This is a genomic window from Dietzia maris, from assembly GCF_036287335.1.
Taxonomy (GTDB): Bacteria; Actinomycetota; Actinomycetes; order Mycobacteriales; family Mycobacteriaceae; genus Dietzia; species Dietzia cinnamea.
In genome coordinates this window covers 3,143,326-3,199,599 of sequence record NZ_CP143053.1, presented here as the reverse complement: position 1 = coordinate 3,199,599, position 56,274 = coordinate 3,143,326, and the positions used below count along the sequence as shown (strand labels likewise).

Genomic DNA, 56,274 nt, shown 5'->3' with positions numbered 1-56,274 from the left:
CGCCGGGCCGTGCTGGCGGCCCTGCCCGGGATCATCCTGCTGCCGGGCATCGCCTCCGCGTGCGGGATGACCGAGCCGGCCCAGCCGCCGTCGACCGTGCAGCAGACCACCACGGTGGCCGCGACCACCATCCCGGCCGCCGAGATCCCCGTCGGCACGGCCAAGCAGTTCAAGGCCGGCGACTCGACGGTCATCGTGGCCCAGCCCACCGAGGGCGAGTTCGTCGCCTACTCGGCGCGCTGCACCCACCAGGGCGGTGTCGTGCAGGTGATCGAGGGCATGACGCTGCGCTGTCCGCTCCACGGCGCCGAGTACGACGCCACCGACGGCCGCAACACGCTCGCCCCCGCGCCGCGTCCACTCGACGTCGTGCCGGTCAGCGAGTCCGGCGGACAGCTCGCCCTCGGCTGACGCTGACTGGAGCCGGTCGACGCCGGCCTACGACCCCGCGGCTTGCGGTGCATCCCGGGGCGGGGCGCGGCGCGGCCCCGACGCGGGTTGCGGCGCGGCCGCGTTCAGGGGTACAACAGGAACACGTTCTCAGGGCGGGGTGAAACTCCCCACCGGCGGTGATGTCGTCGACCCCATGGTCGGCGGCGAGCCCGCGAGCGCCCCGCACGCGCGGGGGTCAGCAGACCCGGTGTGATCCCGGGGCCGACGGTCATAGTCCGGATGGAAGAGAACCTCGCGTCACCCGATGCGGACCCGGCCGGCGACGGTCGTGGCCGGGCGGGCGTCGTGGCACAAGCCCTGGGCCGTCTGTGTAGAGCCCGTGAAAGGGGCACACGATGAGCCTCCTCGTCTCCTTCCTCGACGCGCAACTGGTGATCGGCGGAGTCCCGATCCTGTGGCGCGAGATCATCGGCAACGTCTTCGGCCTGGCCGCCGCGATCGGTGGCATGCGCCGCGTGGTGTGGGCGTGGCCGGTGGGGATCGTCGGCAACCTCACCCTGCTCACCGTCTTCCTCGGCGGCGTCTTCCACACCCCGCAGGACGTCGACCTCTACGGCCAGGCCGGCCGGCAGGTGATGTTCCTCGCGGTGGGCGTGTACGGCTGGTGGCAGTGGTCGCGGACGCGGCGGGCCAACGCGACCGCTGCTGCCGCGGCGGCCGCCCACGGTGGGCCCGTCGCTGACGCGCCCGCGGTACGACCGCACTGGGCGACGGGCCGTCAGAGGGCCGGGCTCGTGGTGGGGATGCTCGTCGGCACGCTGCTGTTCGGCTGGATCTTCGCGCAGCTCGGCTCGTGGGGCCCGTGGGCGGACGCGTGGATCTTCACCGGCTCGATCCTCGCGACCTACGGCATGGCCCGCGGCTGGACGGAGTTCTGGCTGTTGTGGATCGCGGTCGACGTCGTGGGCGTTCCGCTGCTGCTCAAGGCCGGCTACTACCCGTCGGCGGCGTTGTACCTCGTGTACGCGGCGTTCGTCATCTGGGGGTTCGTGGTGTGGTGGCGCGTCGACCTGGCGGAGCGAGCGGCGGCGGCCACGGCCGTCGGGAGGACGGAGTCGCTGGCGGAGCCGCAGCGGGCGTAGTCCCGCTGCCGGGTGCACACCGCTGCGTCGACCCGCCCTCCGATTCGCGATTCGCCCTCCGATTCACGATTCGCCCTCCGGAGTGCGCTCCGCGCTAGGAACTCCGCGGGCGGATCGTAATTCGAGGGGCCGATCGTAATCCGAGGGGCCGATCGTGATCCGGAGGGGCGGATCGCGAGCCCCGCGAACACCGAGCCCGACACTAGCGCTCCGGCCGTGGGTTCGGGAGTGCCCGCCCTTTCACGTCGCGCCACCTATCCGATCTCACGCTGCCTAAGGGGTCCGATAGGTGTCGCGTGATCAGATAGGTGGCGTTCGCAGGGGCAGTCACAAACCGCCGCTCACCGCCGCTGTCAGCGCGAACGGCCCCGCGGACGACCCCCGCGGACGTCGAGCTCGCGCGCGCTGTCAGTCGGCCCAGCGCCGCGCGTGCAGCAGGACGTCGATCGCGGTGGCCTTGCCGGCCGGCCGCAGGTCGTGGCGCAGGGAGATCACCTCGAGGCCCTCTGCACCGCGGGCGAGGTCGGCGACCCCGGGTAGGAGAGTCGGGTCCTGGGGCCCGCCGACCCCGCGACGGAGGTTCTCGGCGGCGTGGCCCAGGTAGACGAGGTGCCCGCCGGGCCGCAGCCAGGTGCCGGCATCGCGGAGCACGGCGCTGAGTTCGGGCAGGTCGAGGTGGAGGAAGCCCACCACGACGAGGTCGACCGGCTCGGCGGGCGTCCAGGTCCGAGCGTCGCCGACCACCCAGTCGACGCTGCCGCTGCGGCCCTCGTCGGAGTCCTTGGCCCGGGCCTGCTCGATCGCGACCTCGGAGAAGTCCACGGCCTGCACCCGCCAGCCGTGCGCGGCGAGCCAGCGGGCGTGCCGTCCGTCACCGCACGCGAGGTCGACGGCGGTGCCCACCCCGAGGCCGGCATCCTCCGCGGCCGTGACCTCCGCGACGATCCGGGCGGCCGGGGTCGTCCCCCAGGCGTCGGGCTGCGCGAGGTAACGGGCGTTCCATGCGGAGGCGTCCACGGGCGGTGGTCCTTTCGGTCGGGTGTGGGAGAGGTCGGGTGGGGCGGACAGGAGGGAGGGCGACTACGACCCGCGCACGTCGCGCATCGGCGGCCGCTCACCGGGGTCGACGCGGACGGTCTGGGCGCGGAAGCCCCTGTCGTCGGGATCGCGGCGGTGCAGGGTCAGGGTGTCGCCGGGGGCGTCGGCGCCGGTCACGCGTCCGTGGCGCCGCAGCCGGCTCAGCATCGCCAGGTGCTGGTGCATGGCCATCACGGCCAGCGCGGAGTCGGGGGAGTGGCGGTGCACGCGTCGCCCCAGGTCCACCTGGGCGAGCGCGTCGAGACCGTACGCCTCGTAGAGGTCCACGAGGATGCCGAGGTCGACGCCGTACGCGCCGGCGAAGGGGATCGACTCGAGCGCCTCGCGCGTCCCGGCGTACTCGCCGGCGAGCGGCTGGACGAAGCCGCCGAGGGCGGGCCAGTGGGTGGCGATGAGGGGCCGGGCGACGAGTTCGGTGACGCGGCCGCCGCCGGCGGGCAGGACGGTGCGGCCGTCGTCGAGGGGCCGGTCGTAGGCGCCCTTGCTGAACACGACGCCGGGTTCGGTGAGCAGCGGCCCCAGTAGTCCGGTTGCGAACGCGGGGTCGAAGTCGCGCAGGTCGGAGTCGAGGAACGCGATGATGTCACCGTCGGTGGCGGCGAGCGACTTCCACAGCGCCTCGCCCTTGCCGGGCACGTCGCCCAGGGCGGGGAGGACCTCGCCCTGGGCGACCACGCGGGCGCCGGCGGCGCGCGCCACCTGTGCGGTGGCGTCGGTGGAGTGGGAGTCGACGACGACGAGCTCGTCGATCAACGGCACGCCCTGCACGAGCTCGGAGTGCAGGGCGGCGACGATCGCGCCGACGGTCGACTGCTCGTCGCGGGCGGGCAGTACGACCGAGATGCGGCGGCCCGCCTTGGCCGCGACGAGGTCGCCGGGGCGGAAGTCGGCCGCGCGGTAGGTTCGTCGCGCCGACCAGGCACGAACCGGGTCCGCCCGGTCGGCGAGGGTCGTCCGCGAATGCTCGGTCACGCCCGCGATCCTGCCAGAGCCGGGGCCGTGGGGGTCTCGCGCGCCCGGGCCCGGGTGGGAGCGGTGTGCCACGATGCACGTATGGACTTCTCCCCGTCGCCGCGCGCCGCCGAGCTCACCGCCGCGGTCCGCGAGTTCATCGACGCCCACATCGCCCCGGTCGAATCGGACATCCACGCCGACATCGCCCGCCGCCGCCTGTCCGGACAGGACCCGTGGGCGGTGGACCCGCGGGTCGGGGAGCTCCAGGCGCTGGCGCGCGAGCAGGGACTGTGGAACCTCTTCCTGCCGGCCGGCCACGAGGGTCCCTACGCGGAGCGCTACGGCACGCGGGGCGGCACGGGCCTGAGCAACACCGACTACGCCCCGGTCGCCGAGGAGATGGGCCGGTCGTTCCTCGCGCCGCTGGTGTTCAACTGCAACGCCCCGGACACGGGGAACATGGAGGTCCTGCTCAAGTACGGCTCGCAGGAGCAGAAGGACCGCTGGCTGGACCCGCTGCTGGCCGGGGAGATCCGCAGCGCGTTCCTCATGACCGAGCCCGCCGTGGCCTCCTCGGACGCCTCGAACATGGCGGCCACGGCGCGCATCGAGGGTGACGAGGTGGTGCTCGACGGCCGCAAGTGGTGGTCCACGGGCGTCGGGCACCCCGACTGCAGGGTCGGCATCTTCATGGGCGTGTCCGACCCGGACGCGCACCGCTACCTGCGTCACTCGATGGTGCTGGTCCCCATGGACGCCCCCGGCGTGACGGTGGAACGGATGCTCACCGCGCAGGGCGTCCACGACGAACCGCTCGGCCACGGAGAGGTCACGCTCACCGGCGTGCGGCTGCCGGCGTCGAACATCATCGCCGGCCCGGGCCGGGCCGCGGAGATCGCGCAGGGTCGCCTGGGCCCGGGCCGCATCCACCACTGCATGCGGCTCATCGGCCTGGCCGAGATGGCGCTGGACCTGGCGTGCCGCCGCGCCTCCGAGCGGGTGGCGTTCGGCAAGCCGATCGTCAACCTCGGCGGCAACCGCGAGCGCCTCGCCGGGGCCCGCATCGCGATCGACCAGGCCCGCCTGCTCGTCCAGCACGCCGCGTGGAAGCTCGACACCGAGGGACAGGCGGCGGTCGAGGTCAGCGCGATCAAGGCCGCGGTCCCGAAGATGGCGCAGGAGGTCATCGACATGTCCCTGCAGCTGCACGGCGGCGGCGGGATGAGCGACGACTTCCCGCTGGCCGGGGCGTACGCCACCGCGCGGTCGCTGCGACTGGCCGACGGCCCGGACGAGGTCCACCTCGCCGTCGTCGCCCGCGCCATGCTCGCCCCCTACCGTGACGCCGCCGCGGCCCGGACCACCGCCGACGCCGGGACCGACCGGTGAGCCCGCGGGACGGTATGCCCGACGACGACGCCGCCCTGCGCCGCCGCGTCCCCGGCACCGGCGCGGTGCGCGCCGAGGACGCCTTCGACGTGGAGGCCGTCGCCGCGTGGCTGCGGTCGATCACCCCCGACGACCCGGACGTGCTCGCCGGCGTGGACCTGGGCGACGACGACGAGCCGGTCCTCCCGGAGGTCCGCCAGTACACCGGTGGCGCGTCGAACCTCACCTACCTGCTGCGCTACCCCGGCGCGGACCTGGTCCTGCGGCGACCGCCGTCGGGGACCAAGGCCCGCGGCGCGCACGACATGAGGCGCGAGTACCGCGTCCAGTCGGCGCTGCGGCCGGTCTACCCGCTGGTGACGCGCATGGTCGGGTTCTGCGACGACCACTCGGTCATCGGCTCGGACTTCTACGTCATGGAACGCATGGCGGGCACGATCCTGCGCAAGAACCTGCCCCGCGACCTGCGGCTCGACCGGGTCACGACCCGGCGCCTGAGCGAGTCGGCCGTGGACGCGCTGGTGGACCTGCACGCGGTGGACGTCGCCGCCGCCGGACTGGAGGACCTCGACCGCGGCGAGGGATACGTGCGCCGCCAGGTTGAGGGCTGGTCCGCCCGCTACCGCCGCGCCCGCACCCCGGACGTCCCGGACTTCGCGCCGGTCATGAAGTGGCTGCACGCGAACCAGCCCGAGGACGTCGGCCACTGCCTCGTCCACAACGACTTCCGGTTCGACAATCTCGTCCTGGACCCCGACGACGTCACCCGGGTGATCGGGGTCCTGGACTGGGAGATGGCCACCGTGGGCGACCCGCTCATGGACCTGGGCGGCGCGCTGGCCTACTGGGTCCAGGATGACGACGGCCCGCTGTTCAAGGCCTTCCGTCGCCAGCCCACGAACGCGCCGGGGATGCTCACCCGGCGGCAGGTCGTCGAGCGCTACGCGCGCCGCGCCGGCCTGGACATCACCGAGGAGCAGTGGCGCTTCTACGAGGTGTTCGGCCTGTTCCGGCTCGCGGTGATCGCCCAGCAGATCAACCACCGCTACTACCACGGGCAGACCACCAACCCGGCCTTCCGCGCGTTCCGCCCCGGGGTGGCGTTCCTCGAGCAGCGCTGCCTGCGCCTCATCCGCACCGGCGACGGACGCCTGTCACCCACGCGGATCTCGCCGAAGGACGTGATCCCGGAACTGCTCGGCGTGCCCCGGGTGGCGCTGCCGCTGCTCGCCGGCGGCGTCCACGACGCCCGCGGCAGGGTCACCGGCGTCCTCGGCGGACTCCCCGTCATCGGCGGTCTGGTCCGCGGCGCGGGGGGTGAGCGCTGATGGGCGCCATCCACCTCGTCCGCCACGGTCAGGCCTCGTTCGGCAGCGGTGACTACGACCGGCTGTCCGAGACCGGACACCTGCAGGCGCGCCTGGCCGGTGAGGACATGGCCGCCCGCGGTCTGCGGCCCGACGTCATCATCCACGGCGGCATGCGGCGCCAGCGCGAGACCGCCGAGGGCCTGCTCGAGGGCCTGCGCGCGCACGGCGACGTGGACTGCCCCGTCGAGGTCGACGAGCGGTGGGCGGAGTACGACGCCGACGCCGTCCTCGAGGCCGCGCGCGTGGCCGGCCTGTCCGCCGAGCACGGCACCCTCGACTCGGCGGGCTCCTCCGACGAGGCCAAGCAGGCCTTCCAGCGCGAGCTCGACGCGGCGCTGGGCCACTGGTCGGGGCTCGAGGCGTTCGCCCGGTACCGCGCCGACGCCGAGGCCGCCCTCGCCGACGCCGCCGCCCGGTCCGGCAGCGGCAGGACGACCTTCGTCGTGTCCTCGGCCGGCACCATCTCGCTGGCGGTGGCGACGCTGCTGGCCGACCCGGAGGGTGTCGTCGGGTTGTGGACCCGCCTGCAGCGTGTGACGGTGAACACCGGCACGGCCCGTGTCGTGGTGGGTCGGGGCGGGATGACCTGCATCGCGGTCAACGAGCACCAGCACCTCGAACGGGCGGCCGGACCGGATGACCCGCGGCGCCTGATCACCCTCCGGTGAGCGGGCGGCGGGACACGACCTCAGGAGAGACGCCCGATGCCCACGTTCCGACGCGGTCACACGACGATCGCCTACACCGACACCGGCGCGCCCGCCGGTCGTGAGGACGCCCCCGTGGTGCTGTTCGCCCACGGTCTGCTGTTCTCCGGCTGGATGTTCCACCCCCAGATCGCCCGCCTGCGTGACCGCTACCGCTGCGTGACGATCGACTTCCGCGGCCAGGGCAACTCGCCGCGTGCCCTCGGCGGGTACGACATGGACACCCTCACGGTGGATGTCGCCGAACTGCTGCGGCACCTGCAGATCCCGGTGGTCAACTTCGTGGGGCTGTCCATGGGCGGGTTCGTGGGCATCCGGCTGGCCGCCCGCAATCCCGAGACCGTGCACACCCTCACGCTCATGGACACCGCCGCCACCGCCGAGGAACCGGCCAACCGCCGCAAATACCGGACCCTGTCGGCGGTGTACCGCGTCGCCGGCATCCGTCCCGTCCGGTCGCGGGTCGCGCCGATCATGCTCGCCGAGGGCAACCTCGACGCCCCCTGGGTCGACGAGTGGATGGCGATGGTCGAGCGCACCGACCGGGCAGGACTCGTCAAGGCGATCGAGTCGGTCGCCGACCGGGACCCGTGCGTGGACGAGGCGATACGGATCATCGCGCCCACGCTGGTCGTGGTGGGCGCCGAGGACGCGGCCACGCCGCCGGAGAAGTCCCGCCGGCTGGTCGAGCTGATCGCGGACTCGCGGTACCGCGAGATACCCGGGGCCGGGCATTCGCCCACCCTGGAACGCCCCGACGAGGTCACCGCCATCCTCGAGGCGTTCCTCTCCGAATACGGCGTGTGAAGACAGGGGAATCGATGCGAGCGGGGCGCTCTGCCGCGGAGAAGTCAGGGTCGGCGGGAGGGTGGGTCGGAGTCGTCACCGGCCGGATCTCCGCCTGGGTGATGCTGGTGGCGGTCCTGCTGGTGAGCGGGGCGGTGTTCGCGTTCGCCTCGTCGGAGAGCTCGTCCGAGGCGCCGCAGACCCTGCCCGACGACTCCGAGGCCGCGCTCGTCTCCGAGATCCAGCGGGAGTTCCCCGACTCCGGCTCGGTGCCCGCGGTCCTCGTGGTGACCCGGGAGGACGGCGGTGAGCTCGGGCCCGAGGGCATCGCGGCCGCGGTCGGCGCCGGTGAACGCATGGCCGAGATCGTGGGGACCCCGCCGCAGGGGCCGATCCCGTCCGACAACGGCGCCGCCGCCCTGATGCTCGTCCCCGTCGACTCGTCGCTCATCTCCGGCGGCGAGGGCCGCGAACTCGTCGAGGACATGCGGGGCGCCGTCGCCGAGGGGCTCGACGACGGGCTGAGCGCGCAGCTCACCGGCGGCCCCGCGTTCGCCGCGGACACGGCCGCCGCGTTCGAGGGCGCCGACTTCCGGCTCCTCGCCGCCACCGCGCTGGTCGTCGCGGTGCTGCTCATCATCACGTACCGGTCGCCCGTCCTGTGGCTGGTGCCGCTGCTCATCATCGGCGTCGCCGACCGGGTCGCGGCCCTGCTCGTCTCGCTGGTCGGCGAGGCCCTCGATGTCACCGTCGACGCCTCGACCTCCGGCATCGTCTCGGTCCTCGTCTTCGGCGCGGGCACCAACTACGCCCTGCTGCTGGTCTCCCGCTACCGCGAGGAACTGCGCAGGACCGAGGACCGCCGCACCGCGCTCCGCGACGCCTACCTCGGCGCGGTCCCGGCCATCCTCGCCAGCAACATCACGGTCGTCCTCGCGCTGCTCACCCTGCTGCTGGCGACCCTGCCCAACTACCGCTCGCTCGGCCTGTCTGCTGCGGTCGGCCTCCTCGTCGCGCTGGTCTACGCGCTCATCGCCCTGCCCGCCGCGCTCGCCGTGTGCGGCCGCGGCCTGTTCTGGCCGTTCATCCCGCGGCCGGGCCAGCACCACGGTCGCCACGAGGCGGGGTCGGGGCCCGCCACGCCCGAGGGTTTCGACGAGGAGGTGCCCCCCGGGGTCTGGGGCCGCATCGCCGCGCGCGTCGTGAAGCGCCCGGTGACGGTGCTGGTCTCCTGCGTCCTGCTGCTGGCGGTCCTCGCGATGGGACTCATCGGCACCCGCGTCGGCCTGAGCCAGACCGAGCAGTTCCGCACCGCGTCCGAGTCCGCCGCCGGTCTGGAGACCGCGGCCGAGCACTTCCCGGCCGGCGTCACCGACCCGGTCACCGTCCTCACCCGTACCGGGACCGAGGCCGGGGTCGCGGAGGCCGCCCGGGGCGTCGAGGGCGTCGTCTCCGCCCGCCCCGCAGGAGGATCGGGAACCGGGTGGAGCCGCGTCACCGTCGTGCTCGACGCCGCCCCCGCCACCGACCGGTCCGAGGACAGCGTGGTCGCGCTGCGCGAGGCGGTCGACACCGTGCCCGGCTCCGAGGCGCTCGTCGGCGGGTCCGTGGCGGAGGCCGTCGACACCTCCGAGGGCAACATCCGGGACCTGACGCTCATCGCGCCGCTCATCCTGCTCGTGGTGTTCGTCGTCCTCATCCTGGTTCTGCGGTCGCTCGTCGCGCCGCTGCTGGTCCTCACCGCGACGGCGCTGTCGTCCGTCGCCGCGCTCGGGCTCGGCACGTTCGTCACCACCCAGATCCTGGGCTTCCCGGGCCTCGACGTCGCGGTGCCGCTGTACAGCTTCCTGTTCCTCGTGGCCCTCGGCGTGGACTACTCGATCTTCCTCACCATCCGGGCCCGCGAGGAGGCCGGCACCCACGCCACCCGCGAGGCGATGGTCCGCGCCGTCGCCCTCACCGGCGGGGTCATCACCTCGGCCGGCATCGTGCTCGCCTCGGTGTTCGTGGTGCTCGGCGTCCTGCCGCTCATCGTGCTCACCCAGGTCGGCGTGATCGTCGCCCTCGGCGTGCTGCTCGACACCTTCATCGTCCGCACCCTGGTCGTCCCGGCGCTGTTCACCCTCGTCGGGGACAAGGTCTGGTGGCCGGGCGATCCGCGCGGCGGGCACCGCCGCGTCGCCGGCGCCGACCACACCGCCGACGGCACCGGAACCACCGGCCCCGACCCGGCCGGCCCCGACTCCGACACCCCCCGCCACACAGAGGAGATCCGCGCATGAGCACCACCGCCCGCACCCACGCCCCCGCCGCCGGCGCCCACGCCCCGGCCGACCGCACCCGGCGCCCCGCCTCCCGCCGCGCCTCCCGCCCCTCCTCCCGCCTCCGTGGGCTCGTGACCGCGCTGGCCGTGGCCCCGCTGCTCGCGGCGGGCCTCGGCGCCGCCCCGGCGGCGGGCGCGCAGGACCTCACCGACGGCGGCCGCCTCGGCGGCGGGTCCTCGCAGCTGCTGCCCGACGGCGTGGCCCTCGGATCCCTCGGCGGCCCCGAGCTCTCGCAGGTCGAGTCGGTCGACCTCGAGCGCTACGCGGGGGAGTGGTTCCAGGTCGCCGCGATCCCGCAGCCGTACACCCTGCAGTGCACCAACGACACCCGCGCCGAGTACGCGGTCACCGCGCCCGGCACGGTCTCGGTCCGCAACAGCTGCGGCTCGGCGATCAGCTCGGACTCGGTGATCGAGGGCGAGGCGAAGGTCCGCGACACGGACACGAACGCCTCCCTGCGGGTGAACTTCCCGATGGTCCCGTTCCAGGACGAGGCCGGACCCGTCAACTACCGGATCACCTACCTCGCCGACGACTACTCGCTGGCGATCGTCGGCGATCCCACCCGCTCGTCGGGCTTCGTCCTCAGCCGCGAGCCCGCGCTCGACGCCGGGCAGTGGGCCACGGTGCGCGACGTCATCGAGGACCGCGGCTGGTGGTCCTGCGCGTTCCTCACCGTCCCGATGGCCGGTGGGCGGGGCGACGCCTCCCCGCTGTGCCTCCTGCCCTGACGCAGACGACCCACATCGACACGGATGAGTGACCGATGAGCATCGACCTGACCTGCACGGTCGCCGCGACGCCCGGGGAGGCGTGGCGCTACTTCGCCTCCCCGGGTGCGTTCCGCCGACTGTCCCCGCCGTTCATGCCGCTGCGTCCGGTCCGGGAGGCGGCGTTCCTGCGGGACGGCCTCGCGGTGCTCGAGCCGCGCACGGCCCTGCCCGGCCCGCTGGGCAGGCGCTTCGGTCCCCGGTGGCACGCCCGGCACGATCCCGCCGGCTACGTGGAGGGGGAGCGCTTCGTCGACCGCTGCGTGTCGCAGCCCTACGCCGCCGCGACCGGCTGGGTCCACACGCACACCGTCACCGCCGCTCCGGACGGTGAAGCGCTCCTCGGCGACCGGGTCGAGGCCCGCGTCCCCGGCGGGGCGCTCGCCCCCGTGTTCGCCTACCGGTACCGGCAGATGGCCGCCGACCTGGCCGCGATCGACCGCCACCGCGGCGCGCCGGTGACGGTCGCCGTGACCGGTGCCTCCGGACTGGTGGGCACGGCCCTGACGGCCCTGCTCGGCGTGGCCGGCCACCGCGTCATCCGCCTGGTGCGCGGACCGGTCGGCGAGAACGACGGCGACAACGACGACGACAACGACGACGAGGGCGGCGTCGCCCGGGACGGACGCGGTGGCGGGTCGGAGCGGAGCTGGGATCCGGAGGCCCCCGCCCCGGATCTGCTCGACGGCGTGGACGTGCTGGTCCACCTGGCGGGCGCACCCATCGCGGGCCGGTTCACCGATCGTCACGTCGCACGGGTCCGCGACAGCCGCGTCGGCCCCACGCGTCGCCTCGCCGAGCTCGTCGCCGCCCGCAACGGGGCCACCGCCATGGTCTGTGCCTCGGCCATCGGCTACTACGGCCCCGACCGCGGTGACGAGCAGCTGACCGAGGACTCCGCTCCGGGCACCGGGCCGGTCGCCGACATCGTGGTCGACTGGGAACGCGACTGCGACCCCGCCCGCGAGGCCGGTGCCCGGGTCGTCTCCGTCCGCACCGGCATCGCCCTGTCCGGGGCCGGCGGGATGCTGCCTCCGCTGGCGGCCCTGACGCGCGCGGGGCTCGGTGGCCGTATCGGCTCCGGCCGACAGTGGATGTCGTGGATCTCGTTGGACGACCTCACCGACATCTACCTGCGCGCGATCGTCGACCCCACGATGTCGGGGGCGGTCAACGGCACGGCCCCCGAGCCGGTGACGAACGCCGAGTTCACCCGCGTCCTGGGTTCGGTCCTGCGCCGCCCCACTCTCGTCCCCGTCCCGGGGTGGGCGCCGGCCGTCCTGCTCGGTGAGCGCGGGGCCGACGAACTGGCCCTGGCCGATCAGCGGATCCTGCCGCGGACGCTCACGGACGCCGGGCACCACTTCCGACACCGCACCCTGCGCGCGGCGTTCGAGCACGAACTGGGCGCGGAGGAGGTCCCGGCCGCGCTGTAGCGAGGTGCCGACCGCGCTGTAGCGTCAGCGCTGCAGGATCATGGGCACGAGCACCCGGCGCGCCAGCGCCCGGATCTGCTCCTCGGAGTCCACGACGGGCGGGCCGTCCGGCATCACCACGAGCGAGTGCAGGAAGCGGCCGACCACGGAGGCGACCTCGAGCGAGAGCTGCTCGGCCTCGTCGGGCTCCATGTGGCGCGTGTGGACGTCGGCGTTCCACGTGCTGCGCACGAACTGCGCGAGCATCTCGATGATCGTCTCGAGCACCGAATCCGACTGTCCGGCGAGCATCGCCATGGCCTCGACCTTGTCGCTCTCGATCATCCGTCGCAGCAACTCGTTCTGGCGGATGTCGAAGACGGTCCCCACGAGCAGGTCCTCGACGTGCCGGACCGGGTCCCATTCGAGGGATTCGAACGGCGTGTACCGCGCGTTGACGGTCATCATGAGTCGCTGCGCCTCGTGCGCGTAGATCGCCCGCAGGATGTCGTCGCGGGGCCCCAGCCGACGGTAGAGCGTCACCCGCGTGACGCCGGCGGCCCGCGCGATGTCGTCGGTGCTGGTCCCTTTGATCCCGCGTTCGGCGAACACCGCGGACGCCGTCTCGATCAGACGGACGTCCTCGGCGTCCGGTTCCGCCTCCGGCGTCCGGACACCACCGCGGCCACTGTCACGAGTCACGCCCTCATGTTAGGACGAGAGGCCGCGGCGGCTGCCCGTAACGGGGTGTCGGGGGCCCGCCGGGGTTGTGCTATCGCGGAGGCTGATCGCCGCCGTCGACGGGATAGCCGCCCTGCTGGCCCAGGCCCCACCGCTGGTCGAAGCCGGGCTGACCGGGCGCGGCGCCCCGCGGGCCGTCGATCGCCTGGGTCTCCCGGCCCGACGGGGCGTCGGGGGCGGCGCCGCCCTCGGACTCCGGGACCATGTCGAACACGCCGGGCTTGGGCTTGTCCCGCCGCGGCTCCTCGTCCATCACGGAGGTGGCACCCTTGGCGGCGGCCTCCGCGGCGGCCACGGAGCGGGCGATCTCCGGATCGGTCCGGGTGTCGAACCACTCGTCGGGTGCCGAGGGCAGATCCGCGTCGGTGTCGACGTCCGACGGCTCGTAGCGGAAGACGCCGTCGTCGTCCTTCTTGGCGACGGCCTTGGCGAACGTCTCCAGGGAGTCGCCGAACTGCGACGGGATCATCCACATGGTGGCCGCGTCGCCCTTGGCCATCTCGGGCAGGTTCTGCACGTACTGGTAGGCCAGCATCTCCGGCGTCGGCTTGGAGGCCTTGACGGCGGCGTTGACCCGCGCGATCGCGGCGGCCTGGCCCTCGGCCACGAGGTAGCGGGCGGCCCGCTCACCCTGCGCGCGCAGCATGCGCGACTGCCGGTCCGCCTCGGCAGCGAGGATCGCCGCCTGCTTGTTGCCCTCGGCGTCGAGGATCGCGGCCTGCTTGGCGCCCTGCGCGGTGGTGATGGCGGCCTCGCGCTGCCCCTCGGCGGTGAGGATGGTGGCGCGCTTCTCGCGGTCCGCGCGCATCTGCTTCTCCATCGAGTCCTGGATGGAGGGCGGCGGATCGATCGAGCGCAGCTCGACCCGGGCGACGCGCAGTCCCCAGCGGCCGGTCTCCGAGTCCAGCACGCCACGCAGCTGCTTGTTGATCATGTCGCGACTGGTGAGCGTCTGCTCCAGGGTCAGGCCGCCCACGACGTTGCGCAGGGTGGTGGTGGCGAGCTGCTCGACGGCGACGATGTAGTTGTTGATCTCGTACACCGCCGACTTGGGGTCGGTGACCTGGAAGTAGACGACCGTGTCGATGCTCAGCGTGAGGTTGTCCTCGGTGATCATCGACTGCGGCGGGAACGTCACGACCCGCTCGCGCAGGTCGACCTTGGCGCGCACGCGGTCGATGAACGGGATGATGAGCGTGAGCTGACCACTCACGGTGCGCTGGTAGCGGCCGAGCCGCTCGATGACCGCGGCCTCGGCCTGGGGGATGAGCTTGACCGAGCTCACCACCACCGAGACGATCAGGACGACGATGACGGCGAGGAAGATCAAGCCACCCATGGGTACCTCCGGTTGAGTCGTGCGTATCGGCTGCTGCTGGGAGGCCGCGAACTCATAGGCCGCGCACGACGATCGCCGTGGCCCCCTCGATCTCGTGCACCAGGACCTTGTCGCCGGCCTCGAACGTCTCGCCCTCGATGAGCGGTCGTGCCGTCCAGGTGTCCCCGGCGATCTCGACCAGGCCGCCGGACGGCCCGACCGCCTCGACGACCGTGCCGCCGCGACCGGTGAGGGCGGCCGTGTTGGTCTCGTGCTCCGGCAGCGCGCTGAGCAGGCGCCGACGGACGAGCGGGCGGACGCCGACGACGAGGATGAGCGAGACGAGCGCGAACGCCAGCGCCTGACCCCACACCGGTGCGCCGAGGAAGGCGGCGGCCGAACCGCCGAGGGCGCCTCCGGCGAGCATGAGCATGAACAGCTCTCCGCCCGCCGCCTCTCCGGCGGCGAGAAGAACCGCTGCCCCGAGCCAGGCGAATCCCACGTGCATGACCCCGACCCTACCGACAACGGGCGGTCGGCAGGTGGACTCCCGGCACGCGACTACGCTCTGGGAACGTGTCGACTCTGAAGAAGTTCGCCTGGCTCTCGGTGGCCACCGCGATCGTCACCATCGCGCTCAAGGTCGGGGCGTGGTGGGTCACCGGTTCGGTCGGTCTCCTGTCCGACGCCGCCGAGTCCGTGGTCAACCTGGTGGCGGCGGCGATCGCGCTGGGGGCGATCAGCGTCTCGGAGCGACCGGCCGACGACGACCACCAGTACGGGCACTCCAAGGCGGAGTACTTCTCGGCGGGTGTCGAGGGCGCGATGATCTTCGTGGCCGCGGCGTTCATCCTGGTCGTGAGCGTGGAGCGGCTGATCAACCCGGCCCCGCTGGAGGCGCTCGGCGTCGGCCTGGCGATCTCGGTGGTCGCCGCGCTCCTCAACGGGGTCGTCGGTCTCGTGTTGGTGCGGGCGGGCATCCGCCACCGGTCACCGACCCTGAGGGCGGACGGCAAGCACCTGATCACGGACGTCATCACCTCCGTCGGCGTGGTGGTGGGCGTCGCGCTGGCGTGGGCGACCGGCTGGCAGGTCCTCGACCCGATCGTGGCGATCGGCGTGGGCCTGAACATCCTGTTCATCGGCTACCGACTGGTGCACGAGTCGGGCATGGGCCTGATGGACGCGACCCTGCCCGACGAGGACAACAGGATGATCGAGGAGGTGCTCGAGCGGCACCGGGAGCCCGGCCGCGTCGACTTCCACGAGCTGCGGACCCGCGAGTCGGGCAAGTGGCGCTTCGTGGAGTTCCACGCGCTCGTTCCGGGGCAGTGGAGCGTCGAGCGCGGGCACGACCTGGTGGAGACCGTGGAGCAGGAGATCCACGCCGCGCTGCCCAACTCGCACATCACCACCCATCTCGAGCCGATCGAGGACGAGCGCGCGTACAACGACGTGCACCTCTAGAGCGCGTCGCGTGGCCTACCCGCCCGCCGCTCGGTGCAGTCCTGCCGCCCGTAGGCCCGCCGCGCGGCCGCGCCGCCGGTAGTAGCTCCGGCCCACCACGTTCTGCTGGTGCCAGTAGCCGCGCAGGAGCAGTGGCAACCCGGGGATCCAGAACCGCTCCTCGAGCGGCAGGACGGGTTCGCGGGCCCCGAGGGTGACGTCCGCGTAGACGATGCCGGGGCCCTCGTCGGCCCGCCGGGAGGCGAGCACCGTGCCGGAGGCGTCGACGATCTGGGTGGCGCCGACGTACTCCGTCTCGTACGGCACGGACACGGTCGTCCCCGGAGCGAGGAGGAAATCGGTGCGGAAGGACCCGCAGTGCGAGGCCTGCAGGACCGGCGCGCCGAGGCGGCGGGCGAACTCCGTCGGTGCGTTCTCCGAGAGGTAGCGGTTGTACTGCGCGAGCGGGCCCAGCACGCGGTCGGTGAGTCCGCCCCAGTTCCGCGGGACCGTCCACCAGTGCGTGCCGGTGACGGCGACGCCGACGCGTCCCCGGAGCCTGCGGACGGTCCCGGTGCGGATGAGCTCCCAACAGCTCGCCACCCCCACGCCGCCGAGTGCGGTCTCGAACGCGCCGTCGTCAGTGCCGTCGCGGTAGTAACCACCGCCGGTGTAGAAGCAGTTCTCCCACATCGTCGGCAGGTCCTTGTCGTGCGTGTGCACGGACCCGTCGGGTTCGACCAGGTGGTAGCGGTTGTAGACCTCGTCGTCGTCGGCCACCACCATCGACCCACCGACGGTGAGGCGGTATCGCGCGGCGAGGCGGCGGAACATGTCCACCGCCACGTTCTCGCGCGGCAGGACGGCGTCGTGGACCTCCGCCCGCATCGGCAGCGGCGACGTGCAGAACTCGGGCACCGCGATGAGGCGCGCGCCCCGCTCGGCGGCCTCGACGATCATCGTCTCCAGCCGGCCGAGCGTGAGGTCGACGCGACCCGGCACCCCCTCCAGCTGCACGGCCGCGGCGCGGACCACCTGTCCCGACAATCGGACCTCCTGCATCGAGCACGGACATGGATAGAGCGTGGACGCGGATCACGCGCGAACGAGCGCGCAGGTCAGCGCCCTGCCCTATGGTCGTCAGCATACAAATCCCGGCGCATTGTCAAGTGCTCTTCGGAAGGGCCCATGGAACTCGGCATCGACACCCTGCTCACCCTCCTCGCGGCGGGCCTCATCTTCCTGCTGGCGCTGTGCCTCGGCGTGTGGAAGTACCGCCAGATGGCCGCGAGCCCCGGCCACGTCGCGCACCCGTACGTGGACATCGCGCACCGGGCGTCGTTGCTGTACTCGTTCGCGACCCTGCTCATCGCCGTGTTCGTCGAACTGAGCGGCTGGCCGACCTGGGTCGACCTCACCGCCGCCGGCGTGCTGGTGTTCTTCTTCCTGATGGCCATCGGCAGCTACATCCTCCACGGCGCGCTGAAGGACACGACCAACCAGTTCGAGCGGCCCACGGTCGCGCTGCACCTCGGCATGGTGGCGCTCATCGTCGGCGAGATCGGCGGGTTCGCGGTGCTGCTCGCGGGATTCGTCGCCGGGCAGTTCTGAGACTGAAGGCAGTTCGGCGGCTGAGGTCGTATCCTCGGCGGTGTGGGCCACCCGATCATGTTCGACGCCGCGGACCCGCTGCTGGCGCGGCTGCGGCAGGTGTGCCTCGCGCTGCCCGACGCCGCCGAGAAGATCTCGCACGGACGCCCCAACTGGTACACGACCAAGGTGTTCGCGGTGTACGGCGGCTCGGTCAAGGGCGACCACGCGGACCCGCTCCTGTCCCGGGCGCTGCTGTTCCTGCCGGATCCGGGGGAGCGCGCGGCGCTGGAGCAGGACGAGCGGTTCCACGTCCCGGCGTACTACGGGCCGGCCGGGTGGCTGGCGCTGCCGCTGGACGATGGACCGGACGGTGGCGACCCCGGGCCCGACTGGGACGAGGTCGCCGAGCTCGTCGAGTCCTCGTACCGGCAGACCGCCGGAACCCGGCGGGTCGCTCGTCTCGACGACGAGCGGGGTCGCTCGCGCGACTAGGCTGGCCGCATGCCGCTGCGCCCCCGCTCCGACGCCGCCTCGCCGCGCCGGCGCTCGTCCGGCGGTAAGCGCTCGTCCGGCGACATGGATCTGGGCACCCGGGCGCTCCTCCTGGGGGTCGGCTCGCTGGTCCTGTCCTGGGTGCCGCTGCTCAACATCATCGCGTTCCTCGCCGGGCTCATGGCCGTGGCGTTCGGCCTGCTCGCGCGCTGGCCGACCGGGTGGCTGACCAACGAGGACACCAACCCGCGGCGTGGGCTGTGGGGCGTGGTGCTGGGCTCGATCGCGCTGGTCGTGTTCGTGGTGACCGCGGTGCGGTACTCGGCGCTGTAGGGGCCGGCGCGATCAGCGGAGGTTCGACACGACCCAGCCGATCGCCGTGCGCATCCGGCGGGCGAACTCCCCGGGGTGCGTCGCGCACGCGGCATGTCCGGCGTGGACCGGGAACACCGCGCTGTGGGGCAGCAGGTCGGCCATCTCGTCCTGCACCCACTGCGGGAACGCCAGGTCCCGGGTGGTCTTGACGACGGCCACCGGCAGCGTGAGCTCGTGCAGCCACGACGTCGAGTTGAAACCCGCGACCTGCGCGATGACGTTGCGGTGCGTCGCGAACGACACCGAGGACAACTCGCGCAGGGCCCACGCGTGCGGCCGGAGTACCTCGTCGTCGACCTCCTCCTCCACGACCTCGCCGACCTCCTCCGGCACCGCGTTGAGCAACGGGGCGGAGCGCGTCAGGCCACCGAGCGACATCCTCTCGATCGCGTTGCGCCGCGCGCCGGTGCCGGTCGCGGCCAGCACCAGCCCGCCGAGGCGAGACGGGTCGCGGCGCGCGGCCAGCTGGGACACGATCCCGCCCATCGAGTACCCGCCCAGCACGGGCGCGGGCAGCTCGAGGTGGTCGGCGACCCGGAGTACGTCGTCGGCGAGGGTCTCGAACGTGAACTCGCCGTGGAAGCCGTGGCCGTGCCAGCGCTGATCGAAGGTGATGAGCCGGTGCTCGCCGCGGAGCCGCTCGAACGTCTGGTACCAGTTGAGCATCCCCGTGGCCGCCATGCCGTGCAGGAGGATCACCGGCGTGAGGTGCTCCTCGCCCGTGTCGTGGACGCGGGTGGTGACCCCGTCGGCGAGTGAGACGATCCGCCCCGGCGGCAGCAGCGACAGGTCCGGCACCATCCGCGGCACACGCGCGGCCACCCGCGGCAGCGATCCGACAGGCCTCCTGGTCACGCGCAACCTCCTGGGGTCGTGTCCTGATTGTGGGACACCCGGCGGGCGGGTGCATCCGCGTCAGTCCACGGACACCAGTCCCTCCTGCTCGAGGAAGTCCCGCGCGACCAGCGCGGGATCCTCTCCGTCGACGTCCACGCGCATGTTCATCTCCACCATCACCTCGTTGGTGAGCAGGTCCACCAGCGGCGCGAGGACGTCCTCGATCTGCGGGTACGCGTCCAGCACCTCGCCGCGGACGACCGTGGCGAGGTTGTAGACGGGGAAGAAGCGCTGGTCGTCCTCGAGGACCACGAGGTCGAGGCCCTTGACCCGGCCGTCGGTCGTGTAGACCTCGCCGAATCGGCACTCCCGGCCGACCGAGGTGGCCTGGTAGATGATCCCCGGCTGCATGATCGGCGTGGGCACGGCGGCCGCCTCGAACCCGTAGGCCTCGGCGAGTCCCGGCCAGCCGTCGCGGCGCACCGAGAACTCGGTCTCCATGCACGTGACAGCCGACTGGGGGTCGGTGTGGACGAGCTCCGCGTAGTCGGAGAACGTCCGCACCCCGGTCTCCTGGGCCGTCGCCCGGTTCATGGCGAACGAGTACGTGTTGTCCACGGTCGTGGGCGGCAGCCAGCGCAGGTCGTGCTCGGCCAGGTCGGCGTCGCGCACCGCCTCCCACTGCCCCTGCGGATCGCGGATCGGCTCGGAGTTGCCCAGGTAGCTCATCCACGCGGTACCCGTGTATTCCATACCGATGTCGACCTGCCCGGTCACCAGCGCCTGTCGGAAGCTGTTGGACCCGGCCAGCGACGACATGTCGGACACCTCCATGCCGGCCGCGGCGAGGAGGAACTCCACGAGATAGCTGGCGATGACGCCCTCGGTGAAGTCCTTGCCGCCCACCGTGATGCGCACGCCCTCGAGCTCGGGCACCGTGCCGGCCGGCCCGGGTGACACGGGCAGCGGTACGGACCCGCCGTTGTTGAGGCCGCAGCCGGTCGCGAGCAGCACGGTGGTGAGCAGGGCGGCGGCGAGGCGTCTGACGGGCGAGGTTCTCGTGCTGGTCATCGCAGCCCCTTCGGGTTGAACAGGAGCTCGCCGACCCCGCCGAGCCAGTCGACGAACAGTGCCAGGCACACCGCGAGCACCGAGCCCACGGCCAGCGTCGTGTAGTCCTGCAGGCGGTACCCGGTGTCGATGAAGATGCCCAGCCCGCCGGCGTCCACCAGGAAACTCAGCGTGGCCGTGCCCACCGCCAGCACGAGCGTGGTGCGCAGCCCGGCGAGGATGAACGGCACCGCCAGCGGCAGCTCGACCGTCCGCAGGACGCGGGCGCTCGTCATCCCCTGACCGCGCGCGGCGTCGATGAGCGCCGGGTCGACGTTGCGGATCCCCACGATCGTGTTCCGCAGCACCGGCAGCAGCGAGTAGACCGCCACCGGCAGCACCCCGATCCAGAAGCCCGTCCGGTTGGTCGCCAGGAACAGCAGCACGATCAGCCCGATCGCCGGCGCCGCCTGCCCGATGTTGGCGAAGCCCACCGCGACCGGCGCGAGGAACCGCGTCCGCCGGCGGGTGAGCAGGATGCCCAGGGGCACGCCCACGGCCACGACGATCGCCACCACCGTCACGGTGATCTGCACGTGCTCGAGCGTCCGCTGGGTGAGGGACGCCGCGTTGAGCGAGGCCCGCTGCGTCTCGTCGAGCTCGCGGGAGAACGCCCACCACAGCACCCCGACCGCCGCGGCCACGATGACCAGCGGCTGCACCCACAGCCGCGCCGACCCGCCGCGGGCCACGGCGGCGGGGGCGCTCACGCCGGACCGTCCTGGCCGGGGACCGGGTCCGCGTCGGTGTGCCGGTGGTTGATGCGCCGCAGCTCGGCCACCAGGTCGTCGATGCCGATGGTGCCGCGGTACACGCCGTCGCGGTCCACGACCACCGTGGTGGCGCTCGCCGTGGACAGCAGCCCGTCGAGCGCCTCCTGCAGCGACGAGTCCACCGTCACCGACCCGACCACCGGCAGCCCGCCCGACCGCAGATCGGGCATCCCGGCCACCGTGTCGCCGCGCACCCACCGCAGGGGTCGGCCCGCGTCGTCCAGCACGACCGCCCACTCGTCGCCGGACCCGCGCAACCGGGTGGCGAACTCGGCCGGGTCGTCCGAGGCCCTCGCCGTCGTCGCCTCTCCCAGGTCCACGTCACCCACGCGCCGGAGGGTGAGGGTCTTGAGCGCGGCGTCGTCACCGATGAACCCGCTCACCGTGTCGTCCGCCGGATTGGTGAGGATGGCTTCCGGGGTGTCGAACTGCAGCACCGACGACCCGGGGCCGAGAACCGCGATCCTGTCGCCGAGCCGGACCGCCTCGTTGAAGTCGTGGGTGACGAACACGATGGTCTTGCGCAGCTCGTCCTGGAGCCGCAGCAACTCGTCCTGCAGCGAGGCCCGCGTGATGGGGTCGACCGCGCCGAACGGCTCGTCCATGAGCAGCACCGGCGGATCGGCGGCGAGCGCCCGGGCCACGCCGACGCGCTGCTGCTGACCCCCCGACAGCTGCGCGGGGTAGCGGTCGCGATAGTCCGAGGGGTCCAGCCCCACCAGCTCGAGCATCTCGTCGACCCGCGCCCGGATCCGCGGCTTGCGCCACTTGAGCAGGCGCGGAACGGTGGCGACGTTCTGCGCGACCGTCATGTGGGGGAACAACCCGGAGGCCTGGATGGCGTAGCCGATGGAGCGGCGCAGGGTGTCGGCGTCGAGGCCGCGGTTGTCCTGACCGTCGATCGTGATGGTGCCCGAGGACGGCTCGATGAGGCGGTTGATCATCCGCATCGTGGTGGTCTTGCCGCAGCCCGAGGGCCCGACGAACACCGTGGTCCGGCCGGCGGGCAGCTCGAGCGAGACGCGGTCCACCGCCGGTCGCTCCTGGCCGGGGTAGATCTTGGTGACGTCGTCCAGGACGATCGGGACGCCCGACACGGACCCCGACACGGACTCGGTACTGGTCGATCCGGCACTGGTCACTGGTTCCCCCTGATGGTCAGGCGTCCGAGGAGGACGAGGAGCGCATCGAGGACGAGCGCGAGGACGACGATGAGCACGGTCGCGGTCAGCGCCATCGGCAGCGCGGTGGGCGTGCCGACCCGGGACAGTGCCGCGAAGATGAGGTTGCCCAGCCCCGGACCCTTGACGTACGCGGCGATCGCGAGGATGCCCATCGACATCTGCGTGGAGATCCGGATCCCGGCGAGGATCGACGGCCAGGCCAGCGGCAGTTCGACCCGGGCGAGCACCCCGACCCGACTCATCCCCACGCCGCGCGCGGCGTCGACGGTCGCGGCGGGCACGGCGTCCAGGCCGACGATCGTGTTGCGCAGGATCGGCAGCACGGCGTAGATGACCAGCGCGGTCATGGTGGGCAGCACGCCCAGCCCCAGCACCGGGATGAGCAGACCGAGCAGCGCGAACGACGGCACCGTGAGCGCCGTGGCGGCCAGGCCGGTGGCGACCGCCGATCCGGACCGGCTGCGGTAGACGGCCACACCGATCGCCACCGACAGCAGGGTCGCCAGTAGCACCGCCTGCACCGTGGCGCTGACGTGCTGCCACGAGTCCGTGGCCAGCTGGAGGCGGCGCGTGGAGAGGAAGTCCATCAGGGCGGTCATCGCATCTCGGCTCCGTCGGGTCGGCGCGGTACGGGTGCGACCACGTTAGCCTCGTCCGCACCTGTAGAGGGCGGAGTCGGGATATCCGACGCCGGGATCGGCTGTGGCGGCGCGGTGCGGTCGTGCACCATGTAGACATGACGCCACGGCCCACCCGTCCCCTGGATCCCGACCTGACGGAGCATCTCGACGAGCTCCTCGCCGCCAGCGGCCGCATCGCCCGCCGGCACTTCTACGGCGACCTCGCGGCGCTCGCCGCCACGGACAAGGGCGCCGTGGCCTCGAACGGCGCGGCCGCCGGCGGGAACGGGCACCGCTACGACCCCGTCACCGAGGCCGACCGCGCGATCGAAGAGCTCCTGCGCGCGGGGATCTCGTCGATGTCCCCGGGTGACCGGGTGGTGGGGGAGGAGAACGGCGTCACCGGTCCGGCCGACGCCGCCCGCACGTGGTACCTGGATCCCATCGACGGGACCAAGGCGTTCCTCACCGGGATGGCGGGGTGGGGGACCCTGGTCGGCGTGGTGGAGGGTGGCCGCGCCGTCGCGGGCTGGATGGACCAGCCGGTGTTGGGGGAGACGTTCTCCGCCGTCCACGGGCGCGCCACCGTGCGGCGCCGCACCAACGGACCGGAGGCCATCGACCTGCGCGTGTCGGGCTGCACGGAGCTGTCCGAGGCGATCATGTACACCACGCACCCGTCGATGTTCGGTGACGACGGCGAGGTGCGCAGCCGCTACGACGACCTCGGTCGCCGCGTCCGCCTCCAGCGCTTCGGCGGGGACTGCTACGCCTATTGCATGCTCGCCGCGGGGCGCGTCGATCTGGTCGTGGAGGCCGACCTGAACTCCTACGACATCGTGGCGCTGATCCCGATCATCGAGGCCGCGGGCGGCGTGATCACCGGCCCGGACGGCCGGCAGCCGCTCGAGGGCGGGACCGTAGTGGCGGCGGCGACCCCGGAACTGGCCGAACAGGCCTGGGCGGTACTGCGGCCGTAGCGCGCCTGACGCCGGGCCTGACCCGATTCAGGCGAGGTCGGCCCGCATCCTCCACATCGGCGGCGCTTCCGGTGCCTCCGACCGGGCGGTGACGGTGAAGCCGAGCCGCTCGTACAGCCGCACGTTGAGTGGGTCGGAGGTCTCCAGTGCCATCGAACGCGCGCCCCGGCGGACGGCCTCGACGATCGCGAACCGCGTCAGGGCGCTGCCGAGCCCGCGTCCCCGGGCGCTCGGGAGCACGCCGAGCGTCTCGAGCCTCCAGTCCGCCTCGGGATCGCCGCCGCTCGTGAGTCGATCGATGCGGTCGCCGTGCAGGGCGACGATCCGCGCCACGGTTTCAGGCGCGGGGTCGGGGGTCCGAGGCGGCAGGACCGCGATCACGCCGTCGACGGCTCCCCCCTGCGCGGGGTCGTCGTGCACCGCGACGAGGCCGTGCCGAACCGCGTGATGCAGGTACAGCTCCTGGAGCGCGCGCAGCCTGTCCTGGTAACCCTCTGCCGGGATGACGTATCGCGTCCACGGGTAGTCGGCGAACGCGGAGGCGAGAGTGTCGGCCGCCGGGCCCACGTCCGCGACGTCGGCGAGACGGGGCGACGAGGGGGAGAACTCACTCGGGCGACGGTACCCGGATCGGATGCGGCGCCCGTCACAGGGCGATACAACCGAGTGATGGAGCGACATCCCCGGGGGTGATGCGTCCCCCGATACCGGGTCAGGGTCAGGCACACGCACGCGTAAGCGGCGGCTCGGCACCATCAAGAAGGCCGTACCCGCCCGGATGGACCGCCTCCCCTTGGCGGGGATCCACTGGAAGATCATCGTCGGCCTCGGAACCGTGTGGATCCTCGACGGCCTCGAGGTCACCCTCATCGGCTCACTCGCCGCGCGCCTGGTGGAGCCGGGCAGTGGCCTGCCGATCACGGAGGGCCAGATCGGTCTCGCAGCGTCGATCTACATCTTCGGTGCCTGCCTGGGTGCGCTGTTCTTCGGCCGGCTCACCGACAAGTGGGGCCGCAAGAAGCTGTTCATGCTCACCCTGGTGGTGTACTGCGTCGCCACGTTCGCCACGGCCTTCTCGGTGGAGCCGTGGATGTTCTTCATCTGCAGGTTCTTCACGGGCGCCGGCATCGGCGGTGAGTATGCGGCGATCAACTCCGCGGTCGACGAGCTGATCCCCGCCCACTACCGCGGTCGCGTGGACATCCTCATCAACGGCACCTACTGGCTGGGCGCGACGTTCGGCTCGTTCTACTCGCTGTTCTTCCTCAACACGGCGATGTTCGCCGAGAACCTGGGCTGGCGGTTCGCGCTCGGCGTGGGCGCGCTGCTGGGCGTCGTGATCATCTTCGTCCGCCGGCACGTCCCGGAGAGTCCGAGGTGGCTGTTCATCCACGGCCGCGAGGACGAGGCCGAGGAGATCGTCGAGAGGATCGAGAAGCAGATCCGGCGGGAGAAGGACGAGCCGCTGGAGAAGGTCGGCCGCGACGAGCGGATCACCATCCACCAGAGGGCCTCGATCCCCTTCAGCGAGATCGCGAAGACCGCTTTCGGTAAGTACCCCAGGCGGGCGATCCTGTGTCTGGCGCTGTTCATCGGTCAGGCGTTCCTCTACAACGGCATCACCTTCAACCTCGGCACGCTCTACCAGAGCTACTACGGGATCGACGCGGGCTCGGCACCGCTGCTGCTGGCCCTGTTCGCGATCGTCAACTTCCTCGGCGCGCTCATCCTGGGTCCGCTGTTCGACAAGGTCGGCCGCAAGAAGATGATCGCCGGCACCTACCTCGGGTCGGCGCTGGTGACGGTTCCGCTGTACTTCGTCTTCCTCAATGAGACGGGCGGCCTGTGGGGCTTCGTGGCGCTGCTGTCGCTGACGTTCTTCATCGCCACGGCGGGTGCGTCGGCCGCCTACCTCACCGTCAGCGAGATCTTCCCCATGGAGACCCGCGCGCTGGCGATCGCCTTCTTCTACGCGATCGGCACGGGCGTCGGCGGCGTGATCGGCCCGCTGCTCTTCGGTAACTTCATCGAGAGCGGCGACCGCGGACTGGTCGGCGTGGGCTTCCTCATCGCGGCGGCGATCATGGCGATCGGCGGCATCGCCGAGATCGTCCTCGGCGTCGACGCGGAGGGGAAGTCCCTCGAGGACATCGCCGCGCCGATCACCGCGCAGAAACCGGGGGAGGAGAACGCGACCACGTGACCGAATCCTTTTTCAATGACTGAGCCACTGTTCGGCGTCCACCGCGAGCCGTCGCTGCTCGGCCCGGGTGCGGTTCACGTGCCGGACTGGATGAGCCGGGAGCAGCAGGAGTACCTGCTCCGGGCGTGCGCGGACTGGGCGGCCGTGGCGGCGCCCCGCTCGATCGTCCTGCCCGGCGGCGGGCGCATGTCGGTGCGGACGTTCAGCCTCGGACGTCACTGGACCCCGTATAGATACGACGACGACGAGGACACCCCGCCCATCCCGGATTGGCTCTTGCGGGCTGCGCGAACCGCGCTGACCTCGGCTGCGGCGGTCGATCCGCGCTCCGCGGTCCTCGACGGCGGCGATCACTACACCCCGGACGCCGCCCTGGTGAACCTCTACGGGCGTGGCGCGACGATGGGCCTGCACCAGGATCGGGACGAGGCGAGCCTGGCGCCCGTCGTCTCGTTGAGCCTGGGCGACGCGTGTACGTTCCGCTTCGGCACGCCCGAGCACCGCGGCCGACCGTACACGGACGTCCGCCTGGAGTCGGGCGATCTTGTGGTTTTCGGCGGCCCGTCGCGGATGGCGTTCCACGGCGTGCCCAAGGTCTTCGACTCCACGGCGCCGTCGTGGTGCCGCGAGGTGCTGGGTGCCGAGCCGGGGCGGGTCAACATCACGCTGCGGATGACCCGACCGGCTGTATGACCCGACCGGCTGAATGGCCTGACCCGCTGCCAGCGCCGACACCCTAGGCTGAGCGGATGACCTCAGACCGCGGCGCCTCGCAGAACCCGTCGACCGGCCGTGCCCGGACCGTCCTCGTGGTGGCGCTCGTCGCCGTCCTGGCGGCGGTCGCCGCGGTCGCCACGGTGCTCGTCTCGTCCGCGACGTACGCCCCGGCGGAGCGCACCCTGTCGCCGAAGATCCAGGTGGCGGCCGGCTCCGATCACGTCGACCCCCTCGCCGGACTCGTCGTCCGCGTCCCCGAGGGATGGCGGGCGGAGTCGGGCGAGCTGATCTTCGGCACCACCGCGATGAGCCCGGAGCCCAGCCCGGAGCCGGGAGGTCCCGCGACCGGGCGCCCTGACGGCGTCGTGCTGGCGGGCGCGCTCACCGAGGACCTGTTCGACCCGCGCGAACCGGACAACCGGCTGGCGGCGTTCGCGCTCGCCAACGGGATGGGCCCGGCCCTGATCCCCGTCCCGGGCCGGCCGGTCGAGGAGCGGATCGAGGAGCTCACCACCCGCGTCGGCGACGGCTGGTCCGTGTCGTTCCGGGTGCTGCCGGCGGTCCGGCAGGACATCATCGGCCCGGAGGGCGCGCTCGTGTACTCGGCGGTCGTCGGGGAGGGCGCGCAACGCTACTGGCTCACCTACGTCGGCCGCCCGGGCGACGGCGTCATGACCTCGCCCACCGCGGAGTGGGCGGACGAGATCGTCGAGCGCCTGCGACTGTCCGAGGCCGCCTACACGTCGGCGGGCCAGTCGGGCGCGTCGGCCTGAGTGCCGCGCGTCAGGGCCGCATCCGGCGGAAGCCCACGACCGGGTTCCCGCCGGCGACCCCCTCGATCGGCGCGCACACCGCCTCGACCTGTTGACGGGCCTGCTCCCGCACGGGCGTGGCCGGGTCGAGGACCGAGAGGTACTCGGAGTGCTGCGCCAGCGCCTCCACAGCCGGCTCGACGAAGCCCGTGACCTCCACGTAGTGCGTGGGCCCGGGTGCGGACTCGAACCACATCTGCGGCCGCCCCTCCGCGGCGTCCACGCCGACCGCGGCCACGAGGTCGTCGTACGCCGCGCCCACGGCCGCGCCGAACTCCATGTGGTCACTCTGGTTGGGCATGCCGGGGCCGAACTCGGGGCCCGAGTACAGCGACACCACTATGTCCGGCCGGTGCCGGCGGATCGCGTCCGCGATCGCGTCACGCAGCGCCGCGTTGTTGACGATCCGGCTGTCCGGGAAGCCCAGGAACTCCACCTCGTCCACGCCGACGATCGCCGAGGACCGCCGCTGTTCCTCTTCGCGGACCGGGCCCGCGAGCGTCGGCGGCATGCCCTCGATACCCGCCTCACCGCTCGAGGCCAGGACGTAGACGACGCTGCGCCCCTCGGCCGTCCACCGGGCCACGGCGGCGGACATGCCGTACTCGGGATCGTCGGGGTGGGCGACGAGGACCAGGCAGCGGGTCCAGTCCGAGGGGAACGGCTCGGGGAGAGCCGCGGCCCTACCTCCGGGCGTCGTCCCGGTCGGTTCCGTCTTCTCCGGCAGGTCGGGGGATTCGCTCATGGCACGAGTATGACCTCTCCCGCGCCCGTGCGCGCGCCCTCTTCCGGAACGGGCGGACGTCAGCTCAGAGGCGTTCCTCGTCGTCGTCGTCCCCTCCCGGAGGCCTCTCGTGTCCGCACTCTTCCCCGACTACCGCCCCGCGTGGGAAACCGACGACCACCGGCTGCTGCGCGAACACGCCCGCGCGTTCTTCGCCAAGGAGATGACCCCCAACCAGGAGAAGTGGGCCGCGCAGAAGCACGTCGACCGCGAGACCTGGGTGCGCACCGGCGAGGCCGGCCTCATCTGCCTCGACGTGCCCGAGGAGTACTGCGGGCAGGGCGGCGACCCCGGCATGGAGTACCTCGTCACCGAGGAGCTCGTCTACTCCGGCGACACCGCCTTCGGCATGGGCGTGGGCTCCACCATCACCCCGCACTACGTCGCCAACTACGCCACCGAGGAACAGAAGAAGGCGTGGCTGCCCAAGATGTGCTCGGGCGAGTGGATCTCCGCGATCGCCATGACCGAGCCCGGCGCCGGCTCCGACCTCAAGGGCGTGCGCACCACCGCCAAGCGTGACGGCGACTCCTACGTCATCAACGGCTCCAAGACCTTCATCTCCAACGGCGGCTCCGCCGACTTCGTGGTGGTCGCAGCCAAGACCGACCCCGACGCCGGCCACAAGGGCATGGCCCTGTTCGCTGTCGAGGCCTCCACGCCCGGCTTCGAGCGCGGTCGCGTGCTCGAGAAAATGGGCCGCCACGGCGCCGACACCGCCGAGCTGTTCTTCAACGACATGCGCGTGCCCGCCGCCAACCTGCTCGGCGGCGAGGAGGGGCAGGGCTTCTACCAGCTCATGAACCAGCTCCCGCGTGAGCGCCTGGCCATCGCCGTGGACGCGCTGGCCATGGCCGAGGCCGCCGTGGTGGAGACCATCGCGTACACCAAGGAGCGGCAGGCGTTCGGCCAGCCGGTGCTGGACTTCCAGAACACCCGCTTCGAGCTGGCGCACTGCAAGACCCAGGTCATGGCCACCCGCACGTTCGTCGACTACTGCATCCAGCGCGAGATCGCCGGTGAGCTCGACGCCGTGACCGCCTCCATGGCCAAGATGCAGGCCACCGACATGCTCGACGACGTCGTGGACCGCTGCCTCCAGCTCTTCGGCGGCTACGGCTACATGATGGAGTACCCCATCACCCAGAAGTTCGCGGCCGCCCGCGTTATGCGGATCTACGGCGGCACCAACGAGATCATGAAGGAGGTCATCGGCCGGGCGCTGTAGTAGGCCTGCGGGGCACGACCGAGTCCACTGGGCGGCGCTGCGCTGCGCGGGCTGGCTGCGCTGCGCGAGGTTGGCGAGGCGCCCGGGTTTGCGCGGCGCCACGGCCGCCGTCGGTGACCGGCGCTCTCCGTTCCGCTTGACCGATCGCGCGTACCTCAGGGAGCGCGCGATTCCGCATCTTCGGGGCGCTCGCAGCCTCCGGGTCCGGCGTCGAAGCTGCGCGCGCGAGCGGTGGCAGTGGGCGCGAGCCGCGTTGCGCGCGCGGTTTCACGCTGCGGGCGCGGACCGGCTGGTGTCGCGTCGTTTAGAAACTCGCCGGTCGGCTTGTGGGAAGCCCTTGTGGTGTCGAACACGTGGACGTAGAATAGAACATATATTCGAGACGGCCGCGGTGCGGCCGCACGGTCGACCACAGGGGGTGGGGCATGGACGGCGATTCCGAGCGCACGGCCGGCGGCCCTGCGTCCCCTTTCGGCGCTGCCGACTCCTCCGACCCCGCCGGTTCCTCTCGCCCCGCCGGCTCGTCCGGCCCCGCCGGCGCGTCCGGCCCCGCCGGCTCGTCCGGCCCGGCGGTGTTGACGGGGTTGACGGCGGCGGCGCGGGAGGGGTGGGCGGCGGAGAACCGCGCGGCCGCGCAACGTCTGGTGGCCTGCTACGCCCTGCTGCAGGAATGTTGGCGCGAGTACGGGCACGGTATCGACGGCAGCCACGAGGCCCGCCCCGGCCACGCCGTCGTCGACGGCCTCGTCGCCGCCGCCGGCTATGTCGTGGCGGCGATGTCCATCTCCGCCAGGCGCGCGGAGAAGATGCTGTCCTTCTCCTGGGAACTGCACACCCGCTACCCGGCCATCCTGGAGGCCATGGCCGCCGGGCTGATGGAACAACGCGTCGCCGAACTGCTCGCCCGGCAGATGGCCACCGTCCGCGGCGACGTGCTGGAGCAGGTCCAACGCCAGGTCGTCGAGGACTACCTCAACGGCATCGCCGCCGGCATCCGACTGGGCGACAAGGCCCTACGCGATGAGATCGACGCCGTCATCGGCCGCCACGACCCCGACGCCATCCGGCTACGCAAAGAAGACGCCAGCCGCACCCGCGGCGTACGCATCGGCAAAGGCGTCGACGGCATGTCCAGCGTCTCCGCCCTGCTGGCCACCGAGGAAGCCGCCGTGTTGGCCGAAGCCCTCGACCAGCGGGTCGCCGACCACCAGGCCGCCGACGCCGACGCCACGGCCGCCGCTCCGGACGAGCCTGAGCCGGAGCCGAACTACTCCAAAGCCGAACGCCGCGCCGACGCCCTGATGTCCCTGATCTGCGGCGACACCCCCACTCGCCCCGACGCTGCCGACGCTTCCGATGACGCCGCGAGCACAGACGATGCCGCTGACGGCGCCGTGGGCGCGCCCGCCACCGGCGGCACCGGTCAGGCGCCGGTGTTGCGGCCGAAGGTCACCGTCATCGCCACCGCAGACAACGGCCGCGACGAACACGGCGCGCGGGTGGAGTTCACCCGCACCGGCGAAGCGGCCCTGCAGACCCTGATGGAAATGCTCGCCACCTCGCACGGGGCCACCTTCGAGCAGATCGATCCCCGCATCGGTGCCGCCGACGACACCGACGCCGCCCTGAGGTACCGGCCCGGTGCCGAGTTGGCGCGCCGGGTCCGGCTCCGCGACGGCACCTGCCGCCACCCCGGGTGCGCGATCCCGGCCGATGACTGTGATCTGGATCATGTGGTGCCGTTCAATCACGCCGACCCCGCCGCCGGTGGCCAGACGGTGGAGGCGAACCTGGTGGCCCAGTGCCGGCGCCATCACCGGTTCAAAACGTTCTCCGACTGGACCTACAAGTTGGAGCCCGACGGCACGCTGATCGTGACCGCCCCCGACGGCACCGTCATGCTCACCCGCCCCGACGGGCCGCTGGCCCAGCATCGGCGCGAGCAACAACGCAGCGAGGCCGAGGCCTGGGCGCGTCAGCAGCGCCGCAACCCCAGCCCGGTCATCGGGGCCGGGGTCCTGGACGAGGCGACCTACTTCGCCCGCCGCGCGCAACGCCTGGCCCGCGAACGCGCCCGCACCGCCGCCCGCAACGCAGCCGAGTCGACCACGCCGCCACCCGAGGCCGCGGATACGCCCACCGAGGGCGCGCCCGCACCCGACCCCACCACCCCGGACTCGAGCCCGGCCCCGGCCCCGCGCGGGAGGGTGACCCCCGCCGAGGCAAGTCGCTGGTGGGAACGCAACAAACCCACCGACAGTACCCTGGAAAAAGCCATCCTCCACGCCCTACACGAACACCTCGACGAACTCCTCCAACCACCGCCGCCGTTCTGAGGCGGGCAGGGTCAGCGCCGGCGGTCGGGAGGGGCGAGCCCGATGGCGGCGAGGCCGAGGTGGCGAGCTCGGGAGTCAGCCCTGGTAGCGCTCGGGCTCCGCGCGCTCTCCTCCGCGGTGCGAGTCGACCGGGGGGCTCGGAGGCGAGGGGTTGGGGGCGACGGAACTCCTCGAAGTCGGTGATCGGGCTGTCGTGCATAGCCCCCGTCGTCCCATCGGGAGCGCGCTGGTGAGGGTCCCCTGGAAAGGGCCGTGGGTGACTGACCTCACTCCACGTCGGCCACCTGCGCACTCACCGTCTATTCAGGTAACAACTTGAGGAAGGTAGATGCAACAACCGGGTTGCGTCACTACGGTGGAAGGCGATTATGAACCCAGGAGAACGAGAAGTACCCCGTACCCCTGATTCGTCCGACGCGGTGTTCCGTGTGCCCACTGCGGCCGACGGAACCCGCATGTGGGAGATCGCCCGTGACAGCGGCGTCCTCGACCTCAACTCCTCCTACGCCTACGTTCTGTGGGGCGCCGAGTTCTCCGAGAGCTCGGTCGTTGTGGAGGTCGAAGGTCGGGTCGTCGGCTTCGTGACCGGATTCATCCGCCCCTCCGAGCCGGACACGATCTTCGTGTGGCAGGTCGGCGTCGACGCCGACCAGCGCGGTAAGGGCCTCGCGGCCCGACTGCTGCACAGCCTCATGGATCGGCTGGCCGAACGCGGCGTGGTGCGGCTGCGCACCACCATCAGCCCGGACAACGAGGCGTCGCAACGGACGTTCGGCGCAGTCGCCCGCGACCGCGGTATGACGCTGTCCAGTGAGGACTACCTGAGCTCCGAGCTTCTCGGAGAGGGTCACGAGCAAGAAGACCTCTACACGATTTCCTAGACAAGGGCGCACGGGCCGCCCGGCCCGCAACCGCCGCCCGCACCTTCCTAATTGGAGTGATCACCGCAATGACCGAGCCCGCCCACGACGCCAACACCAACACGGAGATTTTCGACGATCGCGAATCCGAGGTGCGCAGTTACTCGCGGAACTGGCCGGTGGTGTTCGACACCGCCAAGGGGGCGACGCTCCGGACCGTCGACGGAGACGAGTATCTCGACTTCTTCGGTGGCGCGGGTGCCCTCAACTACGGCCACAACGACGAGGACATGAAGAACGCGCTGCTGGAGTACATCTCCCGCGACGGCGTCACCCACTCGCTCGACAAGTACACCGTGGCCAAGCGGGCTTTCCTGGAGACCTTCTCGGAGAAGATCCTCGAGCCGCGCGGCCTCGACTACAAGGTGATGTTCCCCGGGCCGACGGGCACCAACGCCGTCGAGTCGGCGCTCAAGCTGGCCCGTAAGGTCACCGGCCGCGAGGCCGTCATCAACTTCACCAACTCGTTCCACGGCATGACCCTCGGGTCACTCTCCGTGACGGGTAACTCGATGAAGCGCGCCGGCGCCGGCATCCCGCTCGTGCACGCCACGCCGATGCCGTACGACAACTACTTCGGCGGCGTCACCGAGGACTTCCAGTGGATGGAGCGCGTCCTCGTCGACTCCGGCTCGGGCATGAACCGCCCGGCGGCCGTCATCGTCGAGTGCGTCCAGGGCGAGGGCGGCATCAACGCCGCGCGCGCCGAATGGCTGCGCGCGCTCAACGAGCTGTGCGTCCGTCACGACATCCTGCTCATCGTCGACGACGTCCAGATGGGCTGCGGCCGCACCGGCGAGTTCTTCTCGTTCGAGTTCGCGGGCATCAAGCCGGACATCGTTACCCTGTCCAAGTCGATCGGCGGCTACGGCCTGCCGCTGGCCGTGACGCTCTTCCGACGCGACCTCGACGAGTGGACCCCGGGCGAGCACAACGGCACGTTCCGCGGGAACAACATGGCCTTCGTCACCGCCGAGCTGGCGCTGCGCAAGTACTGGTCGGACGATCAGCTGCAGAACCGCACGCTCGAGAACGGCCGCATCCTGCGCGAGCGCTTCTCCCCGCTGGTCTACAAGTACGAGGGCAAGCTCGAGCTGCGTGGCCGCGGCATGGCCTTCGGCATCGCGTTCCTCGAGAATCCCGAGCTCGCCGAGCAGGTCATGGCGCGCTGCTTCGACAACAAGATGCTCGTCGAGACCGCCGGCCCGAGCGACGAGGTCGTCAAGTTCCTCGCCCCGCTCACGCTGACCGATGAAGAGCGCGACCGCGGCATCGAGATCTGCTACGAGGCCGTCGACCACGTCCTCGCCCAGCAGTACGCCTGAGAACCATAGACCACACCCCGGCCGAGGAGGCACCGCATGATCGTTCGTACGACCGCCGAGATCACCGACACCGACCGCCATATCAAGGGCAACAACGGCAACTGGGAGTCCAAGCGCATCGTCCTGGCCGACGACCGCGTCGGGTTCTCGTTCCACGAGACCACCATCGCCGCCGGCACGACCAACGACTTCCACTACGCCAACCACGTCGAGGCCGTCTGGCTGACCCGCGGCAAGGGCACGCTGCGTGACCTGACCAACAACAAGGAGTACCCGCTCGAGGCGGGCACGATGTACCTGCTCGACGGCAACGAGAAGCACCAGGTCATCGTCGAGGAGGAGATGCAGATGCTCTGCGTCTTCAACCCGCCGGTCGTGGGCGACGAGAACCACGACGAGAACGGCATCTACCCCCTCCTGCGCCTGCAGGACGACGGCACCGTCGTGCGCGAGAAGTAAGCGCCGCGCCGCACTCTCCGGCCGGTTTCGTTCAGTCCGAGCGAAACCGGCCGGGGAGTCGCTCGTTCTGGGGCACTGTCTGTAACCGTGACAGATATTGACACCCGTCCAGTAGCGATCATCGGGGCGGGGCCCTCCGGACTCGCGGTAGCGCGCAACCTCGACCGTCAGGGCGTCGACTGGGTGGGCTTCGAGCTCGCCGGAGACGTCGGCGGCCTCTGGAACATCGACGCGCCGCGGAGCACGGTCTACTCCTCCGCCCACCTCATCTCGTCGGCCCGCACCACGGAGTTCGGCGAGTTCCCCATGCCGGCCGACACCCCGGACTACCCGGACCACCGCCGCCTGTTGGCCTACTTCCGCGACTTCGCCGACCACTTCGGCCTGCGCGAGCGGTGCCGCCTCGGCACCGAGGTCGTGCGCGTCGATACGGGCCCGAGCAGACCGGTTTCCTCCGCTACCGGCCCGTGCTGGACAACACGCGGCTGCGCGAGGTCTTCGGCTACACCCCCGAGCTCACCACGGCCCAGGCCTTCGACCGGTGGCTGGCCGGTCATCCGGAGGCGCGGGCCTGAGTCGGCCCGTCCCGCCGGCCCGCCCCCGAACCGCCCGGACAGGGCAGAATGTCCGGGTGTCGACGATCGTGTTCCTCCACGCCCATCCCGATGACGAGACCTCGCAGACCGCCGGGATGATGACCCTGGCCGCCCGGGAGGGCCACCGGGTGGTGACCGTGTTCGCCACCGACGGCGACCACGGGGAGCGGCCCGAGCACCTCGGCCCCAACGGTGACCTCGTCGATCACCGGCGCGGGGAGGCGCGGGCCGCGGCGGCCGTGCTGGGCGTGGCCCGCATCGACTGGCTGGGCTACCGCGACTCCGGGATGACCGGCTGGGAACAGAACGACGACCCGCTCTGCCTCCACCGCGCCGACATCGACGACGCCGCCGCCCGGGTTGCCCGGATCCTCGACCGCGAGGACGCCGACGTCCTCGTGGGCTACGACGACCACGGCAACTACGGGCATCCCGATCACATCGCCGTCCACCGCATCGCCCGACGCGCGGTGGAGCTGGCCGCGCGCCGGCCGCGGCTGCTGGAGGCCACCACGAACCGTGACGCCCAGCTCGCCATGCTCGACAGCCCCGAGGCCGCCGAGTTCCTGCGCACGCTCGCGGCCGGCGGCACGGAGCTGGACCCGGACCAGCTGCGGGCGATGATCCTCACCGGCGACGACGGTCAGCCGGTGGGGATGCCGGAGTCCGAGATCGCGTGGGCGATCGACCTGCCGCAGGACGTGATCGAGACCAAGCGCCGCGCGATGCAGTGCCACGCCAGCCAGACCAGCGACATCGGCACCATGTTGGCGCTGCCGCCGGAGATCTACACGGTCGCCTTCGGTACCGAGTACCTCATCGAGCCGGGCGCGGAGCAGTCGATGCGCCGCGCGTGGCCGTTCGGCTGAGCCGTCCGAGCCGCCTGCCCCGCGCAGCTCAGGGAGTGATCGCCCGCTCCTCGCTGGCGTGGCCCGCGTCGAGGTGGGAGCAGTCCGACAGCCGCAGGGGCGAGAAGGCTCCCCCGGAGTGACTGGAGACCACCCGGGTCGTCACGCAGACGTGGTCGCCGCCGTCGTCGAGCGTGGCGATCCGCTCGAGCACCATCCGGTTGGGGAGCTCGCGGATGAGGGGCACGCCCCCGTCGCCGGTCACGGTCTGGAGGCCCTCGAACTTGTCCGTGTCTTCCCCCGAGCGCGTACCGAACCGCTCGGCCAGGGCGAGGTCGGAGCTGGTGAGGAAGTGCACCGCGAAGTGGGTGGCGCGCAGGCTCACCCGGTAGGTGTGGTTGGCCTTGGAGAGCCACACGCTGTAGTGCTGGCCGGAGATGCTGGACTGCGCGTGGAAGCCGACCAGGCACCCGGCCCGCTCGTCCTCGGCGGCGGTGGTCACCACGATCATCGCCGTGTCGAGTGAGGCCATGAGGTCCTCGAACGCCTGGTCAGACATCGCTCGCGCCGCCCTGCCGGTCCATCTCGTACCGCAGGAACAGGGTGTCGCCGTCGGCCATGGTCCCCTTCAGTGCGAACCGGGCGATCCCCGCTCCCGCCGGGTTCACGCACACCGGGAGCGGGTCGCCGCCCATCAGCGGGGAGATGGACAGGCACAGCTCGTCGAGACGGTCTGCCGCGACGAGTTCGCCGAGCCAGGTGGGCCCGCCCTCGCAGAGCACGACGCGGTGCCCCAGGTCGGCCAGCGCCCGCAGCGCGGCGGCCGGCTCGACCGCGTCGCGCCCCGCGTCGACGACCGTCGCGACCTTCTCGGCCTCGGCGCGCCGGGTCGGGTCCGCGGCAGTGCACGTGATGACGTGGGTGCGGGCGTCCTCGGGGGCGTCGGCGAACAGTCGGGCGCTCCAGTCGAGGTCCAGGCTGCGGCTGATCACGGCGACCGGCGGGTTCCCCGGTTTCCCGGCGCTGACGCGGTGGGCCCGCGCCTCCTCGGACAGTCTCACCGGCCCGTAGCCCTCCCGCCGAACGGTCTCGGCGCCCACCATCACGATGTCGGCGATCTGGCGCATGCTCCGGAACAATGCCTGGTCGGGTGCGGTGGACAGGGAGCCCACCCGACCGTCGATCGCGGCCGTCCCGTCGATCCCGGCGACCATGTGCCCGGTCACCCAGCACTCGTGCTCGGGCCGGGACCGGTCCACGTCCAGGTACGGGGCGAGCGGATCGGGGACCTCGGTTCCGGGCTCGAGTACGTGCATGGCGGCCACTCTACGGATGTCCCACGCCGTTGCGTGGCCCACGTGGGGCGGGGTCAGGGCACGTCGAGGGCGCGGACCCAGTCGCCGTGTCCGTGCGCGGTGGCCAGGGGCCGTCCGTTGACGGCGACGACGAAGATGCCCTTGTGGCGGCGGATCGACTCCGGGACCTGCGCGGCGACATCGGGCAGAAGGGTCACGCCCTCGACGGAGATCCACACGCAGTCCAGCTCGGTGACCCGGCGGACGAACTCGGCGCGGGCCGGCGGCTCGAGGTAACCGAGCACGGCGGTGTGGAACACCACCGGGGTGGTGCCGGCCGGGCAGGCGGCGACCGAGTCCTCCAGTCGCTCGAGGAGGTCGCCGGCGAGGATCCGCGGGGGGTCGGCGGCCGCGATGTCCAGTGCGGCGTCCAGGCGCGGTCCCCGCTGCTCGTGCTGGCCGGGCCAGATGAGGCTGTGCAGCCAGGCGCGGGAGTCCGGGTCGGCGGGGTCGATCGGCGACAGGTCCACCCCGCCTCGGTGGGCGACCTCGGGCGACGAGCGCGGTAGGGGTACGCCGTCGCGGAGGTCGCAGTCGAGGACCGGCGGGCGGCCCGCCGCACTGTCGGGGTCGGCGGCGGGCCGCAGCTCGCGGGTGCTCCCGCCGTCGAGGGCGTACCGGTAGGCGTAGCGGTCCGGGTAGAGGCACAGTCCCGCCGAGGCCCCCATCTCCACCAGGGAGAGCGGGCCGGGCAAAAGGGAGAGGAACGGCAGTAGGACCGCGCAGCGCTTGGCCTCGTTGGTCTGGGTGGAGTGGGTGAGCGCGATCCGCTCGATCTCGGCCCAGTGGTCGTGGACGAACCCGCGGAAGGTCGCGTAGTCCTCTGTCTCGGGGGCCCCGGCGTGCCGGGCGGCGGCGAAGAACAGGGCGGGTTGGCGCTTGATCCGCGGCAGCGTCCCGATGAGCTCGCTGGTAGCGGAGTCCCCGGCTACGCCGCGGGCCCACGAGAGGTACACGGGCGTGCGTCCGCGGACCTCGTACTCGGCGAAGTCGGAGTAGCGGGCGGGAACGTCGTCGACGTGCGCGGAGTCCATGTCCCCAGCGTCGCACACCGCCGCGGGACACGCCGTCGACGCCGGAACGGTGGCCTCACCCGCGGGCAGGCGGTATGATTGGTGACGCATCAATAAACTGAGACGATCCTGGGAGCCCCTCATGTCTACCGCGACCGACTTCACCCCCGCACAGAACGCCTCGACCGACGGCGAGTTCGTCCGCGACGCGACGTACATCAACGACCGCGTGGTGGCGGACGTGCCCGCGGGTTCGGATCCGGTCGGCGAGAAGATCGGCGAGATGCGGTGGCCGGTCGAGGCCGGGCGCTATCGGCTCATGGCCGCCCGCGCGTGCCCGTGGGCCAGCCGGAGCATCATCGTCCGGCGCCTGCTGGGCCTCGAGGACGCGATCTCCCTGGGGCTCGCGGGCCCCACGCACGACATCAACTCCTGGGTCTTCGACCTCGACCCGGACGAACGGGACCCCGTCACCGACCTGCACCGCCTGCAGGAGGCCTACTTCAACCGGATCCCTGACTACCCGCGCGGGATCACGGTCCCCGCGCTGGTGGACCTGCCCACCAAGTCCGTCGTGACCAACGCGTACCAGAAGCTCAACTTCGACTTCATCTCCGAATGGACGGCCTTCCACCGCGAGGGCGCGCCGGATCTGTACCCCGAGGAGCACCGCGACGAGATCGACGAACTCGACTCGTGGATCTACCCCACGGTGAACAACGGTGTGTACCGCTGCGGGTTCGCCGCCGACCAGGAGGCCTACGAGGAGGCCTACGACGAGCTGTGGGCGTCGCTGGACCGCCTCGAGGAGCGCCTGACCGCCCGCCGCTACCTCGTCGGCGACTCCATCACCGTCGCCGACATCCGCCTGTTCACCACGCTGGTCCGCTTCGACGCGGTGTACCACGGCCACTTCAAGGCGAACCGGTCCAAGATCAGCGAGATGCCCGCGCTGTGGGGCTACCTCCGTGATCTGTTCCAGGCGCCCGGCTTCGGTGACACGTGCGACTTCCCGCAGATCAAGGCGCACTACTACAACGTGCACCGGGACGTGAACCCCACGGGCGTCATCCCCAAGGGGCCGGACCTGTCCGGCCTGCTCACCCCGCACCACCGCGAGGAGCTGGGCGGTCGCCCGTTCGGCGACGGGACCGCCCCCGGGCCCATCACCGATCCGTCCGAGAGGGTGCCGGAGGGGCACGGCGCGGCCTGAGGTCCCCGGGAGAGGGCCTAGACTGGTCGCCTGTGAACCCAGCCCCCGCCGAACTCGGTCGCTATCGTCGCGGCGCCCGGCAGTTCGTCATGTTCGGAATCGTGGGCGGCTCGGGCATGGTCGTCAACATGATCGTCACGGTCTTGATGAACAAGGCCAACGGCGGCACGGCCAACGCGCAGGAGATCCTGTTCCCCATCGCGGGCACGGAGTTCAACTTCCGGTTCACCACGTTGGTGTGGATCGTGGCGTTCCTCGTGGCGAACTTCTACAACTTCCTGCTCAACCGGCACTGGACGTTCGGCAAGGGACACAAGGCGCCGGCGTGGCAGGAGTTCTGGCCGTTCCTGGTGGTGGGGTCGGTGGCGGCGGGCGCGGGCATCTTCATCAAGCTCGCGTTCACCAACCCCACCAGCCCGCTCTACCTGCCCGAGCCGTGGTGGCACGAGGAGGCGGGGATCCACTCCCGGGAGTACTGGAGTCAGCTGCTGACGATCCTCATCACGATGCCGATCAACTTCGTCGTCAACAAGCTCTGGACGTTCCGCGCGGTGCGTAACCGTCACCACGCACGCTCGACCGCGGACGCGGTGGTCTAGGGCCGACAGCGGAGACGTCGCCGCTGGTCCTGTGGTTCGACCTGATGGGCGTGTTCTTCTTCGCCCTGTCGGGCAACCTCCTGGCCGCGCGCAAGGACATCGACATCACCGGTGGGTTCATCCTGGGCCTTCTCGCGGGTCTCGGCGGCGGCATCATCCGCGACGTCATGCTCGGCGTCACGCCGCTCGCGCTCGCCAAGCCCGTGTACCTCGTGCCGCCGCTGGTCGCCGTCGTGGTGGTGTACCTGCTGGGCTCGGTCATCCACCGCGTGCAGACGCTCATCGTGGCGTGCGACGCCGCGGGCCTGGGTCTGTTCTGCACGTTCGGCACGGCGCGCGCGCTGGATCACGGCATGCCGGTGGCGTCCGCGTTGCTGCTCGGGGTGGTCACCGCGGTCGGCGGCGGGTTGATGCGCGACGTGGTGGCCAACGAGATCCCGGCCGTGTTCAGCGGGTCGAACCTGTACGTGATCCCCGCGGCGACCGGCGCCGCGCTCACCGCCGTCGCCGTGTCCACCGAGGTGCGGGGGGCCGGTGTCGGCGACCGTGCTGTCGGTGCTGGTGTTCGCCTTCCGGATGGTCGCGTGGGCCCGACAGTGGCGCGTGCCGGCGCCCGTGCGCACCTGGACCGTGCGGGACCTGGACGTGTTGCGGCGCCGGGAGCGGTCGGTGTTCGGCCGACCGCGCGGCGAGAGGGACGACGGCACCCGCGACGATGAGTACGACGACGACGAGCTCGGCCGCCGGTAGGGTGACCCGGTGCAGTACTACCTCAGCCTGCTGGGTTTCGCGGCGATCGATTCGCTCAATCTCCTGGCCTTCGCCGTCATCGCGGGGCTGTGGCTGACATCGGCCGGCCGCGGCATCCCGTTCACGCCGCGAGCGGCGCGGTTCACCGGGGGTGCGTTCTGCGGGATCGTGCTGCTCTCGCTGATCTCCGTGTGGGTGATCGGCAACAACCAGGAGTTCGTCCGGAGCCTGTTCTACAACCTGTGGGCGATGATCGCGCTGGGCGTGATCGGCCTGGTCATCACCGTCATGGGCCTGCGCCGGCCCGCGGAGGCCAAGGAGGAGAGCGTCGAGGCCCCGCTCACCCAAAACGTCCTGCAGAAGTTCGGGATCATGGCCACCGGCATCGCGCTCGGCGTCATCCAGTCGGGGACGTCCGCGCCGTTCGCGGCGGGCATGGTGCTCATCTCGTTCGCCGAGACCCCGTGGTGGTCCAAGCTGCTGCAGATCCTGTTCTTCGCGGTCATCGCGATCCTGCCCAGCACCGGGCTGATCATCGCGCTGTCGCGGGTGCCGTCGGGCAGCATCGGTGCGGCGACTCGTCGCATCGACCGGTTCCTGTCCTACGGCCGCGTGGCCGGGCGGGTGCTCACCCTGGTGGTGGGTGTGGCGCTGACCGTGTTGGCCGTCGTCCGCATCGTCCAGATCACCGGGGTGCTGTCGTAGTCCGGCCCTAGGGTGACGTCGACCACCATCGCCGGTGGTCAGACAGACGAGGGAGACGACATGCAGATCGACGACATCCAGATCACCGCGACCGACCCGACCACCGATGCCACGCCTTCCGGCACCGTGCTGTGCGAGGACGGGCTGAGGCGGCCCCCGTGGGCGGCGCGGGACCCGCTGCTGCGGGAGTACTACGACACCGAGTGGGGCATGCCCGTCCGGGACGAGGCCGGTCTGTACGAGCGGCTGGTCCTCGAGGGGTTCCAGTCCGGGCTGAGCTGGGTGACGATCCTGCGTAAACGGCCCGCGTTCCGCGAGGCGTTCGCGGGGTTCGACCCCGACGCCGTGGCGGCGTTCGGGGAGGACGACATCGCCCGGCTCATGGCCGACGCGCGGATCGTGCGCAACCGGCGGAAAATCGACGCGGCGATCGCCAACGCGCGTGCCGTGGTCGCCCTGCGACCCGAGGGCGGTCTGGTCGAACTCGTGTGGTCGTACCGGCCCGAGCGCACGCCCGAGCCGCGGACCATGGACGAGGTGCCCAGCCGGTCTCCGGAGTCGGAGGCGTTGGCCAAGGAGCTCAAGCGGCGGGGGTTCAGCTTTGTCGGACCGGTGACGGTCTTCGCCCTCATGGAGGCCATCGGCGTGGTGGACACACACCTGATGGACTCGCACCGCCGCGGCACGTCGGGGGTCTGGGCTCCGCTGCCGGGCGCGGGCTGACCCGGCAGCGGCGCCCCGACCCGGGTCACGCCGGCAGGGGCGCCAGGCCCGCCCGCGGCGGGAGGTCGCGCAACGGCGGGGCCAGCGAACCGTCATGCTCGAGCAACCCGGTGGCGGGGCCGCCCACGCACACCGGAATTCCCCGCAGGGTCGCCATGCGTTCGAGCGACCGGTCCAGCGCCCGCCGGCTGAGGGTGCCGTCGGCCACGGCCCGCTCGACGGCGTCCAACGCTTCACCGAGCCCGGCCGTCGTGATCCACAGCGGGGAGTCAGCCCCGGCGATGAGGGACTCGGTCACGGCGCGGGGCAGCGGGAACGTGTCGGTCACGGCGCGCATGCCGGACAGGTCGTCGGTGAAGATCGGGCCATCGAAGGGCGGGGCGCCGTAGCCGCGGCCCTCTCGCAGCAGCCGGTACGCGGCGGGCGAGAGCGACGCGGGCCGGTCGACCCCGGTCAGGCCGGGGACCTGCTGGTGGCCGAGCATCATGCCCGCGCCGGGGGTCCGGGCGAGTGCCGCGAAGGGCCGCAGATCGTGGGTCATGAGCTGGTCGAGCGGGGGCACCGTCACCGAGCGGTGGTGACTGTCGCCGGAGGAGCGTCCGTGCCCCGGGAAGTGCTTGAACACCGGGGCGATGCCAGCGTCACGCAGGCCGGCGGCGAACGCACGGGCATAGGACACGACGCGGGCGGGGTCGGGGGAGAAGGAGCGGTCACCGATCACCGCGCCGTCCGGCTGCTCGGACACGTCGAGGGAGGGCGCGAAATCGACGGTGACGCCCATCCCGCGGAGGAACTCCCCGCGGGCGCGGGCAGCCGCCCGGACCTGCTCGGGGCTCATGGTCGCGGCCATCACGCGGGCGGAAGGCAACGGGCCGGCGTATGGCGCGATGCGCGACACGCGCCCGCCCTCCTCGTCGATCGCCACGAGCAGCGGCAGCGGCGAGTCGTGCTGCAGCCGGGCGAGCCCGTCTCCGGAGACCGCCTCACCCACCACGTCACCGCCGAGGAAGATGCCGCCGATCGCGTGCTGTTCGACCGCCCGGCGGGCGTCGGCCATGGAACTCACACCGACGGTGAACAGCTGGGCGATCCGCTGACGCTGCGTCAGCCCGTCCAGCGGCGATACGCATCCGGGCGGGGGTGCCGACCTGTGGCCACCGGGATCAGCGGCCGGGGCGGCAGTCGCCTGCGGAGCAGGAGCGGCCGGGGCGGCGGCGGTGGGGTCCGAGCCGGGCGCGGCGGGCTCCCCGGGGGCGCACCCGACCAATGTCAACCCCGCAGCGAGGGCGGCCACCGCCACACGGAGCCGGCGGGTGGGGGACACGCCCCCACTGTAACCGGGGTCGACTCGGGGACCGCGCTGGTCCCGCGCACTCCGACCATGGGTGGTGTCCCAGGGGCGCCCGGGCGTCCCGGCATCGGGTCAGCGTCCGACCATCTCGAGCGCTCTGCTGCCGAAATCGATCGCCTGCCCGACGCTGCCCCTGCCGCCGGAGACGTGTTCGGAACTGACCAGCGCCCGGGGCAGGGCTGAATCGCGGCGGGGGACCACGGTCGAGGAGTTCACGTCTCGTCCACCTGCGCCTGCGATGGTGTGCGGATGAACTCGACTCTCGACCGCAGGCTGGGTCCGTCCGATGCCGTCGTGGTGGGCCTCGGCGCCATGATCGGGGCCGGCGTGTTCGTGGCGTTCGCGCCCGCCGCGGCGCGCGCCGGCTCATGGGTGTGGGCCTCGCTCGCGGTGGCCGCCGTGGTGGCCGTGTGCAACGCCCTGTCCTCCGCTCGACTGGCAGCGCAGTTCCCCGCGGCGGGCGGGACCTACGTCTACGGTCGCGAACTGCTCGGGCCGCTGCCGGGGTTCCTCGCCGGCTGGGGATTCGTCGTGGGCAAGACCGCCTCCTGCGCGGCGATGGCCCTCACCGTGGGCCTGTACCTCTGGCCGGAGCAGTCCTCGGTGGTCGCCGCGGTGTCCGTGCTGGCGCTGACGGTGCTGTCGGTTCTCGGGGTGCAGCGCACGGCCACGGCGTCGAAGGTGCTGGTCGGCATCGTGCTGGCGGTACTCGCAGTGTTCGTGGTGGCGGCGTTCGTCTCGTCGGCCGGCTCGCCGGCGGCGCCAGGGACGGCACCCGCGGCAGTGCCCGGGGCGGTGCCCGCCGTCGACGGAGAGGCGTTGCCCGGGCGCATACTCGGCGTGTTGGGCGGCGCGGGGTTCTGCTTCTTCGCCTTCGCGGGGTACGCCCGCATCGCCACGCTCGGGGAGGAGGTGCGCGATCCGAGCCGCACGATCCCGAGGGCGGTCGTCATCGCGATCAGCGTCGTGATCGCCGTCTACGCGATCGTTCTCGCCGCGACGGTCCACGTGCTCGGGGTGGGAGGCGTGGCCGCGAGCGCCGCGCCCGTACTGGACGCCGCTGAGCGGGCCGCCGCCGGGGAGGTGCTGGCGCCCGTGGTGCGGATCGCCGCCGGGATCGCCGCGCTCGGGGCCCTGCTGGGCGGAGTGCTCGGCGTCTCCCGCACAACCCTGGCGATGGCGCGGGACCGGCACCTGCCCGCTCCGCTGGCGGCAGCGCACCCCACCACGCGGACGCCGTACGTCGCCGAGATCTGCGTGGGCGTGGTGGTGGCCGTGATCGTCCTGGCGGCCGACGTACGGCAGGCGATCGGGTTCTCCTCCTTCGCCGTCCTGATCTACTACCTCGTCGCGAACACCGCGGCCCTGCGTCTTGATCGACGGCGCCGCGGACTGCCGGCCTGGGTGCCGGTGCTCGGCGCGGTCGGATGCGTGATCGTCGCCGGGAGCCTGCCCTGGCAGTCGGTCGTCGGAGGCCTCGTCGTCTTCGTCGTCGGCGGTGTGGTCTACGCCGTCACCCGCCCCAGGGCGGTGACCCCGGGCGTAGCGTCACGGGCATGACCGAGCACCAGACACAGTCCGACCGGGCCCCGCAGGGCCAGAACCACCGCCGCCTGCTCCCGTCGCATCTGCGCCGGCCCGTGATCGGGGCGCCGATGGCCGGCGGCCCCACGACGCCCGAACTCATCGCCGCGGTGGGCGAGGCGGGGGGCCTGGGCATGATCGGCTCCGGTTACCTCGACGCCGCCGACACCAGAGCGGAGATCGGGCGCGTCCGCGAGCTCACCGACGCGCCGTTCGGCGTCAACGTGTTCCTGCTGGATCGCGCCGACTCTGACGCAGCGCTGGCGGCGGCGGGCGGTCCCGAGGCGGTCGAGCGCTACGCCGAGGCGATCGGGCCGGTCGCCAGGCGGCTCGAGGTGGCCCTCGCGGAGTCGCCGGGATTCACCGACTTCGACCAGGAAGCCACGCTCGCCGCGCTGCTGGACGACCCGGTCGCGGTGGTCTCGTTCACCTTCGGCATCCCGGAGCCCGGCATGGTCCGTGCTCTACAGGACGTGGGCACGGCCGTGGTCGTGACTGTGGCAGGCGTCGCCGACGCGCGGCGGGCCGTCGAGGCCGGGGCGGACTGGCTGTCGGTCCAGAGCGCGGAGGCCGGCGGGCACCGGTCCACGACCACGGTGGGCGAGGAGCCCGACGACATCACGACGGTGGAGCTGGTGCGGGCGGTGCGCGAGGCACTGCCGGAGGTGCAGTTCGTCGCCGCCGGCGGGATCAGCACCCCGCACGACGTCGCCGCCGTGCTCGCGGCCGGTGCGGACGGTGTCCAGCTCGGGACCGTGCTGCTGCGCACCCCTGAGGCGGGCACGAACGCTCTGCACCGGTCCGCGCTCGGCGATGCCCGGTTCACCGAGTCGCGGCCGACCCGCTGCTACACCGGTCGCTACGCGCGGGCGCTCGTCAACGGGTTCGTCGCGGAGTTCCACGAGGTCGCGCCGGCGGCGTACCCGTACCTGCACCTGCTCACGGGTCCGATGCGCAAGGCCGCCGCGCGGGCGGGCGACATCGAGGTGCCGCCACTGTGGGCGGGGTCGCGTTGGCGGGCGGCCGACGCCTACGCCGACCAGCCGGCCGCGGAGGTCGTCGCGGAGCTGTGGGACCGCGCGGGCGAGCAGGCGGGTTGGGCCGATTAGGTCAGGTACGCGCCCACGGCGGCTAGGAAGAGGAGGCCCGCCGTTCGGCCTCGGCCGCGATGTCGGCGAGGTCCTGCTCCATGGTCTTGCGGGTGGACTTCTCGGCGAACTTTCCCATGAGCCCCATGACGACGCGGGAGACCGCGGGAGCGTGGGCAGTCTCGGCTCCGAAGCGCATCCGGAGCGTCGACCCGCCCTCGGCGTCGGGTGTGATGGTGAAGACGGTCGTGTACTCGGTCCCGCCGTTCTCGGCGACGATCGTGGTGGAGTGAGGCGGCTCGGCGGCCATCACCATCATCTCCTCGGTGGCCTTCATCCCGAACATCTTGCGGGTCTCGCGCCACCGCAGGCCGGGCTCATAGGGGCCGGTCGTGAGGATCTCGACCGCCACTACCCCGCTGAGCGTGCGGTGCGCCTCGGGGATGTCGGTGAGCACGGACCACACGGTGTCGGGGTCGGCGGCGACGTGGCGGGACAGGTCGAGCTCCATGGCCCCGAGTGTAGTGAAATGCACGGCGCCGGCATCCGTCCGAAGACGAATGCCGGCGCCGGGGTGTTGAAGGCGGGCGCTAGTGGCTCGCAGTCAACCAGATCAGGACAGCGAGCCCGTGATCTGGGTGACGAAGCCACCGAGGGTCTCGAGGACGTCGGCGAAGAGGCCAGCGCCCGCGTCGACGACCTGCGAGCCGGTGTTCACGGCGTCGGAGCCGGTGGCGAGGCCGGGGAGGAAAGTCTGAATGGAACCCATGATGTGGTCCTTTCGTCAGGGGCGGCACCGTGTGCGCCGCTCGGTCTGGCGTGAGGATCCTGCGGACCGTTGGTCCATCAAGATCTCACCACCGGACGCTACGTAGTCGGTGCGACCGTTTCATCCGCTCGGGCCCCAAGACGGTCAAGAGTCCGAGGGAATCGTTTACCTGCGCAGGTGAAATCACGGAAGCACTTTAATGTGATCTAGGTCACTGTGCGCGTCGCACGGTGGGGCGAGTGGCCCGTCGAAAAGGGGGAGGGCCGGCTGAAATAGGCGACACCGGCATCCGCGCGAGGCGGATGCCGGTGTCGTTGCGTAGATCTGGGCCCGAAGGCCCGGGATCACTCAGCTCAGAGGTAGCCGACGATGTCGCCGAGCGAGCCGGTGACGGTGTCGTAGACGCCCTCGGCCGCGGTGGAGCCGGTGTTGACGAAGCCCTGGGCCGCGGTGGAGCCGGTGTCGATGAGGCTGTTGAAGAAGCCGAGGATGCCGTTGAAGATGGTCTCGATCATGAGAAACCCTTTCGTCTCTGAGCGGCGCCGGGGTGCGCCGCTGCCGTAGTGCAGTCCTGCTTGCGGACTCGCGAGGTACATCCGGCTCCGGGCTCGAGTCGTTACCCGGCATCGGTGACAGGCCTGCCCTGTGGGCGCTGGCGCCGACGTCGGAATCTTTATCAACCGACGTAGGAGGTCCGCAAACATTTATGGTATGATCTAATGCATATTTCGCCGAATGCCGTGCGCAGTGACTGGAGCTGTGGGGTGCGCCACGGATATCAGCGGCGCCGGCGCCCGTGGATGGCGGGCGCCGGCGCGGCGGGTGGGGCCGGACCGGGGTCCGGCGTGCGTGGCCCCGGTCCGGATCTGGCCCGGGGGTCGGTCGAATCAGGAGCCGAAGGCGGTCGCGATGAACCGGGCACCCAGGGCTTCTACTGTGATGTGGCTCACAAGTACATCCACTGGGTGGGCCTGCGTGTTGCACGCTCATCGCCAGGGAGCTCGGGAGTTCCAGCGGGGTGGCGGCGGGCGCCGGGGTGCGGCAGTAAGAATGGAGCACATGACGCCGCCCACGCAGCCCGCCCACGACCCCGTCCCGCTCCCGCCAGGCTTCCGCGCGCACGCAGGGGCCGCGGGGCTGCGCGAGCGCGGTGACGACGTCTTCGTCGTCGTCAATGACGGCCCCTCCCCGGCCTCGTCCGCGGTGTTCACCCGCTCCCTCTTCGCGGGGCCGTCGGTCGTGCTCAGCCGCGAGAACGTCGCCAGCGGTACGGCGCGCGGCGTGGTCGTGGTGGCCAAGAACGCCAACGTCGCCACCGGTGAGCAGGGAATGGCCGACGCGCGGGAGGTGCTCGAGCGCGCCGCCGACGCCATCGCCGTGGCCCCGGGGGAGCTGCTCATCGCCTCGACCGGCGTGATCGGCCGCCGCTACCCGATGGACAAGCTGCGCGCGCACCTCGACGGCCTGGCGGGCGCGACGTTCGACGCCGACGCCGTCGCGCTGGCGACCGCGATGATGACCACCGATACCCACCCCAAGACCGCGCGGGTGGAGGTGACGACGACGACGGGCGGCACCGCTCAGGTGGTGGGCATCGCCAAGGGTGTCGGGATGATCGAACCGGACATGGCAACGATGATCGCCGTGCTGTTCACCGATGCCGCAGTGGAGCCGGGTGTGCTGGACTCGGCGTTCCGGGCCGCGGTGGACGAGACCTTCAACTGCCTGTCCGTGGACACCGACACCTCGACCTCCGACACGGCCATCGCGCTGGCCAGCGGGGCGGGCGATCCGGTCGGCGAGGTCGAGCTGCGCGAGGCGTTCGAGGCGGTCTGCCTGGACCTCACCCGGCAGCTGGCCCGCGACGGCGAGGGCGCCACCAAACTGCTCACCGTCGAGGTCACGGGCGCGCGCGACCGCGCGCAGGCCAAGCGCGTGGCCAAGGCGATCCTCAACTCGCCGCTGGTCAAGACCGCCGTCCACGGGGCCGACCCCAACTGGGGCCGCGTGGCCATGGCGATCGGCAAGTGCCACGACGACACCGACATCGACCCGGAGCGGGTGCGGATCGTCTTCGGCGACCTCGAGACCTACCCCGCCTTCCCCGGTGAGGCGGAGCTCGAGCGGCTCACCGAGATCATGCGGGCCGAGGAGGTCACCATCTCCGTTGACCTGGGCGTGGAGGGCGGCGCCGCGGACGGCTCCTGCACGGTCTACGGTTGCGACCTCACGCGGGAGTACATCTCGATCAACGCCGACTACACGACGTGAGCGCTCACGAGCTCGGCGCCGCGCGTCGGGTCATGGCGAGGATGGTGTCGCGGGTGTCGTGCCAGGCGGTGCCGGTGATGTCGCCCCACGGGTCGTGACGACCGGGCACGAGCGAGACGCGGGCCGGATCACCGGCGAGGCGTCGACGTAGCGCTGGCGGCGGTCATCGGGACGGCAGCCGCCCCTCTGGCGGCACGTACGGGCGCGGGCCACGGACTCGGCGATCTGACCGCGATCGAGGTCCTCGTCGTCGTCACCGCGCCCGATCGCCGAGGTCAGAGCCCACCCCGCCGCGCCGCCGAGCGCGGCGCGGCACCTGACGGGGGGCGTGGGTCAGACCGTGCCGGCGACGACGTCGTTCTCCGCGCCATCGTAGAACGGGACGTACCCCTTCTCCCTGGACAGCACGTAGAGCGGGTCGTCGAACGTCGAGGTGTCGAACGCCTGCTCGCGAAGTTCGGTCTTGCGGCTCTTGTACGTGGAGGTGTGCTCGAGCTCGGCGGACAGTCGGATGAACAGCGGAACCGCGTACGACGGCAGGGAGTCCCGCAGGTGCTCGGCGAGCGCCGCACCGTCGAAGTCCGACTTGTCGTGCAGGCGGATCGCCGCCATGCCGGCCTTGCCGTCGGCGTCCGGGACCGCGACGCCGTAGACCACGGCCTGGTCGACCTCCGGGCGGGCGCCGATCGCGGCCTCGACCTCGGTGGTCGCCACGTTCTCGCCCTTCCAGCGGAAGGTGTCGCCCAGGCGGTCGACGAAGGACGCGTGCTTGAGCCCCTGGTCGAGCATGAGGTCGCCGGAGACGAACCAGGCGTCGCCGTCGCTGAACGCGTCGCGGACGATCTTCTTCTCCGTTGCCTCGGCGTCCGTGTAGCCGTCGAACGGCTGCGAGTCGGAGATCCCGCTGATGAGCAGGCCGATCTCGCCCTTGCCGACCTTCCGCAGCCGGCCGTCCTCGCCGCGGCGGGGCTCGCCCGTCTCGGGGTCGTAGTCGACGATCGCGAAGTCCATCGGGCAGTACCCGGTGGTGCGCGGGACGTTGAACGCGTTGACGAACGCGATGTTGCACTCGCTGGCCGCGTAGAACTCGCAGATGCGGCCCACGCCGAACCGCTGCTGGAACTCGTCCCAGATCTCGGGCCGCAGGCCGTTGCCGGTCATCACGCGGATCGAGTGGTCGCGGTCGCCCGGGCCGGGATCCTGGTTGAGCAGGTAGCGGCAGATCTCGCCGATGTAGATGGCGGCGGTCGCCCCGGTCGCGCGGGCCTGGTCCCAGAACTTCGACGCCGAGAAGTGCTCCTCGATCGCCAGGCACGCCCCGGAGGCGAGCACGCAGCCGAGGGCCACCGTGAGTGCGTTGTTGTGATACATCGGCAGGGGGCTGAGCAGGACGTCGTCCTTCTTCAGTCGCACGCCGGACAGACCGAAGCCGGCCATCGCCCTGTTCCACCGGTAGTGGGACATGGTCGAGGCCTTGGGCAGGCCCGTCGTGCCCGAGGTGAAGATGTAGTACGCGGTCTCCGTGCCGACCGTCTCATCGGCCTCCGGCGGGTTGACGTCCCCGACGTCGTCGCCGAGGGTCGCGAGCTCGTCCTCGAGCCACGTCAGGTCCGCCAGCTCGTCAGGGCGGTGGCGTGCGGTGAAGTCGCGGAAGGGCAGGTCGACCTCGGAGCTGACGGCGAGGAGCTCGCCGATCCAGTTCTCGCGCGGCACGGACTGCACGGCCTCGGCGCACTCGGCGCCGACCAGCACGAGCGTGGACTCGAGGATCTTCTGCGAGTGGTCGAGAACCTCGCCGCGCTGGTGGTGGTTGAGCAGGCCCACGGAGGCGCCGACCTTGACGGCACCGAGGATCGCGAGCAGTACCTCGGTACGGTTGCCCATACAGATGCCGACCGTGTCGCCGCGCGTCACGCCGCGGGCCTTGAGGACCGCGGCGAACCGGTTGGCGCGGCGGTTGGCCTCGCCGTAACTGATCTCCGTGCCGAGGAACTTGATGAAAGGCGCGTCGGGCCGGGCGGCGGCGAGCTTCTGGAAGCGGCGGCCGATCGAGACCTTGTCCGTGCTGCGGGAGGTCCGCACGATACGCAGCCCGTTGAGGACGGACGGCAGGTCGGCGGCGAGGGAGGGCAGTCCGCGGGCGAGGTCGGCCGGATTGAGCGTGCGGGCGGCCCCGGACCGGCGGCCGGTGACGGTGGTCTTGTCGGTCACGACTTCTCCTCGGTGGGCGTGGTGAGTGACTTGGTCGGATCGCCCGCGAGGCCGCGCCAGGCGAGTTCCACGACGACGCCGGCGGCCACCGACGTGGGGATCGACCGGTGGGCGACGCGGTCCGCGACCGCCTCGCCGGCACCGACCAGGGCGGTGGCGACCACCTCGAGCACCTCGCGGCTGCGCTCGTCGCCCGAGTTCTGCGCGAGCAGGTCGGTGGTGAGGTCGACCAGCACCGTCCGGGTCTTCTCGACCTCCTCCCTGAACTGGGGTTCGGCGAATGCCTGACGATAGACCACATTCCACGAGTCGGTGTGGGCGTCGACGAACTCGAGGAACGCCTGGACGACGTCCTCGAGCCGGCGGCGGGGGCCGGCACTGCCGGTGGCGGCGGCGGTGAGGTGGTCGATCAGCCGACCGGACTCGCGGACGACGCACGCCGCGAACAGTTCCTCCTTGGAGCCGTAGTACAGGTACAGCATCGGCTTGGAGATGCTCGCGTGGCGGGCGATGGTGTCCATCGAGGCCGATCGGTAGCCGAGATCGGAGAACACGCGGATCGCGGAGTCGAGCATCTGCTGCTCGCGGATCGCACGTGGGATGCGTTTGGTCCCCGTCGTCACAGGTCTCCTCCCGGCGGGTCGCGGTGTCATGTGCCACACTCAACTTACCCGCCGGTAAGGACTCGTGGGAGCCGCTCCCCGGATCCGGCGCCCCGACTGGTGTTACGCTTCCGGCATCGGTGTCTCGACGACACCGCAGGACACCCACCGTTACGTGAACCCCAGGGAGACCACGATGAGCTTCGGCACCGGAGCGCTCGCCAGCGCAGTCGGCGGAATCGTCCTCGGCGGCATCGTCGCGTTCGGGGTCAACACCACGATGGCCGAGAACTCCATCCCGGACGTGCCGCAACCGCCCGCCGACCAGGCCCTCCTCGGCCAGGTCGAGTACGGCGCGCGCTGACGCCCGCAGCTCTCGACTCTCTGCACGCCGGCGTAGGTGATCCGCGGGGCCCGTCTCGGCGCCGGTGCGCGTGACGCGGTCGTCGCGTTCCTCGCCTTCCTGCTGCTGGCCTGTCTGCAGTCCCCCGGGTTGATCGCCCCGGACACCAAGTACGACCTCGTCGCGTCCCCTGGCCGCTTCCTCGCCCAGGCCACCCATCTGTGGACAGGCCTGTCCTTCGCCGGCCAGGTCCAGAACCAGGCCTACGGCTACCTGTTCCCGCAGGGGCCGTTCTTCGCCCTGTTCGACCTCGTGGGGATGCCCGCGTGGTTGACCCAGCGCCTGTGGTGGGCGGTCGTACTCACCGTTGCGTACGTGGGCGTTGTGCGGGTCGCCGCCGCGCTGCGCATCGGCACCCGCGTCACGCGCCCGGTCGCGGGCGTCCTCTACGCGCTCGCCCCGCGCATGCTCGGCGACCTCGGGTCGATCTCGTCGGAGATCTGGCCGGTCGCCCTCGCGCCGTGGGTGTTGCTGCCGGTCATCCGGGTGCTGCAGGGCCGGATGTCACCGCGTCGCGGCGGAGCCGGCGCCGCGCTCGCGCTGGCGCTGATGGGCGCCGTGAACGCCGTCGCGACCGCGGTGGCGTGCCTGCCGGCGGTCCTGTGGTGGGCGCTGCACCGGCCGGGCAGAACGTGGGCGCGGTTGGCCGCGTGGTGGGCGCCGCTGTCCGCGGCGGTGTGCGTGTGGTGGGCGGTGCCGCTGGTGCTGCTCGGCCGGGTGTCGCCGCCGTTCCTGGACTACATCGAGTCCGCCGAGGTCACCACCCGGTGGGCGTCGGTGACCGAGGTGCTGCGCGGGGCCGCGACGTGGGTGCCGTTCGTGTCCACCGACCGCACCGCCGGCGCGGATCTCACCAGCGAGCCCGCGTTCGTCCTGGCCACCGGCGTCCTGGCGGCGGCCGGGGTCGTGGGCCTGCTGATGCGCGGGATGCCCGCGCGCGGCCGACTGCTGGTGATCGCGACCGTGGGCCTGGTGGCGATGTCGGCGGCGTGGGTGGGCCCGGCCGGCGGCGGGTTCGCCGAGACGGTGCGCGCCCTCCTCGACGGCGCCGGCGCCCCGCTGCGCAACGTCCACAAGTTCGATCCGCTGCTGAGGTTGCCGCTGGCGCTCGGCGTCGCGCACCTGCTCACCCGACTGCTCGGCGGCCTCGACCGCGAGCGCGCCCCCGGCGCGCTGGCCCATCCGGAGCGCGACCGGGCGGTCGCCGTGGCGATGATCGTCGTGCTCGCGGCGGGTGTGTCGGTCGCGCCGGCGTGGCTGGGGCGTCTCGCGCCGGTGGGCTCGCACGAGGAGCTGCCCGACCACTGGCCGCAGGCCGCCGCGTGGCTGTCGGAGAACGCGCCGGTCGACCGCCCGGGCACCGAGGACCGGGACCCGGCGGCCACGACCCGCGCGCTCGTGGTCCCCGGCGCATCGTTCGGCCGCCAGGTCTGGGGCGTCACCCGCGACGAGCCGCTCCAGCCGCTGGCCGAGACGCCGTGGGCGGTGCGGGACTCCGTGCCGCTGCAACCCGCCCCCGCGATCCGTGCCCTCGACGCCGTGCAGCGCCGCCTCGCCGACGGCCGCGCGGCGCCCGGCATGGCCGCCACGCTCGCCTCGCTGGGCATCGGGTACCTGGTGGTGCGCAACGACCTGTCCGTGGACTCCGCCGCGCCGCGCCCGGCGTTGGTGCACCAGGCCGTCGACGGCTCACCGGGGCTCGTGAAGGTCGCCGAGTTCGGCGAGCCGGTCGCCGCGCGGGGGGACGACGTCGGTGCGGAGGTCGCGGATGGTGAAGGCGCGGGCGGTGACGGCGACGCGGGCGGGGCTCGCGGCGGGGACGGTGGTGACGACGACGAGGTGGTCGTCCATGATTCCGGGCTCCGGCCGGCGTATCCCGCGATCGAGATCTACCGGGTCGACTCCCGCCTGGGATCGGACGCGACGCCGCCCGGACCGCCCCGGTCGGCGACCGCCCCGTACACGGTGGAGGTTCGCGACCTGCCCGTGGTCGCGGGCGGGCCGGAGGCCCTGTCCCGGCTGGACGACCTGCTCGCCGAGCAGGACACCATCGGCTCGCCACCGCGCGTGACCCGGCTGCTCGAGGCCGACGCGCTCGCGGCCGGCGTCGATCCCGCGTCCGACCCGTTCCCGCGACCGCGGCCGCTGGCCTCGACGGCGCCGGTGCTCACGGACTCGCCGACCGACCGCGAGACCGACTTCGGCCGGCTCGACCACAACTCCTCCGCCGTCCGCGCCGAGGGCGACCCGCGGCGCAGCCGTGGCGCGGTGCTCGACTACTCGGCGAGCGTCTCCGGCGACGAGCCGCCGCGGACCCGGGCCCGCTGGTGGGACGCCCGGGTGAGCGTGTCGTCCTCGGCGGCCGACTCCGCGCAGACCGGCCCCGTGCGGCCCTCACACTCCGTGGCCGCGGCCGTGGACGGCGACCCTGACACCGCCTGGCGCTCCGGCGGATACGGTTCGGCTTTCGGCGAGTGGATCGCCATCGACCTGCCCGAACCCGTCGACCGCGCGGTCCTGCGGCTGACGGTCCCCGCCCCGGCCGTGGGCCCGCAGGTCACCGCGCTCGAGGTCCGCACCGACACGGGCACCACCACGGTGTTCCCGCGCGCCGACGAGGAGACGACCGTCGCCCTGCCGCCCGGGCCCACCGAGCAGGTCCGGGTCACGGTCACCGGCGTCGCCGACGGAGGCCGCGGCACGTACTTCGAGGTCTCCGAGATCGGGCTCGCCGCCGGCGGCGAGGACATCCCGCTGCTGCGGACCATCGCCCTGCCCGAGCGGGCCGACGACGCCCGCGCGCCGTCGGGCTGGTTGCTGCGGCAGGAGCTCGCCGGCCGCACCGACTGCGTCCACGGCGGCAGCCCCGTCGAGGGACTCGCCGGGGCGGAGGAGGCCACGGGCGCCGCCCGGTGCGCCCCCGACCTCGCGATCGCCCCGGAGGAACCGGGCCGGTTCGCCCGACTGCTCGACGTCCCCGCCGACACCGCCGTCGCCCCCCGGTTGCTCGTGCGCCCGCGCCCGGGCAGCGCCCTTGACGACGTCCTGCGCGGCGACCCGGCCTCGCGGGCCCGGCAGGTGCGCGCGGAGGGTGACTCCCTCGTCACCGATCCCGCGGGTGCGCCGTCGGCGGCCGTCGACGGGGACCGCTCCACCAGTTGGCACGCGACCGACGCCCCGTCGCCGTCGCTCGGTCTGCGTCTGCCCGGGCGTCACCTCGTCGGGTCACTGCGTCTGTGGGCGCCCCGCTCGGACGCGCCGGCGGCGCCGCGGGTCGTCACGATCGACACCGGCCTCCAGCGCACGCGCGTCGACCTCGCCACGCTCACGCCCGAGGAGGACGGCTCCGTCGTCGTCGACCTCCCCGCCGACCACACCGACCGCGTCACCGTCCGCGTCGACAGCACCCGCGACGTGCGCACCCCCGGCGGGGCGCGCGTGCCCGCCGGCATCGCCGAGGTCTGGGTGCAGGACGCCTCGGGCGCCCGCATCGGTGCGCTGCCCGCCGCCGACGACGACCCCGTCACCCTGACGTGCCAGGACGGGCCCCGGTTGCACATCGGCGACCGGGTGGTGCGCACGCGGATCACCG

At 72.0% G+C, this 56,274-nt stretch carries 55 protein-coding genes, 2 pseudogenes and 1 riboswitch (1 of these 58 only partly in view); of the genes and pseudogenes, 34 read left to right on the top strand and 23 right to left on the bottom strand.

Features of this window, described 5'->3' with window-relative positions:
- On the top strand, positions 1-411 hold the 3' portion of the coding sequence (locus tag VYL96_RS14855) for a Rieske (2Fe-2S) protein (RefSeq protein ID WP_232303032.1). The gene continues 96 nt to the left of window position 1, outside the view; only the last 411 of its 507 coding nucleotides appear in the window; its start codon lies off the left edge, out of view; it ends in the stop codon at positions 409-411.
- A gap of 121 nt (positions 412-532) precedes the next feature.
- Positions 533-688: riboswitch (FMN riboswitch) on the top strand.
- 100 nt (positions 689-788) lie between these two features.
- Positions 789-1,535, top strand: a complete 747-nt coding sequence (locus VYL96_RS14850) for a nicotinamide mononucleotide transporter family protein (protein WP_061228541.1) — start codon at positions 789-791, stop codon at positions 1,533-1,535.
- Positions 1,536-1,943: 408 nt separating this feature from the next.
- On the opposite strand, the gene VYL96_RS14845 is transcribed toward VYL96_RS14850, so the two are convergent.
- Both VYL96_RS14845 and VYL96_RS14840 read right to left on the bottom strand, forming a co-directional pair.
- Positions 1,944-2,552: a class I SAM-dependent methyltransferase gene (locus tag VYL96_RS14845; protein WP_131885114.1), complete on the bottom strand. Its 609-nt coding sequence runs from the start codon at positions 2,550-2,552 to the stop codon at positions 1,944-1,946.
- Positions 2,553-2,615: 63 nt separating this feature from the next.
- Positions 2,616-3,605, bottom strand: coding sequence for a glucosyl-3-phosphoglycerate synthase (locus tag VYL96_RS14840; protein ID WP_131885113.1), 990 nt, complete (start codon positions 3,603-3,605; stop codon positions 2,616-2,618).
- Positions 3,606-3,686: 81 nt separating this feature from the next.
- On the opposite strand from VYL96_RS14840, the gene VYL96_RS14835 reads away from it, so the two are divergent.
- From VYL96_RS14835 to VYL96_RS14805, 7 genes are all read left to right on the top strand, one after another.
- On the top strand, positions 3,687-4,976 hold the full coding sequence (locus VYL96_RS14835) for an acyl-CoA dehydrogenase family protein (protein WP_131885112.1): 1,290 nt from the start codon (positions 3,687-3,689) through the stop codon (positions 4,974-4,976).
- Complete coding sequence (locus VYL96_RS14830) at positions 4,973-6,304, top strand: phosphotransferase family protein (protein ID WP_407935063.1); 1,332 nt, start codon at positions 4,973-4,975, stop codon at positions 6,302-6,304. Before VYL96_RS14835 ends, VYL96_RS14830 begins: the two co-directional genes overlap by 4 nt.
- Entirely contained in the window at positions 6,304-7,014 is a 711-nt protein-coding gene (locus VYL96_RS14825; RefSeq protein WP_061914521.1) for a histidine phosphatase family protein, read from the top strand. Before VYL96_RS14830 ends, VYL96_RS14825 begins: the two co-directional genes overlap by 1 nt.
- A gap of 36 nt (positions 7,015-7,050) precedes the next feature.
- On the top strand, positions 7,051-7,860 hold the full coding sequence (locus VYL96_RS14820) for an alpha/beta fold hydrolase (protein WP_131885111.1): 810 nt from the start codon (positions 7,051-7,053) through the stop codon (positions 7,858-7,860).
- Positions 7,861-7,961: 101 nt separating this feature from the next.
- Positions 7,962-10,121 carry an MMPL family transporter gene (locus VYL96_RS14815; protein ID WP_329440274.1) on the top strand — a complete coding sequence of 720 codons (2,160 nt, stop codon included), beginning with the start codon at positions 7,962-7,964 and terminating at the stop codon, positions 10,119-10,121.
- Positions 10,118-10,894, top strand: a complete 777-nt coding sequence (locus VYL96_RS14810) for a lipocalin family protein (protein WP_131885110.1) — start codon at positions 10,118-10,120, stop codon at positions 10,892-10,894. The genes VYL96_RS14815 and VYL96_RS14810 overlap by 4 nt, the downstream gene beginning before the upstream one ends.
- Positions 10,895-10,929: 35 nt before the next feature.
- Positions 10,930-12,369 carry a TIGR01777 family oxidoreductase gene (locus VYL96_RS14805; RefSeq protein ID WP_131885109.1) on the top strand — a complete coding sequence of 480 codons (1,440 nt, stop codon included), beginning with the start codon at positions 10,930-10,932 and terminating at the stop codon, positions 12,367-12,369.
- A gap of 24 nt (positions 12,370-12,393) precedes the next feature.
- Here the strand turns inward: VYL96_RS14805 and VYL96_RS14800 are convergent, their stop codons facing one another.
- From VYL96_RS14800 to VYL96_RS14790, 3 genes are all read right to left on the bottom strand, one after another.
- A complete protein-coding gene (locus tag VYL96_RS14800; RefSeq protein ID WP_061228533.1) occupies positions 12,394-13,050 on the bottom strand; it encodes a TetR/AcrR family transcriptional regulator in 657 nt (218 codons plus the stop codon).
- Between the two features lie 70 nt (positions 13,051-13,120).
- On the bottom strand, positions 13,121-14,428 hold the full coding sequence (locus VYL96_RS14795) for an SPFH domain-containing protein (RefSeq protein ID WP_131885108.1): 1,308 nt from the start codon (positions 14,426-14,428) through the stop codon (positions 13,121-13,123).
- A 52-nt stretch (positions 14,429-14,480) separates the two neighbouring features.
- Complete coding sequence (locus VYL96_RS14790; protein WP_131885107.1) at positions 14,481-14,915, bottom strand: NfeD family protein; 435 nt, start codon at positions 14,913-14,915, stop codon at positions 14,481-14,483.
- Positions 14,916-14,983: 68 nt separating this feature from the next.
- On the opposite strand from VYL96_RS14790, the gene VYL96_RS14785 reads away from it, so the two are divergent.
- Positions 14,984-15,874, top strand: coding sequence for a cation diffusion facilitator family transporter (locus VYL96_RS14785; RefSeq protein ID WP_131885106.1), 891 nt, complete (start codon positions 14,984-14,986; stop codon positions 15,872-15,874).
- A gap of 15 nt (positions 15,875-15,889) precedes the next feature.
- Here VYL96_RS14785 and VYL96_RS14780 read toward each other — a convergent pair whose 3' ends face one another.
- A complete protein-coding gene (locus VYL96_RS14780; protein ID WP_243699592.1) occupies positions 15,890-16,900 on the bottom strand; it encodes a carbon-nitrogen hydrolase family protein in 1,011 nt (336 codons plus the stop codon).
- Between the two features lie 141 nt (positions 16,901-17,041).
- Here VYL96_RS14780 and VYL96_RS14775 point away from each other — a divergent pair, with 141 nt between their 5' ends.
- From VYL96_RS14775 to VYL96_RS14765, 3 genes are read left to right on the top strand one after another with little or no spacing between them, the layout of a single operon-like run.
- Positions 17,042-17,464: a hypothetical protein gene (locus VYL96_RS14775; protein ID WP_131885105.1), complete on the top strand. Its 423-nt coding sequence runs from the start codon at positions 17,042-17,044 to the stop codon at positions 17,462-17,464.
- Positions 17,465-17,506: 42 nt separating this feature from the next.
- Entirely contained in the window at positions 17,507-17,938 is a 432-nt protein-coding gene (locus tag VYL96_RS14770; RefSeq protein WP_131885104.1) for an MmcQ/YjbR family DNA-binding protein, read from the top strand.
- 9 nt (positions 17,939-17,947) lie between these two features.
- Positions 17,948-18,271, top strand: a complete 324-nt coding sequence (locus VYL96_RS14765) for a hypothetical protein (protein WP_131885103.1) — start codon at positions 17,948-17,950, stop codon at positions 18,269-18,271.
- 12 nt (positions 18,272-18,283) lie between these two features.
- Here the strand turns inward: VYL96_RS14765 and VYL96_RS14760 are convergent, their stop codons facing one another.
- From VYL96_RS14760 to VYL96_RS14740, 5 genes are read right to left on the bottom strand one after another with little or no spacing between them, the layout of a single operon-like run.
- Positions 18,284-19,168 carry an alpha/beta fold hydrolase gene (locus VYL96_RS14760; RefSeq protein WP_243699591.1) on the bottom strand — a complete coding sequence of 295 codons (885 nt, stop codon included), beginning with the start codon at positions 19,166-19,168 and terminating at the stop codon, positions 18,284-18,286.
- 60 nt (positions 19,169-19,228) lie between these two features.
- On the bottom strand, positions 19,229-20,221 hold the full coding sequence (locus VYL96_RS14755; RefSeq protein WP_131885102.1) for a glycine betaine ABC transporter substrate-binding protein: 993 nt from the start codon (positions 20,219-20,221) through the stop codon (positions 19,229-19,231).
- Entirely contained in the window at positions 20,218-20,970 is a 753-nt protein-coding gene (locus tag VYL96_RS14750) for an ABC transporter permease (protein ID WP_131885101.1), read from the bottom strand. Before VYL96_RS14750 ends, VYL96_RS14755 begins: the two co-directional genes overlap by 4 nt.
- Complete coding sequence (locus VYL96_RS14745; protein ID WP_243699590.1) at positions 20,967-22,175, bottom strand: ABC transporter ATP-binding protein; 1,209 nt, start codon at positions 22,173-22,175, stop codon at positions 20,967-20,969. The genes VYL96_RS14750 and VYL96_RS14745 overlap by 4 nt, the downstream gene beginning before the upstream one ends.
- Positions 22,172-22,816, bottom strand: coding sequence for an ABC transporter permease (locus VYL96_RS14740; RefSeq protein WP_131885100.1), 645 nt, complete (start codon positions 22,814-22,816; stop codon positions 22,172-22,174). Before VYL96_RS14740 ends, VYL96_RS14745 begins: the two co-directional genes overlap by 4 nt.
- Positions 22,817-22,953: 137 nt before the next feature.
- Here VYL96_RS14740 and VYL96_RS14735 point away from each other — a divergent pair, with 137 nt between their 5' ends.
- The gene (locus VYL96_RS14735) at positions 22,954-23,817 is read left to right on the top strand and encodes an inositol monophosphatase family protein (protein ID WP_131885099.1); all 864 of its coding nucleotides are present in this window, start codon (positions 22,954-22,956) and stop codon (positions 23,815-23,817) included.
- Positions 23,818-23,844: 27 nt separating this feature from the next.
- Here the strand turns inward: VYL96_RS14735 and VYL96_RS14730 are convergent, their stop codons facing one another.
- Positions 23,845-24,384 (bottom strand): GNAT family N-acetyltransferase, encoded by a 540-nt coding sequence (locus tag VYL96_RS14730; RefSeq protein ID WP_243699589.1) that lies wholly within the window; start codon positions 24,382-24,384, stop codon positions 23,845-23,847.
- A 211-nt stretch (positions 24,385-24,595) separates the two neighbouring features.
- Here VYL96_RS14730 and VYL96_RS14725 point away from each other — a divergent pair, with 211 nt between their 5' ends.
- From VYL96_RS14725 to VYL96_RS14715, 3 genes are read left to right on the top strand one after another with little or no spacing between them, the layout of a single operon-like run.
- Positions 24,596-26,020 (top strand): MFS transporter, encoded by a 1,425-nt coding sequence (locus VYL96_RS14725; RefSeq protein ID WP_131885097.1) that lies wholly within the window; start codon positions 24,596-24,598, stop codon positions 26,018-26,020.
- Between the two features lie 15 nt (positions 26,021-26,035).
- Complete coding sequence (locus VYL96_RS14720; protein WP_131885096.1) at positions 26,036-26,713, top strand: alpha-ketoglutarate-dependent dioxygenase AlkB family protein; 678 nt, start codon at positions 26,036-26,038, stop codon at positions 26,711-26,713.
- A 56-nt stretch (positions 26,714-26,769) separates the two neighbouring features.
- Positions 26,770-27,510: an APA family fibronectin-binding glycoprotein gene (locus VYL96_RS14715; protein WP_131885095.1), complete on the top strand. Its 741-nt coding sequence runs from the start codon at positions 26,770-26,772 to the stop codon at positions 27,508-27,510.
- A gap of 10 nt (positions 27,511-27,520) precedes the next feature.
- On the opposite strand, the gene VYL96_RS14710 is transcribed toward VYL96_RS14715, so the two are convergent.
- Entirely contained in the window at positions 27,521-28,294 is a 774-nt protein-coding gene (locus tag VYL96_RS14710) for a PIG-L deacetylase family protein (protein WP_131885094.1), read from the bottom strand.
- Positions 28,295-28,403: 109 nt separating this feature from the next.
- On the opposite strand from VYL96_RS14710, the gene VYL96_RS14705 reads away from it, so the two are divergent.
- The 7 genes and pseudogenes from VYL96_RS14705 to VYL96_RS14675 all read left to right on the top strand — a co-directional run bounded on the left by VYL96_RS14705 (position 28,404) and on the right by VYL96_RS14675 (position 36,066).
- Entirely contained in the window at positions 28,404-29,561 is a 1,158-nt protein-coding gene (locus VYL96_RS14705; protein WP_131885093.1) for an acyl-CoA dehydrogenase family protein, read from the top strand.
- A gap of 425 nt (positions 29,562-29,986) precedes the next feature.
- Positions 29,987-31,897, top strand: a complete 1,911-nt coding sequence (locus VYL96_RS14700) for an HNH endonuclease signature motif containing protein (RefSeq protein WP_243699588.1) — start codon at positions 29,987-29,989, stop codon at positions 31,895-31,897.
- A 368-nt stretch (positions 31,898-32,265) separates the two neighbouring features.
- Positions 32,266-32,778 carry a diaminobutyrate acetyltransferase gene (ectA, locus tag VYL96_RS14695; protein ID WP_043567994.1) on the top strand — a complete coding sequence of 171 codons (513 nt, stop codon included), beginning with the start codon at positions 32,266-32,268 and terminating at the stop codon, positions 32,776-32,778.
- A 68-nt stretch (positions 32,779-32,846) separates the two neighbouring features.
- Positions 32,847-34,142 (top strand): diaminobutyrate--2-oxoglutarate transaminase, encoded by a 1,296-nt coding sequence (gene ectB / locus VYL96_RS14690; RefSeq protein WP_131885092.1) that lies wholly within the window; start codon positions 32,847-32,849, stop codon positions 34,140-34,142.
- A 36-nt stretch (positions 34,143-34,178) separates the two neighbouring features.
- Positions 34,179-34,601: an ectoine synthase gene (locus VYL96_RS14685; protein WP_131885091.1), complete on the top strand. Its 423-nt coding sequence runs from the start codon at positions 34,179-34,181 to the stop codon at positions 34,599-34,601.
- 87 nt (positions 34,602-34,688) lie between these two features.
- Positions 34,689-34,982: pseudogene (locus VYL96_RS14680) on the top strand (NAD(P)-binding protein); the annotation flags it as partial.
- 250 nt (positions 34,983-35,232) lie between these two features.
- The gene (locus tag VYL96_RS14675; protein WP_131885090.1) at positions 35,233-36,066 is read left to right on the top strand and encodes a PIG-L family deacetylase; all 834 of its coding nucleotides are present in this window, start codon (positions 35,233-35,235) and stop codon (positions 36,064-36,066) included.
- 28 nt (positions 36,067-36,094) lie between these two features.
- Here the strand turns inward: VYL96_RS14675 and VYL96_RS14670 are convergent, their stop codons facing one another.
- The 3 genes from VYL96_RS14670 to VYL96_RS14660 are packed head-to-tail and all read right to left on the bottom strand — an operon-like array spanning position 36,095 to position 38,434.
- A complete protein-coding gene (locus tag VYL96_RS14670) occupies positions 36,095-36,604 on the bottom strand; it encodes a flavin reductase family protein (protein WP_131885089.1) in 510 nt (169 codons plus the stop codon).
- Positions 36,597-37,361: a pyrimidine reductase family protein gene (locus VYL96_RS14665; RefSeq protein WP_131885088.1), complete on the bottom strand. Its 765-nt coding sequence runs from the start codon at positions 37,359-37,361 to the stop codon at positions 36,597-36,599. Before VYL96_RS14665 ends, VYL96_RS14670 begins: the two co-directional genes overlap by 8 nt.
- A 53-nt stretch (positions 37,362-37,414) precedes the next feature.
- The gene (locus tag VYL96_RS14660; protein WP_131885087.1) at positions 37,415-38,434 is read right to left on the bottom strand and encodes a DUF2332 domain-containing protein; all 1,020 of its coding nucleotides are present in this window, start codon (positions 38,432-38,434) and stop codon (positions 37,415-37,417) included.
- Between the two features lie 121 nt (positions 38,435-38,555).
- On the opposite strand from VYL96_RS14660, the gene VYL96_RS14655 reads away from it, so the two are divergent.
- Genes VYL96_RS14655 through VYL96_RS14635 form a run of 5 tightly spaced genes read left to right on the top strand, consistent with a single transcriptional unit; the run spans position 38,556 to position 42,403 of the window.
- The gene (locus VYL96_RS14655) at positions 38,556-39,626 is read left to right on the top strand and encodes a glutathione S-transferase family protein (RefSeq protein ID WP_131885086.1); all 1,071 of its coding nucleotides are present in this window, start codon (positions 38,556-38,558) and stop codon (positions 39,624-39,626) included.
- 32 nt (positions 39,627-39,658) lie between these two features.
- Positions 39,659-40,225, top strand: a complete 567-nt coding sequence (locus tag VYL96_RS14650) for a GtrA family protein (RefSeq protein ID WP_082904499.1) — start codon at positions 39,659-39,661, stop codon at positions 40,223-40,225.
- 44 nt (positions 40,226-40,269) lie between these two features.
- Positions 40,270-40,944 carry a trimeric intracellular cation channel family protein gene (locus VYL96_RS14645; protein ID WP_243699587.1) on the top strand — a complete coding sequence of 225 codons (675 nt, stop codon included), beginning with the start codon at positions 40,270-40,272 and terminating at the stop codon, positions 40,942-40,944.
- Positions 40,945-40,984: 40 nt separating this feature from the next.
- Positions 40,985-41,680 carry a hypothetical protein gene (locus VYL96_RS14640; RefSeq protein WP_131885085.1) on the top strand — a complete coding sequence of 232 codons (696 nt, stop codon included), beginning with the start codon at positions 40,985-40,987 and terminating at the stop codon, positions 41,678-41,680.
- Positions 41,681-41,740: 60 nt separating this feature from the next.
- On the top strand, positions 41,741-42,403 hold the full coding sequence (locus VYL96_RS14635) for a DNA-3-methyladenine glycosylase I (protein WP_165928433.1): 663 nt from the start codon (positions 41,741-41,743) through the stop codon (positions 42,401-42,403).
- Between the two features lie 25 nt (positions 42,404-42,428).
- Here VYL96_RS14635 and VYL96_RS14630 read toward each other — a convergent pair whose 3' ends face one another.
- Both VYL96_RS14630 and VYL96_RS14625 read right to left on the bottom strand, forming a co-directional pair.
- Complete coding sequence (locus VYL96_RS14630; RefSeq protein ID WP_131885083.1) at positions 42,429-43,727, bottom strand: glycoside hydrolase family 3 N-terminal domain-containing protein; 1,299 nt, start codon at positions 43,725-43,727, stop codon at positions 42,429-42,431.
- 99 nt (positions 43,728-43,826) lie between these two features.
- Positions 43,827-43,970 (bottom strand): hypothetical protein, encoded by a 144-nt coding sequence (locus VYL96_RS14625; RefSeq protein ID WP_165928432.1) that lies wholly within the window; start codon positions 43,968-43,970, stop codon positions 43,827-43,829.
- Between the two features lie 33 nt (positions 43,971-44,003).
- Here VYL96_RS14625 and VYL96_RS14620 point away from each other — a divergent pair, with 33 nt between their 5' ends.
- Both VYL96_RS14620 and VYL96_RS14615 read left to right on the top strand, forming a co-directional pair.
- Positions 44,004-45,314 (top strand): APC family permease, encoded by a 1,311-nt coding sequence (locus VYL96_RS14620; protein ID WP_131885082.1) that lies wholly within the window; start codon positions 44,004-44,006, stop codon positions 45,312-45,314.
- Positions 45,311-46,447: an NAD(P)H-dependent flavin oxidoreductase gene (locus VYL96_RS14615; RefSeq protein WP_131885081.1), complete on the top strand. Its 1,137-nt coding sequence runs from the start codon at positions 45,311-45,313 to the stop codon at positions 46,445-46,447. The genes VYL96_RS14620 and VYL96_RS14615 overlap by 4 nt, the downstream gene beginning before the upstream one ends.
- A gap of 22 nt (positions 46,448-46,469) precedes the next feature.
- On the opposite strand, the gene VYL96_RS14610 is transcribed toward VYL96_RS14615, so the two are convergent.
- The 3 genes from VYL96_RS14610 to VYL96_RS14600 all read right to left on the bottom strand — a co-directional run bounded on the left by VYL96_RS14610 (position 46,470) and on the right by VYL96_RS14600 (position 47,710).
- Positions 46,470-46,937 carry an SRPBCC family protein gene (locus tag VYL96_RS14610; protein ID WP_061916119.1) on the bottom strand — a complete coding sequence of 156 codons (468 nt, stop codon included), beginning with the start codon at positions 46,935-46,937 and terminating at the stop codon, positions 46,470-46,472.
- Between the two features lie 102 nt (positions 46,938-47,039).
- On the bottom strand, positions 47,040-47,195 hold the full coding sequence (locus tag VYL96_RS14605; protein ID WP_165928431.1) for a hypothetical protein: 156 nt from the start codon (positions 47,193-47,195) through the stop codon (positions 47,040-47,042).
- A gap of 353 nt (positions 47,196-47,548) precedes the next feature.
- Entirely contained in the window at positions 47,549-47,710 is a 162-nt protein-coding gene (locus tag VYL96_RS14600) for a hypothetical protein (RefSeq protein ID WP_165928430.1), read from the bottom strand.
- A 544-nt stretch (positions 47,711-48,254) separates the two neighbouring features.
- On the opposite strand from VYL96_RS14600, the gene argJ reads away from it, so the two are divergent.
- A complete protein-coding gene (gene argJ, locus VYL96_RS14595; RefSeq protein ID WP_131885080.1) occupies positions 48,255-49,466 on the top strand; it encodes a bifunctional glutamate N-acetyltransferase/amino-acid acetyltransferase ArgJ in 1,212 nt (403 codons plus the stop codon).
- A 333-nt stretch (positions 49,467-49,799) separates the two neighbouring features.
- Here the strand turns inward: argJ and VYL96_RS14590 are convergent, their stop codons facing one another.
- Together VYL96_RS14590 and VYL96_RS14585 are read right to left on the bottom strand one after the other, a co-directional pair.
- Positions 49,800-51,677: a long-chain-acyl-CoA synthetase gene (locus VYL96_RS14590; RefSeq protein WP_131885079.1), complete on the bottom strand. Its 1,878-nt coding sequence runs from the start codon at positions 51,675-51,677 to the stop codon at positions 49,800-49,802.
- Complete coding sequence (locus VYL96_RS14585; protein WP_131885078.1) at positions 51,674-52,300, bottom strand: TetR/AcrR family transcriptional regulator; 627 nt, start codon at positions 52,298-52,300, stop codon at positions 51,674-51,676. Before VYL96_RS14585 ends, VYL96_RS14590 begins: the two co-directional genes overlap by 4 nt.
- 154 nt (positions 52,301-52,454) lie before the next feature.
- Here VYL96_RS14585 and VYL96_RS14580 point away from each other — a divergent pair, with 154 nt between their 5' ends.
- Positions 52,455-52,643, top strand: coding sequence for a DUF2613 domain-containing protein (locus VYL96_RS14580; RefSeq protein ID WP_061229380.1), 189 nt, complete (start codon positions 52,455-52,457; stop codon positions 52,641-52,643).
- A 36-nt stretch (positions 52,644-52,679) separates the two neighbouring features.
- Positions 52,680-56,165: pseudogene (locus VYL96_RS17320) on the top strand (alpha-(1->3)-arabinofuranosyltransferase); the annotation flags it as partial.
- Between the last annotated feature and the right edge of the window lie 109 nt (positions 56,166-56,274).

Coding starts and splice junctions, on each gene's coding strand:
- VYL96_RS14850 (WP_061228541.1), top strand. CDS start 789: ATGAGCCTCCTCGTCTCCTTCCTCGACGCGCAACTGGTGATCGGCGGA.
- VYL96_RS14835 (WP_131885112.1), top strand. CDS start 3,687: ATGGACTTCTCCCCGTCGCCGCGCGCCGCCGAGCTCACCGCCGCGGTC.
- VYL96_RS14825 (WP_061914521.1), top strand. CDS start 6,304: ATGGGCGCCATCCACCTCGTCCGCCACGGTCAGGCCTCGTTCGGCAGC.
- VYL96_RS14820 (WP_131885111.1), top strand. CDS start 7,051: ATGCCCACGTTCCGACGCGGTCACACGACGATCGCCTACACCGACACC.
- VYL96_RS14815 (WP_329440274.1), top strand. CDS start 7,962: ATGCTGGTGGCGGTCCTGCTGGTGAGCGGGGCGGTGTTCGCGTTCGCC.
- VYL96_RS14810 (WP_131885110.1), top strand. CDS start 10,118: ATGAGCACCACCGCCCGCACCCACGCCCCCGCCGCCGGCGCCCACGCC.
- VYL96_RS14805 (WP_131885109.1), top strand. CDS start 10,930: ATGAGCATCGACCTGACCTGCACGGTCGCCGCGACGCCCGGGGAGGCG.
- VYL96_RS14795 (WP_131885108.1), bottom strand. CDS start 14,428: ATGGGTGGCTTGATCTTCCTCGCCGTCATCGTCGTCCTGATCGTCTCG.
- VYL96_RS14790 (WP_131885107.1), bottom strand. CDS start 14,915: ATGCACGTGGGATTCGCCTGGCTCGGGGCAGCGGTTCTTCTCGCCGCC.
- VYL96_RS14775 (WP_131885105.1), top strand. CDS start 17,042: ATGGAACTCGGCATCGACACCCTGCTCACCCTCCTCGCGGCGGGCCTC.
- VYL96_RS14765 (WP_131885103.1), top strand. CDS start 17,948: ATGCCGCTGCGCCCCCGCTCCGACGCCGCCTCGCCGCGCCGGCGCTCG.
- VYL96_RS14755 (WP_131885102.1), bottom strand. CDS start 20,221: ATGACCAGCACGAGAACCTCGCCCGTCAGACGCCTCGCCGCCGCCCTG.
- VYL96_RS14740 (WP_131885100.1), bottom strand. CDS start 22,816: ATGACCGCCCTGATGGACTTCCTCTCCACGCGCCGCCTCCAGCTGGCC.
- VYL96_RS14735 (WP_131885099.1), top strand. CDS start 22,954: ATGACGCCACGGCCCACCCGTCCCCTGGATCCCGACCTGACGGAGCAT.
- VYL96_RS14725 (WP_131885097.1), top strand. CDS start 24,596: ATGGACCGCCTCCCCTTGGCGGGGATCCACTGGAAGATCATCGTCGGC.
- VYL96_RS14720 (WP_131885096.1), top strand. CDS start 26,036: ATGACTGAGCCACTGTTCGGCGTCCACCGCGAGCCGTCGCTGCTCGGC.
- VYL96_RS14715 (WP_131885095.1), top strand. CDS start 26,770: ATGACCTCAGACCGCGGCGCCTCGCAGAACCCGTCGACCGGCCGTGCC.
- VYL96_RS14710 (WP_131885094.1), bottom strand. CDS start 28,294: ATGAGCGAATCCCCCGACCTGCCGGAGAAGACGGAACCGACCGGGACG.
- VYL96_RS14700 (WP_243699588.1), top strand. CDS start 29,987: ATGGACGGCGATTCCGAGCGCACGGCCGGCGGCCCTGCGTCCCCTTTC.
- ectA (WP_043567994.1), top strand. CDS start 32,266: ATGAACCCAGGAGAACGAGAAGTACCCCGTACCCCTGATTCGTCCGAC.
- ectB (WP_131885092.1), top strand. CDS start 32,847: ATGACCGAGCCCGCCCACGACGCCAACACCAACACGGAGATTTTCGAC.
- VYL96_RS14685 (WP_131885091.1), top strand. CDS start 34,179: ATGATCGTTCGTACGACCGCCGAGATCACCGACACCGACCGCCATATC.
- VYL96_RS14670 (WP_131885089.1), bottom strand. CDS start 36,604: ATGTCTGACCAGGCGTTCGAGGACCTCATGGCCTCACTCGACACGGCG.
- VYL96_RS14665 (WP_131885088.1), bottom strand. CDS start 37,361: ATGCACGTACTCGAGCCCGGAACCGAGGTCCCCGATCCGCTCGCCCCG.
- VYL96_RS14660 (WP_131885087.1), bottom strand. CDS start 38,434: ATGGACTCCGCGCACGTCGACGACGTTCCCGCCCGCTACTCCGACTTC.
- VYL96_RS14655 (WP_131885086.1), top strand. CDS start 38,556: ATGTCTACCGCGACCGACTTCACCCCCGCACAGAACGCCTCGACCGAC.
- VYL96_RS14645 (WP_243699587.1), top strand. CDS start 40,270: ATGGGCGTGTTCTTCTTCGCCCTGTCGGGCAACCTCCTGGCCGCGCGC.
- VYL96_RS14635 (WP_165928433.1), top strand. CDS start 41,741: ATGCAGATCGACGACATCCAGATCACCGCGACCGACCCGACCACCGAT.
- VYL96_RS14620 (WP_131885082.1), top strand. CDS start 44,004: ATGAACTCGACTCTCGACCGCAGGCTGGGTCCGTCCGATGCCGTCGTG.
- VYL96_RS14615 (WP_131885081.1), top strand. CDS start 45,311: ATGACCGAGCACCAGACACAGTCCGACCGGGCCCCGCAGGGCCAGAAC.
- VYL96_RS14610 (WP_061916119.1), bottom strand. CDS start 46,937: ATGGAGCTCGACCTGTCCCGCCACGTCGCCGCCGACCCCGACACCGTG.
- VYL96_RS14605 (WP_165928431.1), bottom strand. CDS start 47,195: ATGGGTTCCATTCAGACTTTCCTCCCCGGCCTCGCCACCGGCTCCGAC.
- VYL96_RS14600 (WP_165928430.1), bottom strand. CDS start 47,710: ATGATCGAGACCATCTTCAACGGCATCCTCGGCTTCTTCAACAGCCTC.
- argJ (WP_131885080.1), top strand. CDS start 48,255: ATGACGCCGCCCACGCAGCCCGCCCACGACCCCGTCCCGCTCCCGCCA.